This is a genomic window from Nostoc sp. (assembly GCF_036917815.1).
Lineage (GTDB): Bacteria > Cyanobacteriota > Cyanobacteriia > Cyanobacteriales > Nostocaceae > Nostoc.
In genome coordinates, this window is the sequence record NZ_JBALEK010000051.1 from 1 (window position 1) to 57,671 (window position 57,671).

A 57,671-nucleotide genomic window follows, 5' to 3' on the forward strand; every position below is an offset into this window, starting at 1 on the left:
GTTTTTGACCCAATTAGAGTGTTTAAAAACCTGATTTTTTTGACTGATACGCTTGTAAATTAAGGTCTTTTAGGGAATGAATCAGCCCTGCTTTTCAAGGGGGGTTCGGGGGTATCTATATATAGCAATCCTAAATGAGTTGTGAAAATCGAGAGACTAAGATCCCCGACTTCTTTTAGAAGTCGGGGATCTTATTGTTTACGAATGATTTAGGACTGCTATAGAAGTACTTAAAATCACAGCCAAACACTTTTCAAACAACCTCTAAGAGTATGTCTGAGAAGTATCAAATATTTGTTGATCCCCCCTAACCCACGCCAGTAGCTCATGGGGGAAACCCCCAGACGCTCACGGACTCGCTAACGCTGCGCTATCGCCCTTGGCGCTAGCTTCTCCCAAAGGGAGAGGCTAGCGCCAAGGGAGAAGACCGCGCTGGCTCCCCTTAAGAAGGGGGATTTCCAAGGGTTAGGCGTATACAAAAAACTTTTCAAACAATCTCTAACCAAACCGTATTGTTCCCACCCTTTGAAAGGATAGGATTCCCGCCGATTTTCGTTGATTTTGTTGGGTTTCCCTGTAATTAACCCTTGGATTATTAATAATTTAGAAAATTTAAACCTAAAAAAAGAGCCGCTACAGTACCTGCAACAGAAATTTCTCCCTGAATAATTTTATCTAAAACTAATTCTAGAGGAATAAATACAACTTCAATCTCTTCTGTAATATCTAGTTGTTGCTCTCCAACTTTACTCACATTTTCCGCTAAAAATAAGTGTATTTGATTGGTATCCTTACTCGGTTTATCGTATAGAGTTCCGATTTTTCTAAATTCTTGGGAAATATAACCAGTTTCTTCTGTAAATTCTCTAATTGCTGCTACTTCTGCACTCTCTTTTGTGGGATCGAAATTACCTGCTGGCAATTCCAAGAAAAATTCACCGATGGCGTGTCTATATTGCCGGACAAAAATAATTTCTTTATTACTAGTGATTGGTAAAACCATCGCAACTTCCGGCTTAATACTGACGAAATAATCATCTATAATTTTACCATTGGGCAATTCTATTTCATCTTGCCTTACCTTACACCAAGGATGATCTAAAACCATTTTTGATTTTAAAGTCTTCCATTTTTTTAAGTTGTTCATCAAAATAATCTCTAAAAACTTTAGTCATTAAGCAATGAATGTAAAAAAGTATAACAGATGCATCCGATCATCTAAACTTTGAACTTACAGCGATTTTCAGGTAAATGAACCACAAATAAACCTCTCTCCTACGTTCGCGTAGCGGCACGAAGTGCGGAGAGAGGCTTTGATTTTCTCCCCAACGCTAGTAGGGAAGGGGCTGGGGGTTAGGTCTTATAATTGTGGTCTAAATACATGAAAACTGCTGTACAGTGGCTTTTGCAATATCATAATATGTATAACAAGTATGCAAATAAATGTAAATCTATTCACAGTAAATAAGAGATTTCCCTTAACCATAAGTCGCGGTACAACAGCACAGACAACGAATGTCTGGGTAAGGATTTCAGCCGATGGCATCGAAGGCTGGGGGGAAGCATCACCATTTGGCGTGGGTAATCATCGGCAATCGACTGATGCAATCAAAGACGCTTTAGAGCAAGTTGTGCCACTGTTGCAAGCATTCAGCCCTTTAGAAAGACAGCAAATTGAGCAAGTTTTAATCCAAAACCAGGTTCCTTCTGCTGTTAGAGCCGCCCTGGATATGGCAATGCACGACTGGTTGGGTAAGCGCGTAGGATTACCCTTGTGGCAAATTTGGGGACTCGATCGCAATCAAATAGTCCCGACTTCTGTGACAATTGGGATTAATTCGCCTGAAGCTGCCAGGGCGAGAGCGCGAGACTGGTTAAAGTTTACTGATGTCCGCCTTTTCAAGGTGAAGCTAGGTAGTCCAGATGGCATAGATGCAGATAAAAAAATGCTACTAGCAGTGCGGGAAGAAGCACCGGAACCGGAATTTTTTGTTGATGCTAACGGGGGTTGGAGTTTAGAAGATGCGATCGCAATGTGCAATTGGCTGGCTGATTTAGGTATAAAGTATGTAGAACAGCCATTACCACGGGGACAAGAAAAAAGTTTAGCAAAACTCAAAGAAAACTCTCCCCTGCCCATCTTTGTCGATGAAAGTTGTTTTACAAGCGCCGATATTCCCCATTTGGCAAATTACGTGGATGGTATTAATATCAAACTCATGAAATCAGGGGGGCTAACGGAGGCAATGCGAATGGTACATACAGCGCGAGCATATCAGTTGCAAGTAATGTTCGGTTGCTATTCTGACAGTTCCCTAGCTAATACAGCAGCATTACAGCTAGCACCACTAGCTGATTATTTAGATTTAGACAGTCACCTTAACTTAATTGATGATCCCTTTACAGGTGCATTGCTAAAAGAAGGGAGAGTTTTGCCAAACGATTTACCAGGTTTGGGGGTACAACACAGTGCGTCTACCACTTAATCAACGAGTAGCTATCTTACTTCATGAAGGAATTACTGGGACTCAGGGCAAAACAGGGCTAGCAATTTTACGTTATAGTGAAGCCCCAATTGTAGCCGTAATCGATCGCGAGTCTGCTGGCAAATCCCTACCAGAATTAACAGGTATCAAGCGTGATGTACCAATTGTGGCATCGCTAGCCGCAGCCTTGGAATACAAGCCAGAAGTTTTGGTAATTGGCATTGCGCCCGGAGGTGGTGCTGTACCAGATGATTACTGGCTGGAAATCAAAAATGCTTTAGAAGCTGGAATGTCTCTGGTGAATGGTTTACATACACCAATGGCAAGTATCCCAGAATTAAATGCACTGCTCAAACCAGGACAATTAATTTGGGATGTGCGTAAAGAACCGTCTAATATTAGCGTTGCTAGTGGAATGGCACGCACCCTCCCGTGTCGGCGGGTATTGACAGTGGGAACCGACATGGCCATCGGTAAAATGTCAACTAGTCTAGAATTACATTGGGCATCGAAACTGCGGGGCTGGCGTTCTAAATTCCTCGCCACAGGGCAAACTGGGGTGATGTTAGAAGGGGACGGCGTGCCTTTAGATGCCGTGCGGGTAGATTTTGCCGCCGGTGCTGTGGAACAAATAGTCATGCGCTATGGCAAAAACTATGACATTTTGCACATTGAAGGACAAGGTTCACTACTACACCCTGGTTCAACGGCAACTTTACCCTTAATCCGTGGTTCGCAACCAACCCAACTAGTGTTAGTACATCGGGCGGGACAAGTTCATGTACGTAATCATCCCCATGTACTAATTCCGCCCTTACCAGAGGTGATTCGGCTTTATGAAACCGTTGCTAGCGCCGGAGGTGCCTTTGGAAGTGTTTCTGTAGTGGGTATAGCACTGAATACAGCCCATCTAGATGAGTCTGCGGCCCAGGAAAGCATCGCTCAAACAATAGCAGAAACGGGGCTACCTTGCACCGATGTAGTCCGTTTCGATGCCAACGTGCTTTTAGATGCGGTGATGAAGAATTAGGTGCTAGAGAATGGCTTAATCCTGACAAATTTCGGTGTTTGGTTTCCACAGCACAAGAAGAGAAGCAACGCTGCGATCGCTTGGCGGCAAAAGTGCGAGAATTAAATATATATAACTTCCACACTATCTTGCTTGTGCCTGTTGGACTGAATCCTATGGATCTTCAGGAAAAACCCATTTTGGCGGTTCCGTCATTTTTTTTCGCAGACGTTCTTGTGCCAACTCCAGCATTTTATCTAAGGGAGTCTCTTCAATAAATTTCGCGGCTGCCTCTCTAAACTCGATATTGGGGCATTTATCCCCTAAAACACACCCCTTAACACAAGCTTGGGCGCAGTTAATTTTTTGCTCCACAGTAAATTCCTCTCTAAAAATTATGAGTTATGATTTTCACACCTAACTCTTCACTATCAGGCATCACGCTCCAGATAAATTTTAACTTGTCAGTTGCAGATCACACCCGCTGCGATCGCCCAGCGTCTGTTAAAAAGTAAAAATCACCATTATAATGTTCGTAAGCAAAGCCATACCGTCAGACTTATTGCCTACCTATACTTGCAACTCAAATCCAGGTAATATATCTTCTCCAGAAATAATCGCTGGCATTTGAATAACTTCTACAGCTTTCAAAAGTCGGTAAATTTCCACTTGCTTATCTTGAGGATTAATTAGCCAACCCAAACGCAAACCATTTTCTATGTATTCCTGCATTTTCGCTTGGATAGGTGCAAGCCGGTCTGTCTCGGAACGCAGTTCAATTGCAAAATCGGGTACAAGTGGCGGAAATTTTTTTCGCTGTTCTAGTGTTAAAGCTTCCCACCGTTCTAACTTTACCCAAGCCGCATCAGGGGAACGTTTTGCACCATTTGGAAGTATAAAGATAGTTGAAGAACTAAAAACTTTCCCTAATTTAGCTTGACGATTCCAATTATTCAAGTCTGTAATTAGGTCTGCTTCTTGATTTCCGCTTTCTCCTCCGACTGGTGGCATAATTATTAATTCTCCGGCTGCATTCATTTCCAGGGTTAAATCGCTATTGGCAATACACAATTGATAAAATTGCTCATCGGTTAAATGAGCAATCGGTTCTAGATTAAGCACAACAGTATTCATTGAACCTTTCCTCGTGCCTTTGTTGCTAACATCAGTTACCTTTATTAAAAGTTTAGCAGGAGTAAATTAACGTGAGTTCTCATTGCCAACTTCGACCTAGGAGTATGCGCCCTTCTCCCTTGGCGCTAGCCTCTCCCAATGTGAGAAGGGGAGACGCTAACGCGAATGCGGTTCGTTCCTCATGTAGTTTGGCGCATCTTCATACAGAATTGGTATAACTCCTAACTCTCAAAAAGGGCGCTCATGTCGGAAATTTTTGCTACGACTGGAACTATAGCCGCGATCGCTACTGCTGTTGTTCCCCAACAGGGTAGTGTTGGTATTGTGCGGGTATCTGGTTCCCAAGCAATAGCAATCGCCCAAAGTCTCTTTCATGCACCAGGGCGACAAGTTTGGGAAAGTCACCGGATTCTCTACGGTTACATTCGCCATCCCCAGACGCAACAACTAGTGGATGAAGCCCTGTTGTTGATTATGAAAGCACCCCGTTCTTATACCCGTGAAGATGTCGTCGAATTCCATTGCCACGGGGGAATTATGGCAGTGCAGCAGGTATTGCAACTGTGTTTGGAAAATGGGGCTAGACTAGCGCAACCTGGAGAATTTACTCTCCGCGCCTTTTTAAATGGAAGATTGGATTTAACTCAAGCCGAAGGTATTGCTGATTTAGTGGGAGCTAAATCGCCCCAAGCTGCTCAAAGTGCCTTAGCTGGGTTACAAGGAAAATTAGCTCATCCAATTCGTCAGTTACGCGCTAACTGTTTGGATATTTTGGCAGAAATTGAAGCTCGGATTGATTTTGAGGAAGACCTACCGCCTTTGGATGATAAAGCAATTATATCAGAAATTGATAAAATTGCCGCAGAAATAACTAGATTATTGGAAACCAAAGACAAAGGTGAATTGCTACGCACTGGTTTAAAAGTGGCAATTGTTGGGCGTCCGAATGTGGGTAAGTCCAGCTTATTGAACGCTTGGAGCCGGAGCGATCGCGCCATTGTGACTGATTTACCCGGTACAACCCGCGATGTTGTCGAATCTCAATTAGTTGTCGGGGGAATTCCCGTACAAGTGCTAGATACTGCGGGGATTCGAGAAACAACAGACCAAGTGGAAAAAATTGGCGTGGAGCGATCGCATCGTGCCGCCAATGCAGCTGATTTAGTCTTGCTTACCATCGATGCTTCCGCAGGTTGGACTCAAGGCGATCAAGAAATTTACGAACAGATACAACACCGTCCGTTAATTATAGTGATTAACAAAATTGATTTATTAGAAGCAGAGGATAGGAAAAATATTCAATTGAAAATCCCAGTTGCGCTGAAAGCGCACCAAAGGTGCAACCCAAAATCCCAAATTGTCACAGCCGCAGCCCAGAATCAAGGTATTGATGTTTTAGAAACAGCAATTTTAGAGATAGTTCAATTAGGGAAAGTGCAAGCTGCTGATATGGATTTAGCCATTAACCAAAGACAGGCAGCAGCCTTAACTCAAGCTAAAATATCTTTAGAACAAGTACAAGCAACAATTGCCCAACAATTTCCTCTGGATTTTTGGACAATTGACTTACGGGGTGCGATTCAAGCTCTAGGAGAAATTACCGGAGAGGAAGTAACAGAATCAGTTTTAGATAGAATATTTAGTAAGTTTTGTATTGGAAAATAATCTAACTAGATTAAGCCACCTCACAGCCAATGTTTCAAGGCTTTATAACCAGATTTTTAGTAGTATTTGAGTAGAATCTAGAGGAAATACCGATGTTTTCATCCCCTTTGGTTTTGCAAATTCCCTCATCCATGCAAATGACAGACGAACAATTTTTTGAGTTCTGTCAGGTGAATCATGATTTACGCATTGAGCGAAATAAATTTGGAGAATTGGTAATTATGCCTCCGACTGGTTCAGAGACAGGAAATCGAGAAGGTAATATATTTGGACAGCTATGGGTTTGGTCAGAACAAGATGGTACAGGTATAACTTTTAGCTCTAGTACCGGATTTAAGTTATCAACAGGTGCAGAGCGATGTCTGACGACAAGCCACTCCGTGTCTACGCCAGATGCTTCCTGGATTAAACTAGAACGGTGGAATAGTCTCTCAGCAGAACAGCAGCGAAAGTTTGCTCCCATTTGTCCAGATTTTGTAGTTGAACTCAAATCTCCCAGCGACAACCTCCAGACTTTGAAGGAAAAAATGGAGGAATATATGAAGGAACCAGGAATACAGCTAGGCTGGTTGATTGACCGTAAGCACCGTCAAGTGTATATTTATCGTTCTGGATTGCCAGAGGAATGTTTAAATAATCCTGCTAGCGTTAGCGGCGAGTTAATATTGCCTGGGTTTATTCTGAATATGAGTAAAGTTTGGTAAACTGATATATTGGCTGTACTTTATCCATTTTTGGGCAACGCTCAAGCTGACCCTGAAAACTTTGTGCGACGGTAGTTTGACTTTTTCGATGTCACCGATAATCAGTCGGGAAGTGGTCTTTTCAAACAACCTCTTACACCAATTCCACAGAATTTAATTCTGAATTCTGACTACTAAATTCTGTTTTTTCAAGCTAAAAGCATCAATGATTTGCCACCATGAGTAAATGGTTTGAATCACCTGTATTACTGTTAATTAAGCTGTTAATTGTAGAAAGAAATTCATGCTCTAAATAAGGTTTGGTCAAGTAAGCCTTTGCACCCAATTCTTGAGCAAGCTGGCGATGTTTTTCAGCGCTGCGAGAAGTGAGAATTACTACAGGTATTTTTTCTAAATTGGGGTATTGACGGAAATTGCTCAACAACTCAAAACCATTCATTCGGGGCATCTCTAAATCGGAGACGACAACTTGAATTTCAGGATGTAGCTGTAACTTTTCTAGAGCTTCTACACCATTTTGGGCTTGTATTACTTGATAGCCAGATTTTTGCAGAGTGAGAGAGAGAGTTTGTCGGAGACTAATTGCATCATCTACGACTAAAACAACTTTTGGTGATTTATTATCTGGCTCTTGAGAATAACTGGGTTGGGTTTTTATAGTTGTTGTGGAAGTCGATGCAGTGAGTAATGGTGTAGATGGAAAAGTATGTCCTGATATCGGTAAGGCTTTTTTATTTGACGAAGAAGCTACTGGTAGTGCCCTGATATTAAGTGTTGTTTGTTGGATCTCGCTAGACTTGACCAGCAATGAAGCATCAATGACTAAGATGAGATTACCATTGGCTAAACTACTACAACCATAAATGTATTTTGGCGGTGCGATCGCATTTCCTAAAGGTCTAATTACCAGTTCTTGTTCACCAATTATTTGGTCAACTTCCAAAGCAAACGTTCCCTGATTTCGTCGTAGCAAAAGCACCGGATTTTTCGCCACGCTTGGGTCATGACTATTTGATGTGTTGTATGGAGTAGCACTATTAGTGAATGAACCATTATAATCAATCAACTTTGAAAATTGACGGAGGCTGACCATAGTCTCATCATTGTCTGTGTTCCAATGAAAGACTTTTTTACCTTCAATTTCTTTAATTTGTTGTTCAGAGGGAATCAATATTTTTTCGATATTGTCCAAAAGAAGCCCATAAACAACACCTTTGGCTTGAACCAGCATTAACTTTTCTGTAGTCATAGAAAAAGGAATTTTAAGGATGAATATTGTTCCTTGGTTGGGTAAGGATTGAACTGAAATTGAACCATTGAGTGCGTGCATCTGAGTACGCACAATATCTAATCCCATACCGCGCCCAGAAATTTCGCTGACTTTATTAGCAGTAGAAAATCCGGGCGAAAATATCAAATCTAAAAGTTCAGACTCGGCCAGATTAGAAGCATAGCTCCTAGTTTTTTCTTCAGTTTCTATGGGATAAAATTCAACAGCTTTTCTGCGAATTCTGTCTAAATTCAATCCCTGACCATCATCTCGAACTTCGATAACAGTTTGGCTACCCTGATGATAGGCGCAGATTTCGATTAAACCTTGTTCTGGTTTACCAAGCTCTCGGCGAACTTGCGGTGCTTCAATACCGTGGTCAAAAGCATTACGCACTAGGTGCAATAAGGGATCGTAGAGCTTTTCTGCGATCGCTTTATCTACTAGTACCTCAGTACCAGTAAGTTTCAATTCTACAAGTTTGTCATAAACATTCCCCAACTTACTTACCATGTGGGGGAAGCGATTCAGAATATTGCCTAAAGGTGACATTCGTGATTCTACTAAGCTATCTATAATATTAAGAGTTAAATTCTCTTGCTTGTCACTAATTTGAGCAGCTTGCGTCACGAGCAAGTCAAGAGACTCTGTGGTTTCTTGTAGTTGCAGTGTCTCTTCTATTGCTTCATGCAATGTCATGTGAAATTCTGTATATACATCCATTTCTAGAGAGTCAAAATTCGCTGCAAAATTTTGCGTTTGTTGTGAGGTAATATTTTGGATTTGTAATGGTAAATCACGTAATTCATTTAAAGTTGTTTGGTGTCTCGTGAGTTGCTGTACTAATTGCTCAATTATTTCTTTGATTTGTTCATCTTGCAAACTACGCCGTTTTTGGTAAATCAGCAATTCTCCAGCTATATAATTGAGGTGTTGCAGTCTCTCTGTATCTACTCGAATAAATGAAGGTTGGCGCAAATTTTTAGTTTGAACATCCTGTGATTTATATTCTATTTGGTTGTTGATTTGTGTAGCTACATCAGGTATGACTTCAATAGCTGTTTGAGAAACATCTATAACTACCTGCTCACTGACAGTTAATGAGTCAAGCTTTTCTGAAGAATCATCAGTCTGGATCGTCACTACTTCAGCTGCAATATTTTGGTTAGCTTCTTCTCCCCATATTGCTTCTAGTAAGTTATCAATTTCTTGAGGAGATACAGATATCTCTTTAATAACTAACAGTGTTTGTAACTTGGGACTATCAAGCCAATTTTTCTCTTCACCAGTTACAGGAGGATAATTTTTATATTCTTTTGCTAATTTATGAATTTGGTTCTGTAGGATTTTAATTATTGAGAGGTAGCTATCAGACGGGTTAAGAGAATATTGAAATTTTGCAACCGCAAATAGGATGATTAAGATGATACCGCGTCGATAAATACAAAGACTTTGACTATCTTCTTCACCTTGGACAAAATCAAGAAAACTTTTCAGCCAATTTCCGATATAATTAACTAGAGTTTTTGTTTCTAATGTGGGAACCAGTAAAGTCAAACTGAGTTCTGGCTCTGGTATTTCCATCTGGTGATTAAACCAGCCAAAAATGTAGCGAATTACTTTTAAATAAAACTTGGCAGTTGTTGGTTTGACAGATTCGTTTTTACTGCGATCAGATGTAGTGATAAACTGGTAAAATTGTTCTTCATTGATGATAAATGTGCCATGAGATGAATTATTTTGCAATTCTCCAGATAACTCATTATTTGCCACTGTTGTAAGTTTTCGCAAACCTGGAGAAGCCTCACCGCCAGATGTGCGATCGCCTGCTAATACTAATTTTTGTGCTTGTTGCAAATCTGCAAGGGCAATTTCTGCAATTTGCTGCACCTGGGTAGGATTTGCTTGCAGCGCTGATAGAATTGTTTGGGCAATTTCTCCCAATCCAGGTAAATTTAGAGATTCTGCCAAGCCGAAAAATACTTCAGCTTGAGAGTGTAAAAACTCGATAAATTCGTCACTATTTGGTGGATTCTTAACAGCGTCAGCAATACTATTTATACGTTGTTCTACTCCGACTTCAAAAACTGACTGCACAATATCAAATCCCAATTCTTGAGAAGTGGGAATATGAGACTCAGCACCAAAGGCATCACCCAGTTTTTCTTGCAGTTCTGCAAACACTGAAGTTGCTCGATGTAGCAGTTCTTCATCATTAACAGTACTGCCTATTAGCTCAGTATTTAATGCTATGCTAAGACAATCATAACCTTGTAACAAAAGTGTTTCTAATTCAGCATCCACTACTACTTTAGGATTATATAGAGCCTTAAAGACATCTTCTAAAAAATGGGCTATCATCTTAATTACTTCTAGCCCAACATTAGCGGCTCCACCTTTAAGTGTATGAGTAGCCCGCATTAAATTGTGAACTTTAGCAATGCTATAACCTTCCGACAAGCTAAATAGTTCTTGCTCGATAATTTGAACTAATTCTGGGGCTTCAGCCAGAAAGTAGATGTATCCTTGTTCGCGAATTTCTTTATCTGTAATCATATTTTAGATTTTAAATTTTGGATTTGTTGCGTAAAGTTTTAATTGATGCAACTGTCATTGCTAGAATTTCGGTATTTTCTGACATCAAATTGCTCACTTTTTCTAGTGGTAATAAACCAACCTCAACAATAAGTTCCATCCAATAAAGACTTTCATCGGCTTTTTACTCTCGCAAGCTGAATTTAGCAATGACATCGGCGGTTGACTTACCACGACAAGCTGACCGATAGTTAGCTCCCACAGATGTTGCTGAACGGATTAGTTGCTTGCCAATGACCTCTGCCGTTCGGCTCTGTGGACTGGCTTTCTACTAAGCGGATTACTCGCAGTGCTAGCTGCTTTGTTCTCCGCTTCAAATCCTCCTCATTCATACACAGGACTTACGCAAACAATAGCTGAAAAGAATGATTTTCTTCTTAGGGACAATTTATGAATTGCCCCTACAGCGTAAGTACTAATACATAATCAAAAATCCAGAATCTAAAATTTAGTTGACTTTAAACTTACCAGAAGTTGTTAATAAGTCTTTTGCCATCCCTGATAAATCTTGGAACACAGTAGCAATTTCTTTAGATTCAGCAAAAGTTTTATTAGCAATTCCTGCTACATCTTGCATTGATTTAGTTACTGTTACAGATTGCATCATTTGTTTTTGAGTCGCTGCGGTAATTCGCTCGATTAGCTGACTAATTTCGGCAGTTGCAGAAACGATCGCATTTAAGTTTTGGCGAGTGTCATTGACAAGATTTGTACCTTCTACCACCTGTTGAATGCCAGTTTCCATCGCTACTGCAACTTCTCCGGTTTCTGCTTGAATCTCTTGGACTAATTTTTCTATTTCGATGGTTGCTGCTGCTGACTGGCGAGATAAAGAACGGACTTCATCAGCTACAACTGCAAAGCCTTTGCCATATTCACCGGCACGGGTGGCTTCAATGGCTGCATTCAAAGCCAATACGTTTGTCTGTGTGGCAAAATTACCAATCAAATTCACCACTTTGGAGATTTTTTGCGAGGATTCACTCAGGCGTTTAATCTTTTTGCTAGTTTGAGCAACAGTTTCACGAATTCCTTGGATTGCTTTGACAGTCAGGTTCATCGCGGTATCGCCAGACTCTATAGTTTGATTGGCTTGTTGGACTGCTAGTTGCACTAACTCTGCATTTGCCACCACAGCTTGAGTAGAGTCCACCATCTGTTGAATTTCGCCTAAAGCTGCGGTAATTTCCTCAGATTGTTGTTGCGCCAGATTGGTCAGTCCCGTCAGTGAAGCGTCGCTATCGCTAGAAGTTTGGGCAACTTGTTGAGCAGCCCCCTGGACCTGAATAACGATTTGCCGCAGTGCTTGCAGGGTATTATTGTAAGCATCGGCGATCGTGCCTAGCTCGTCTTCTGTAATTGGTGCGCGTACCGTTAAGTCGCCATTAAGAGCGGGTCTAAGGGCTATTAGGAGTTGAATAGATCGTTGTTGTAGTAACTCCTTGGCTGCCTTTTCCCGTGTTGCTGCTTCTGCTAATTTTGCTGACTGCGCTTGTACTTGTTGCAAATATTCCGTCTGTTGTAATGTCAGTCCTAACTGACTGCCAATACGTGCTAACAAACTGACTTGCGATTCTTCCCAATCACGAGTTCCCGAATTTTGATAAGCTGCCAGCAAACCCCACAATTGTTCCCCAGCAAATACAGGAACAACTACATAAGCTTTGACTTCAAACTGTTCTAATATCTCAATATGGCAGGGTAAATGATCCATCTGATAGATGTCATTTACAACAAAGCTTTCACCTTGGGCATATCGACCTCCCTGAGTTTCTTGTAAGTGGGTATCTTCCCAGACAGTTTTGACATCGGAGCCTACCAGTCTTACCCAACCATGAGCTACTGACTCAGACACAAATTCGCCACTCCAGTCAGGATTGAAGCGATAGATAGCGACGCGATCGCATCGCAATAATTGTCGCACTTCTTGAGTGGTTATCTTGAAAATATCTTCTGCATTCAAAGATTGTCGGATGCGGTTGCTGATCTTTGTGACAGCTTTCTCTTGTTCCGCTAACTGAGCTAGTTTCTCAGATTTTACCCGAACTAATTCCAAATAGTCTATCTGTGATTTAGCTAGGCTAAATTGTAAGCTAGTCTGAAGCAAAAAGTTAAGTTCCCAGCTTTGCCATTCACGGATGCTGGAATTTTGATACGCTGCCAGTAAGCCCCACAATTTATCGCCGAAGAATATAGGAACAATTATGTAAGCTTTGGCTTCAAACTGCTCTAAAATCTCAATGTGGCAGGGAGCAAGCCCTGCTTTATAGATGTCATTAACGATAAAGCTTTCACCTTTGACATACCTACCTCCCTGAGTTTCTTGCAAATAGGTATCATCTAAAAAGGTTTTAAGATCAGGGCCTACCAGTTTTGTCCAACCATTACCCACAGACTCAGAGACAAATTCACCACCCCAGTCAGGGTTAAAGCGATAGACTGCGACGCGATCGCATCGGAGTGATTGACGCACTTCATGAGTGGTTGTTTTGAAGACGCTATCTACATCTACAGATTGGCGGATGCGGTTGACTATCTTAGTGAAAGCTTTCTCTTGATCCGCTAACTGAGCTAGTTGTACAGATCTAATTCGCACTTGTTCAAGATATTCTGCCTGTGATACAGCTACACCAAATTGAGAGCCAATTTGAATCAAAAAGCTGACTTCCCAAGGTTGCCAATCACGAGATACAAAGTTTTGATAAATTGCTAATAATCCCCACAATTTTTCCCCAGAAAATACAGGTACAATCACATAGGCTCTAATTTCCAACTGCTCTAACATGTTAACGTGGCAGGGAGAATGACCTACCTCATGGATATCATTAGCGATAAAGCTTTCACCTTGGATATATCGACCCCCTTTATTTTCTTGGATGTAGGTATCTGCCCAGACAGTTTTAATATCAGGTCCTACCAGTTTGATCGAATTACTAACTACTGACTCAGCGACAAATTCACCACTCCAGTCGGGATTGAAGCGAAAAACTACGACGCGATCGCATTTTAGTAATTGCCGTACTTCTTGAGTGGTTATTTTGAAGACGGTATCTACATCTAAGGTTTGTCGGATGCGATCGACTATTTTGGTTAAAGCTTTCTCTTGTTCAAGTATCTGAGCTAGTTGATCAGATTTCCTCTGCACTTCCTCGACATATTCTCTTTGTGATATTGCCACACCAAATTGCAAGCCAATCTGAGTTAAAAAGGTTTCTTCCCAAGATTGCCAATCACGCGGTCCAGAATTTTGATAAGCTGCCAGCAAGCCCCATAATTTCTCTCCACTGAATATAGGCGCAATGATGTAAGCTTTCATTTCATACTGTTCTAAAATATCAATGTGGCATTGAGCATGACCCATTTGATAAATGTCCTTAACCACAAAGCTTTCACCCTTGGCATAACGTCCTCCTTGAGTGTCTTGTAAGTGGCTATCTTCCCAAACCATATTAAAATCAGGACCGACCATTTTTATCCAACCATTACCCACTGTTTCCGCGATAAACTCGCCACTCCAGTCAGGTTTAAAGCGATAAACGGCTACGCGATCGCATTTTAGTAATTGACGTACTTCTTGAGTGGTTGTTTGGAAAATCTTATCGATATTTGATGCGTGGAGAATTTTATCAATGACTTTAGCTACTGATTTCTTTGCCTGTGCTTGATTTTGTTGTTCTTTCTTAAATTCAAAACTCTGTAATTTGTAGATTAGTTCTGTTGTAATTTGAGCTAGGAGACTAATTTCTACCTCTTGCCACTGCCGGGTTGATTGGCAATTATTTACTGACAGTAACCCCCATACTTTACCTTCCACTACAATTGGTAAACTCAAACTAGCTTTAATTTGAAATTTATCTAGCAGCTGCTTTTGATAAGGGGTAAGTTGAATCTGATTGATATCGTCAATAACTACAGGTTCTATATAGTCTTTATTGCTATATAACCCAAAAATAATTACTGGAATATTTTCGCCTAAAGTCGGTGTCCAACCTAGTGTTCTGGATTCTGCTAAAACATTACCTGATTCCAGAGAAGTAAACTGATAAATCAAGGCGCGATCGCAGCCAATCTTTTCTCTAATTTGCGCTACAGTGATTTTGAGTAGTGTATCAACGTCTGGTGCTTGGCGCATATAAGTTGCGATGTCTTGCAACTGTCGCCGCCAAGTTTTAAATTCCTGAGCGATCGCATTTAATAAAGATATTTCATTACTAGCAATATTCGCTATATTCGGGTCACCATTAATATTTTCTACTTCCGAGATTAGAACCTCATTTTCATGGCTATTGCTATACAAAAATGTCATGTGATTAACCTCAAAAATTGTGATGGGTAGTAATTTGATATGTGGCAGGCAAGAATGATCTGATCTTTGGTCATCAAGGATTAGTAATTATCAAAATACTATACCTAATTAACCATTACTAAAGGCTCAATTATGAATACACCATATCGGAGCTTGAATAATACTTGTAGCATCCAAATTAAAAATCATGTCCTCTGAATCATTAATAAAATATCCCTGTAAAAAAGGTGATATTTTAGGATAAAATAATTCAGCAGTTGCGGGTTTCATTTCCTTACTATCCAGCCATTCAATATCTATAAGCTGTCGTACCAAGAGTCCCAAATACTTACCCTTATTTTCCAGAACAATCGCCATCATTTTTGAAAGTAAATTTGGCCCTTGCGAAATTGGAGGATAACCTAACATTTCCTCTAAATCAACTAACCAGAGCATCTCACCGCGCCAGTTATAAATACCCAAGACGCTACTAGGCATCTGAGGAACACCACATATTTCTGGTAATGATACTTGCAAAACTTCTGTAATGTGTTGTAACGAAATTACGGCTGTATCGCTTACTCCCAAATTAAAACTTAAAAACTTTTCCTGGGTTTCCAAAGTTATTGATCCTTTGTCCTTGATTATTTATTTTCAGCCACTATTTGCAGTTTGTTTTATCTAGTAGAGGTTCTACCTGAAAGATAGTGACTTCTTTACTAATTAAGTAATCGCTTTAAAATTACCACTAGTTCCTCTCGATCAATCGGTTTTGATAGATAACCATCAGCGCCCAACATATTACCCCAAATTTTATCTACGTCACTATTTTTTGTAGAGCAAAAAACCACAGGTATTTTGCTAGTTTCAGGATTGTTTTTTAGCTCTCGACAAATTTCAAAGCCACTTTTACCCGGTAAAATTACGTCGAGAAATATTAGGTCTGGCTTATTTTTATCTATTTTATCTTGAGCCTCTTCACTGCTTGTGGCACTCATCACAGAATAACCTGCCTGTTGTAAGTAACGGCTGATTATTTCCATATCTGTTAAGCCATCTTCAACAACTAAAACAGTATTCATGGCAATTACTCGTTAACTTTTTCTCAAAATGGAAACACAATTAGACATACAAATCCTAAATGATTGCTTAATTAAAAAAGACATGGAAGGGACTAGAGACTAGCCCTAACCCCTTTGCCCTAACCAATATTTCACAAACCAAATAGGACTGCTATAAATACAAAATTTGTATTTGTCTAATTTTGATTCAATGTTTATGTATCAACCTCAGAAAAAGTACGTAATAAATATAACTTAATATTTTTTCTGTAAATAAAATAGTTCTATCACCTCAATAATTTAATTTTTACTGAGGTGAAAAAGTCTATAAATTTTGACGAAGAATTCCGAATTAAAAATTAATCCGCTTGGGTTAAGGATTTTTGGTACTGGTTTTTGACCTGTAGAGACGCAAAATTGTGCGTCTCTACCAAGAATTTTGGGCTTAACTGAACGGGATTGAATCAAAAATAGCTTCTAATTCTCTCTAATTACAAACCTCTAAATTAGATTTACTATTGTCAGTGGATACACTCGGTCTAGGTAAATACTTACGTACTATACTCATTACCTTGTCAGCCATTACAGGTTTAGTAAGAAAATCTGTAGAACCAACTACTTTGGCACGAACTCTATCTAAAAGACCATCATTGCCTGTTAATATAATTATTGGTGTGTTAGAAAAGGTAGATATTCGTCGTAACTGAGTGCAAATTTCGTAACCACTAGCAACTGGCATAATCAAATCTAAGAAAATCAGGTCTGGTTTATCCTGAATTAGGGTTGGTAAAGCTTGTACAGCATCTTGAATTTTGACAAATCTTAATCCATTGGAAGTGATAATATCCTCTAGCATTTTACATACCTGAGGGCTATCATCGACGCAAGCCACTAGTGGAGCAATTCGCTTGTTTGCTTGAGTGCTGGTAGAGTTCTTGTTGACTTCAGCAACTCCTAAGGGCAAGTCAGGTACTTCCACTAATTCAATAATTCCTTTAAGGATATAGGGAAGCAACGAACGGGTGAGTGGTAGTACACTCTGCTTCATTTTTATGGCTAAATCTCGCAGAGTCAATTTGCCGTTGATTAAATTCACAAAGTTTTTGTACACAGATGGACTTACCATCTGCTCAAGTTGCTCTGGTCGGCGCAGAACTGGGGCTAAGTCAGGAGAAAAATTTGCTAAACCAGCTTGTGACCAAATTTTCCACGAGTCTTGCATGTGCTTTAGAGACATTTCTGCACTCGTGAAGCTGATGGGGGTTTCTAAGATAACTTCTTGGCTGCGATTGCAAGTTATAGAAGCAAAGTTTCCTTGCAAGGCTAGGTCAAATAATAGTTCTGCTATCGTATTTTCTGCAATAGATTGAATCTGTTCTCTCTGGATTTTCTGTTTTTTATAAAAAATTTCTATCAGTTTATAGTCCCAGTAATCGGTTGATAGGTCTTGCAAACGTAACTGCAACTTATCAACATCAATTTGGGGACAATTTTGAGCTATATGTCTACGCCAGCGCCGGAAGGGATGAGTTCCTCCTGTTGCCCAAACTATCCGTCCTAGCCGATAATAAAAATTCCATTGACTGCCCTTTGAACTCTTAATATTTAATTTGCCATTGTATTGTAGCTGAGTACAAGTTTGAAATTCATTTACTAGGTTATTTGAAACTATCACTTCTGGGTGAGTCATACTTATTCCTTTCATTAAAAAGCTAGCCATTAAAAACCGATACTAAGCTATATAGTGATAAGTACAAATACGTTTGGTATATAGCGGACTAAATCAAGATTATTAAAAGTAAGGTAGATGAGAAGATAGCAAAACCATTGCTAGGAAATAATTTATCTAGCATAGAGTTTTTATTGGCAGATTTTATTTTTCTGCTAAGATTTATGACTCAAGTAGGTTGCCATCGTCCAGATCATAATGTATGAGTGTTGATATCTTATTTTAAGAATTTCCATACTGAATTATATCCGTATAAGTTCTGAATTTATCTTTAAAAAAGATTATCAGTCTCTAGAGAGTTCTGCTTTAGTTAATTGAGAGTGGTAATAAATGTTAAAAATATTTATTTAACTTTACTATTCTTAATTATGCTAATTAGCGCTCTTGGCAATATGACTCTGGAGAGAGAATCTTGCCCGCCCCACAAGATGGATAATTTATTTCTTGGAAATCCCTTAATGTCAATTTTTCTTCTTTAAAAAAAGGCATGCTACTTAAGACAAGTATAGGACTACTATTTGATTTTCAAAAAGATACGTAGGGTGTGTTAGCGACAGCGTAACGCACTAAATCCTTACGAATGATGCGTTACGGATTTCATCCTAACGCACCCTACAGTACCTAATTTTGTTCAAAAATCAAATAGGAATCCTATAGCAGCCATCTATAGAGCATGATTGTGGTTTTGATGGCTCACAACAGCTGCCCTGAGATTACTTTGGTGTTCTGAAAGAAGGCGATCGCCTTCGTCTTTTTCCAAGCCAGTCCAGTGCATCAATAGCGCTAGCTTCACCCATTTACCACTGCGTTCTAGTAAAAAACCAGCCGCTTCTCGACTTAAACCAGTGAGGTCTTGCAAAATTCGCAAGGCGCGATCGCGTAACTTTTGATTTGTTACCGCCACATCCACCATGCGATTGCCATAAACTTTGCCTAATTTGACCATCACGCCGGTAGAAAGGATATTTAAAGCTAACTTCGTGACTGTACCAGCTTTTAGGCGAGTTGAGCCGGCGATTATTTCTGGCCCTGTCAATAGGCGAATGTCAATATCGGCATCAAAGCTAACTTGTTCAGCCGGAACACAGGCGATAAAAATCGTAGCGGCTCCCCGTTGACGGGCAGCATGAAGGGCACCGTGGACATAAGGTGTTGTTCCACCGGCGGTAATGCCAACTACTACATCTAGTTGAGTAATGTGTCGCCCAGCGATCGCAGCCTCGCCATCTTCGATGCTATCTTCTAAATCTTCGGAACTGCGTACCAACGCACCCGCACCACCAGCAATAATCCCCTGTACCAACTCTGGGGGTGTACAAAAAGTAGGTGGACACTCAGCAGCGTCTAACACTCCTAACCTGCCACTTGTACCCGCACCGATATAAAATAAACGCCCTCCGTGGCGCAAACGCTCTGCGGTGCGATCAATTGCCTCTGCCAACTGAATTTTTGCCGCCGCAACTGCTGCGATTGCCTTTTGGTCTTCGTTATTAAACAGCTCTACCAATTCCAGAGAACTTAGCTGGTCTAAGTTTAGACTGTTAGGATTTACCATCTCGGTTAAAAGATGCCCGCGTTCCTGCAAATTTGTCATTTGTCCTCTGTCATTTGTCCTTTGTCCTACCCTACGGGCAGCCCCCCTTCGGGTGTCTACGTCCGTTGTCATTAGTCAGTTAGCAACCAATGGGCTAATGACCAATGACTAATGACTAATTACAACAATCCTTCCAATTTGCGACGAATCTTCTCTAGTTCAGAATCAGACAATTCTGGTTCTTTTACTGGCTGTTGATTAAGAGGGAAGGTGTCTTCAATAGTATCCTCCTTCTGGGCATCTGCTTGCCAGTCGGTTTCTTCTACATTCAGTTCTGGGGGAGTGACAACTAAATTGCTGTTTTCTGGGATGATTTCCCATTCATATCCAGCACTTTCGCAAAATTCCTTGATTTCCTCAGCATCCATCGGCTCTGGTGTAGGTGAGGGGAAATCCTGAGCTTCTAACATCAGGGCAAAGCGCGTGGCATCGTCTTCTGACTCGAACATCAGAATTTTATTGCGAGCGCCCTCCCGAATCGTGTGAATCCCCTCATTTTCCGTTCGAGCATTAAAAATTAACACAAAGACCCTTGGTGTAATCATTTGTCCTTTTTAAGGTTTATTCATCTTAAAGTTCGAGATTGTGCCTCAGGGAAAGTCACAGAGACAATTTTCACTCTATTCAGATTTTCCTGAAAACGCCAATATTATTAAGCATAAGTATTGAATGCTCCCAAATACCGTAACTTAACCTATGAGGTCTTGAGTTTAGTTGGCGTATCCTGGAAATGGCATACTGAATCAATGTGCCAGTTAATGCTTGTGTGTGCCAGCGATATCCGGCAATTAATGCAGTGAAAGCAAATGACTAAATCTCCCAATCCAGATCATCACTCCCCGTTCCCTAATCGCAAGCGTCTGTGGTTGCTGGTTTTGAGTCGGGGTAGCATTGCCTTGGGCGGACTTTTACTGTTAGGAACTATTGTCGGTATTTGGCGGTTGTGGACTTTTGTCCAAACAGAGTTAACACCCTTGGCACAACAAAGTCTCACGACTACACTCAACCGTCCGGTAAAATTGGGAAGAGTCACACAATTTTCGTTGACGGGAGTGCAGTTTGGGGCTTCAGCTATCCCAGCCACACCCACAGATCCAGATTGGGCTGCAATCGAATCTGTGGAGGTGGGTTTTGACCTGTTGCAACTAATCTTTAACCGCCACTTGAAGCTAGATGTCACCTTAGTCAACCCAGATATTTACATTGAACAGGATGACCAAGGGCGCTGGGTTTCCACTAAAATCGCGCCTTCACCTGACGGCGCCGCGATTAAAACCGATTTGGACAATTTGCGGTTTCGCAATGCCAAACTAGCGTTGATGCCGCAGAAGAGAGCGGGGGAGCAGGGGAGCAAGGGGGCAGGGGGAGCAAGATCCCCCTCATCCCCGGTAACGTTTTCTCAACTGAATGGATCTGCCCAACTTTTAGCGAACAATCAGTTGATCCAGTTTGAAGTCGGGGGTCAAGCAGACAGTGGTGGCAGTATTTCCATTCAGGGAGAGACGCGTTCTCGGATGCTAGCAGGGAACTTTCAGGTGCGATCGCAAGATTTGCTAGCTGCGGATATTACGCATCTGATTAAGTTACCAATTAACTTACAGGCGGGTCGAGCCAATGGCGACTTATTAGTTCGGTTGACGCCAGGACAGCAGACTTTATTGTTTGGCAGTGCTTCTGTGCAAGGGGTAACAGTTCAAATACCCAAAGTCCCGCAACTGTTGAGCAATAGCCAAGGAAATCTCCGCTTTCAGGGAACGGAATTGCAGTTGGATAATGTCACTACCAACTATGGCAAAATTCCCCTAGTGGCTACGGGAATTATCGACACTAAAGCAGGTTTTAAGTTGGCAGCGCGTGTCAATGCGGTGAGTTTGGCTAATGCTCAGGAGACTCTCAAGGTAAAACTACCTGTGCCGATCGCTGGACAAGTACAAGCTTCTTTGCAGATGACTGGATCAATAAAAGAGCCAATTATCTCCGGCTCAGTTGCCACGATCCAAACTGCCCGAATTGATCAAGTTGATTTTAATAGTATCAGTAGTAAGTTTCAGCTTGTTACTAGTTCTTCTTTAATTACCCTAAAAGATATTCAAGGTCAAGCCAAAGTTGGTGGTGAAATCACCGGCGCTGGCACAATTCAACTCGGTAAAAACCCTCAACTGGATTTAAATTTCGCCGCCAAGAATGTTTCAGGGGATGCGATCGCCAAAGTTTACGAAACAACACCCAATTTCCAAATTGGCAATGTCTCCGCTACAGCCCAACTAACTGGCGCTCCCACTAATGTCGAAACTGTGGTACAATATCAAGCTCCTAATGGAACTTACCCCGGAACTGGCGAAGTTGCGATTGCTAGCGATCGCACTGTCTCTTTCCGCAATGTGGCTCTGAATGTAGCTGGTGGTATAGTCCGGGCAACTGGTAGTTATGCCAATCAGCATTGGCAAACTGTGGCTGTTGCCTCTGGGGTAAAATTGGAACCCTTTGTAGACAAAAGTCAACTGCAAAATGTCTCTTTGGCGGATGCACTATTCAATGGTCGTCTCATTCTCTCAGGCAGCACAGCACCATTTAAAATTGCCACGATTCGCCCTGATGGTGCAGAAGTTCAAATTGGTGGCGGCACAGTTGCAGTTTCTAATATCCAACTGGAAGACCAAAGCTTCTCTGCTCAACTTGTCGCTAATGGTGTGCGGTTGGGACAAATATTGAAACAGTCTCCCCCAGCTTTAAAGAATCCATTGGCGGGTACGTTCCAAATCACAGGCAATAGAGAGAATTTCAGCCTGAAAACCCTCCGTGGCACTGGTGAAGGTAGTCTTGCTATTGGCGATGGTACGGTTACATCTAATATCCAACTGGCTAATGGTGTGTATCAGGCGCAAGTTCAGGCTAAGAATGTGCCTATGCAGCAGTTGGCAGCAGTCCCAAAGCAGTTTCACGGAGCCTTAACTGGTCAGTTCAACGTCGCGGGTTCTGTTGATTCTTTTAAACTGCAAACTATCCAAGCCAACGGTCAGGCGCGGGTAAATGTTGCAGGTGGAACCATTACAGCCTCTAATATCCAACTGGCTAATGGTGTATATCAAGCGCAAGTTCAAGCAAATAATGTCCCATTGCAGCAGTTGGTAGCAGTCCCAGCGCAGTTTCGGGGAGCCTTAACTGGTCAAGCAAACGTGGCGGGTTCTGTGGAGTCATTTCAACCGCAAACTATCCAAGCCAGTGGTCAGGGACGGTTAGATGTTGCAGGTGGAAGGATCGCAGCTTCTAATATTCAATTGTCCAATGGTCGCTATCAAGCCGTAGTTAATGCTGCCGGTGTGCAATTAAATCGCTTCAATCAGCAATTGCGTGGTCAATTTGGCGGTCAGTTGCAATTAGCTGGCACTGTGGGATCATCCAAATTAGCTGATGTGCGTGCTGCTGGACAGGTGCAATTATCCCAAGGTCTCCCCGGTCTTGAGCAACCCTTAACGGCTGCGATCGCGTGGAGTGGTGAAAGGCTTACCATTGAGCGAGCAACTGCTCCCGGTTTAAGTGTTACTGGTAACATATTAGCCAATGCCAAAACAACAGGTATACCGGAAATTACCGCCTTAAATCTCAACGTTCAGGCGCAGAATTACAACCTCAAACAGTTACCGTTCACTCTTCCTAATCAGGTTGCTGTGGCGGGGAAAGTAGATTTTAATGGGCAAATCACTGGTAAGCTGCCCTTACCAAATGTAGTCGGGCAAATCAACTTACGAGACTTGGTTGTTCAAAATATTGCTTTTGAGCCGTTGTTAACTGGAAACATCGATTCAGCACAGGGACGCGGTTTAAATTTGAATTTGGCGGGTAATAGCGATCGCCTCGACTTCAATTTAGATGCCAATAATCGCCCGAAATCCTTCTTAGTCAAATGGCAGCAAGCCTCAGCAACAGGTAATGTTCAAGGGAATGATTGGGCACTCAAAGTTGCAAATTTCCCCTTAAAAATATTGAATTTGACTCCGCCAGCAATTACTCGCCTGGGTACTGGTAAGGTAACTGGGTTGTTAACTGGGGATTTGCTATTTAATCAGCAGACATTGGCAGCAACGGGGAATTTAGCGATCGCCAGCCCAGAAATTGGCCGTCTTAAAGGCGATCGTTTAGCTGCTCAATTCCATTACGATAATGGTAAAGCCACAGTTGCAAGTAGCGAATTTCTCAAAGGCAACAGCCGCTACGCCCTTGTCGGTACTTTGGCTCAAACCCCTAAAGGACCTCAACTACAAGGTAAACTGAACATCAATCAGGGTGAGATCCAAGATGTTCTAGCTGTGGCACAGATATTTGATTTACAAAATTTGCCAGGTGGTTCAGCAGAAATCTACGGCACAGCATCGGATCTGACCACCACACCCCAAGGAGCGCTAAATCAGCCCTTATTAAACCAAATCCAACGGTTTTCTGAAATTGAAACTTTGGTAGCAGAACAGGAACAACAGCGACTTGATTCCACTCCCATACCCGATTTGGCAGACTTAAAGGGGACTTTCAACGGGGAAGTGGCTGTAAATACAGCTACAGCCAATGGATTATCAGTGGATTTTAATTTGAATGGACAAAATTTTGCTTGGGGCAAAAAGGAAGAACGAAATCGTTTTTATACTGCCGACAAAGTAATTGCCGAAGGCAACTTTGAAAACGGTGTTTTGAGTTTACGACCTTTACGGCTCGAATCTGAAAACAGGCTGATTGCCTTCACAGGTAGCGTTGGTGGCGATCAACAATCTGGTCAGCTGCGGGTGAATAATTTTCCGGTACAACTAGTGAATAATGTCGTCAAACTGCCAGTTGGAATCACAGGTAATCTTAACGCTACAGCAGCTTTAGCAGGCAGCATTGCCAATCCCCAAACTAGAGGAGAATTGCAAATCACAGAAGGAATGCTAAATCAGAACAAGATAGAATCAGCAAAAGCAAGTTTCAGCTATGCCAACGGACGCTTAAACTTTGGTAGTACTGTAGCAGTTGCTGGGCCAAAACCTGTTGATATTACTGGCAGCATACCTTATAAACTGCCTTTTGCAACCGTTGCACCAGACAGTCAGCAAATTACTCTGGATATGAAGTTAGAAAACGAGGGATTGGCACTGTTAAACGCATTTACTAATCAAGTGGTATTTGAGAAAGGTGAAGGAGAAGTAGACCTAAAGGTACGCGGGACACTGCAAAAACCCGAAGTAGAAGGAATTGCTACTGTCAATAATGCTACTTTTTCAGCCCAGGCTTTGCCAGGTAAGCTCAGACATGTTAGAGGTAAAGTGCTGTTTAATTTTGACAGCATCTTAGTACAAAATCTTCAGGGTAGATTTAGTCATGGTCAGGTAGAAGCTGCTGGGGAAATTCCCATTTTCAACAATGACAACGTGACCATCAACAATCCCCTAACTGTTAACCTCGAACAGCTAGCGTTGAATCTCAAGGGACTTTACCAGGGAGGCGCTAGCGGCAATTTGCAGATTACTGGTTCTGCCCTGAATCCCATAATTGGCGGTAAAGTAAATTTATTTGATGGTCAGGTATTGCTGGCAGAATCTACCGATGCCACTTCCTCTGCAAATAATAGTAATCTTGGCGTATCACCGACAAAAGCCGATAAAGAGAGCAAAGCTGAAATTGGGAGCGGGACTGGAAATGCGATCGCCAGATTTAATAATCTAGATTTGGAACTAGGCAAAAACGTCCAAATAACCCGTCCCCCGATTCTCAGCTTCCGCGCCACTGGTAATCTCATGGTTAACGGACCAATCAATCAGCCAATACCCGATGGCACTATCCGCTTAGAGAAAGGTGGCGTGAATTTATTTACTACCCAATTTAACCTTGCTCCCGGCTATACACAGACCGCAACTTTTAGTCCCTCTCAACCCCGCGATCCCGACTTAGATATTCGGCTATTTGCTAAAGTACTGGACGTAACTCAAAGTAATGACTTCGGCCGGGTAAATAGCACAGGTTTATCAGCCTTAGAGAGTGTTCGAGTCGAAGCCACTATCAACGGACTTGCCAGCAAACTAAATGAAAATCTAGAACTAACAAGTAGCCCATCACGTAGTCAAACCGAAATTGTTGCTCTTTTAGGAGGTGGGTTTGTAGACACCCAAGGACGTGGTGACAGTACTTTGGGTCTAATTAACATCGCAGGTTCGGCTGTGTTAAACAATTTTCAGTCAGCTTTTAGCCAGATTGGCAGTACCTTTGGCTTAAGTGAACTGCGGATATTTCCTACCGTTCTCTCTGAGAATCCCGAAGCGGGAAGAAGCAATTCAACTTTGGAATTAGCAGCCGAGGCTGGGGTTGATATTTCTTCCAAAATATCCGTTTCCAGTATCAAAATTTTGACAACAAATGACCCCTTCCAATGGGGTGTTAATTACCGGATCAACGATCAGTTTCGTGTGCGTGCTTCCACTAATTTAAGCGATGATAGTCAGGCTGTAGTAGAGTATCAAAGGCGGTTTTAAATAACAAATAATCATCGATGATTTTACAAAAAATTATTAATTCTATTATTAAAATAATTTCTTGCCCAGTCCCCAGTACAACCAGTTTAATGCGATCGCTTTATCGGTAAACAAAAAGCGTTCCCCAATTGGGAACGCTCTTTTTTGATAAATTCTGTTAAGATAATATGAATTTAAATGGAAAACTGCTATAGGACTACTATTTGATTTTTGAACAGATACGTAGGGTGCGTTAGCGACAGCGTAACGCACCATTCTTAAGGATTTGGTGCGTTAGCGTTTCGCGTAACGCACCCTACAAATACTTAATTTTGTTCAAAAATCAAACCGGATTCCTATAGTTGCTAAAATCAGGCATGGAGATTTGCTTGTTCCTGCAACCAAGGATCTACAGGTTGCCCATCTTTGCGACGTAACTCAATTTCCACTACCATCACTTCTTTGGAACCAGGAGGAGCAGGTTTTTTATGGAAAATAATGTCATAATCTTCTGGATTGTGTTTGCGTTCTTTCAACCATTCCTGTACCTTGGTTGTGGCAAAAAATGATTGCCCTTGCTCGAACATTCGAGTAATCTGCAATTGCAGTGTATAAGGATTTATGCGACTCATTTTCTACTGCCTTTGTTAAGTTAGTTTGAGAACAAGCAATCTGCTTATCCTAGATAATCTAATGTTAGTGCGGTAGATCAACACCTAACAAAAAATGTCAAAAAGTTGACTATGCTCTACCACTAAAGTTGTACGTATACTCAGGGACGAGGGAAGGGATTAGTTAAGGATTGTTCAGCATTTCCTACTGCCTCCACAACATTTAACCACTCAATTCTGCTATAGATTGGAGAGAGGCACGCCGCTTCAAAAACTGACCAACAGACTGGGATGGTTGTTATGAAGAGCAAAAATCAAACTGTTTTCGCTTTAATTATAAAATACACTATTGTATTTTTACCCTTACTTCTATCCTCTGGAATTGCCAGTGGACAATCTGCACCATTAGCTTCCCCCGCACTAACTGCTACTCCGGTGTTATCTAATCAGGAACGGGAAGAATTAGCCCGACTTAGAACGGAAAAGCAAATTCAACAGCAAGTCCAATCTGATTTTAAGGGTGCTTTTAGCCGTACAACTATCTTACTTGATGTTTGGTTAGTTATATTAAGTCTATTTCCAATCGCAGTCATTGCTTTATTATGGCTTCTGCGACGGGTGATAATTCGTGAAATTGCTGATAAAGCGATGCAACAACTAGAGGGAATGGAAAAATTGCAAAATCAGCTAATCTCTGTTAAACAAGAGGCTGAAAATGTTATTCAAGAAGCTAAAAAAACTAATTATGAATTAGCACAGGAAACAACTGCTCTACAACAAAAAATTAAGCATGAACAAGAGAATGTATCTATCTTTAAATCTGAGTTAGATTTAGCTAAAGCACAGGTATTAAGTAGATTAGAAACTGAACTCAAAAAATCTCAAGAGAATATAGAAAATTTAGAGTCGAAATTTGCCTCTGGGCTATCTAAGTTAGAGTTGGATGCTCAACAACAAAGAGATATAGCACTGGAGAATCTAGGAAAATTAGTATCTGTCATCACAGAGGAACTTTCTAATTTAAAGTTAGGTGTGCAACAACAGCAAGAAATAGCTGTTGCTGATTTAGAAGTATCAAAGTCTGAGTTCACATCTCAACTTTCTGGATGGCAATCTGATGCTCAAAAACAAAAGGATATAACTTTTGAAATTTTAACAAAATTGCAGTCAGAGTTCGCTGATAAATTATCAGAATTACACGTTGATGCTCAAAAACAAAAAGATATCATATTTGAAAATTTAGGAATATTAGATAAAGACTTGAAATTTCAATTATCTGAATTACAGATAGATGCTCAGGAGCAAAAAAATAAAATTGTTGAAAGTTTAGGAGCATTGCAGTCAGAGTTTAGCGATCAACTATCTGAATTACAAGTAGATGCTCAGAAGTGCAAAGACTTAATCATTAAAAATTTAGAAAAATCTGGTTCTGAGTTTACTTCGCAATTCTCAGAGTTACAATGGAATGCTCAACAACAAAAGATGATCGTTTTGGAGAAATTAGAAAGATTAGAAACTGAGTTTGTCTCTCAACTTTCTGAGTTACAATTGGATGCTCAAGAAAGAAAGAATCTCATCCTTCAAGAACTAACTGAAATTACACCTGAATCTATCCCAGATGTGGTGAAATCTGAAGTTGAAGAAGAAATCCCAGAACAGCCACAACAACCGAAATTCACTGCTGATGAGTATGTAAAACAGGGAGATGGGCTGTTTTCGCAAAGGCGTTATGAAGATGCGATCGCAGCTTACAATCAAGCGGTTAAAATCCAACCTGATGAGGCTGTGGCTTGGTTAAAACGAGGTTTAACCCTCGGAAGGTTAAAACGCTACAAAGATGCCATCGCATCTTATGATAGAGCTATTCAGATTCAGTCAGATTATTATCAAGCTTGGTGCGATCGCGGCGTTGCTTTTGGTAACTTACAACAACATCAGCAAGCCTTTGCCTCCTTTGAAAAAGCTACACAAATCAAACCTGATGATGCAGTTGCTTGGTTAAATTGTGGTCTTTCCTTAGTAGCATTAGAACAATATGAAGAAGCAATGGTGTCTTTAGATAGAGCTTTAGAATTTCAACCCAATTCGCCCAAAATCTGGGATAAACGCGGTTATACTTTGGTAAGATTGGGACGCGATGATGAAGCGATCGCTAGTTTTGACAAAGCTTTAGAAATTAAGTCAGATTATGCCAGTGCCCATTACAACAAAGCAGCCTGTTACGCACTGCAAAGACAAGTTGAACGATCTCTGCTAACTCTACAACAAGCGATTGAACTTAATCCCAGGTATAAAGAAGACGCAGCAAGTGACCTAGATTTTGATGATATTGCCGATGATGAGCGTTTTAAGCAATTAGTCGCAGCCTAAAAACCTAAAAATATTAATTACTCTCCCCTACTCCCCACTCCCCCCACTTTGATTCTGTTCCCCAGACATCGCTTTGAGTTTAGATGTAAAAGAGTCAGAGCGATCGCTTTTTTCGGGAGTGAATTGCCCGATTGGGGCATGAATAGTCGCAGGTGGAAGCAGTTTTGCCTGTCGCCCCTCGCGCCTTGGTGGTGGGAAAGGCAGTGGACTTCCTTGGGAAGTTTGCCTTTGGCTGACAGCAGAAGATAGCTGAAAGGTTGCTGAAGAGGCAAATTTCCCAGAAAGGGGAGACTTGAGGACAGTTTTATTGTCTCTATCTTCTTGCTTCCCCTCTTCTTCAGCTAAAGATGCCTTTAGTTCGGAACTTTTCAGTTGTAGAGTTGCAGTATTGCTGTGTTGATAGCCGTTGCGAATCTTCGCTGGTGGTAATTGAGGACTCATCACTTTCTCGACAATGGGGTTTTTCTTGGCTGGCGGTAGGGATGGTGCAGCCAATGAGGTTAAGCTTTGGGGAAATTTGCTACAAACCATCCGTTCAAATTCCATGTTGAAATGATATGTAGTCTGATCCCGACGCTGCCAAAATACTAAGATTTGTTGCACGGAAACCGCTTTATAACGACCTTGATATAATGCCTCAATCACTGCCAGGTGTAGCCAATTAAGTGGGTATTGCGTTTGCCAACGCTCAACTAGCTCATTGGCACTATACCCATTGAGATCGAAACTATAGTTAATTAATAAGGCGATGGCCAAGTTGGCAGAAGTATCTGGAAGTGTTGTTAACATGGGGCTATTAGCTTGAGGCAATAGGTCTAAGATTTGTCACCCACCGCATATTAGCCTAACGTGCTTTTAACTACATAGTTTTTTTTCCACGAGTTACTAAGCCGATAGGCAGTGTTCCCTATTTTACTTGTCAAGTTCTGGAATGCAACCCTACATAGACTGATTTAATCGCAGATGTTCGCCCAATGGCAACTAATGCCTGATAAAACATTGCTGCAACTTCGGCACGTGTTGCCAGACGTAAAGGTGCAAGTAGTTTGGGATCTGGATAGTTGACAACTATACCTCTTTGTGTAGCAGTAGCAACTGCTTTTCGGGCATAGTTGGGAATAGTCTGACGATCGCTATATACTTCTAAAACATCGCTATCAACAGCTGATAGTCCCAGTCCGTTAACTAGGGAGACAATCACCTGTAGCCGTTGCACATTTTGATCGGGGCGGAAAGTGCGATCGCTAAATCCGCCAACAAAGCCACCGCTAGCCGCGATTTGGATAGCGCTATCAGCCCAAAAATCCTTGGGTACGTCGGTAAAATTAGGTGCTGGGACTTTGGCTAATGGGTTAAAGGCGATCGCTACCATATCTGCATACTGGGCGCGAGTTATGGGTTTATCTGGCTGGTAGCTACCATCGGCAAAAGCATGAGTTAAATCCATGCTCACTAATGCCTGAATAAATGGTTTTGCCCAATGTCCATCTAGTTCGGGAGACGCGGAGAGTTTTTGAGATGGGGATTCTGTCGGAGTCTCCGAGGAACTAGTGCTAACTGCGACTTGATTGGCTGGGATCAATTCAACTAAGCCCTTCACTAGAGCCGGATTTAATTCATTACCTACGGAAACTAGCTTTTGGGTAGTGGCATTATATAAATCAAATTCATTATTATCACGAAAAATATTCGCGGCGGGATCTTGGGTATTACCTAAATCGGGGACTGCATTACCATTGACGAATAAGCCACCTTGGGTATTTTTAGCAATAAGATTTTGACGTATTACAGGTTGGGCGTTGCGAGAAAGTGCGATCGCCGCGCGATTTTCTGATAATTTATTATTGGCGATCGCCGGAGCCGCAAAATCACTAATTGCTATCCCTAAAGGGTTTCTTTGAAATACATTCCGCAGTACTTCTCCTTGGCTATAACCTGCCATCACTAACCCGCTAGCAGCATTTTGCACAAAGATGTTATCTACAATTGTGGGTTTGGCAGTGCCAGTGGTAAATATACCTTCTCGCCCACAGTCCCTGAAAGTATTGTTAGCTAAAGTAGGTGTAGCCGATTCAATCCAGATACCAGTACCTTTGGCTGAAGGATTGGTGACAGTTACACCTAAAAGACTGGCATGATCTCGTAAAAGCAGCGTGATATTTTGCATCCCAAAACTGGGACTTTGATACTCACCACTCCCAGAAATTACAATCCCTGCACCTTTATTAGCTTCGTTACCCACCACTGTCAGCCCTCCAGGGATGAACAGTGGGAACACCTCACCACTAGCGGCGCTGTAAATCCCCGATTCCAGATGAATTATCGTCGGGATTTGGGTTAATTTTAAGGCATGGGTGAGACTTTTAAACGGACTCAACCGTGAACCAGTATTAGTATCATTCCCTGTCATAGGGTTGACATAGATTGTGACAACGAGGCTAGAGTTCACCATTGATATAGGACTAATATTTGATTTTGGAAATGCACCTAGGGTAGCCAGTGCGTTGCGGAGGTTCCCTCCGTTGTAGCAACTTGCGTTGTGTTAGCGATAGCGTAACGCACCACAAGCTTGAAATGGTGTGTTACGCTCTGCTAACACACCCTACAAGACTACTGAGATTTTTTCACAAATCAAATATGATTCCTATAGTTGAGAGTCAATTGTGTTCAAAAATGTATTACACATTATCATCCAGGATTGTTCCTTGCATATTGGCTCCATCTAAATTTGCTCCGTTCAAATTTGTCTGGTTCAAATCTGCTTGAGTGAGATTTGCCTGGGATAAGTCAGCTACGGTTAAATCTGCACCACTTAAATCGGCTCCATCTAGATTCGCCGCTATCAAGCTTGCTTCGTGCAAATCCGCGTCACTCAAATTAGTGTCAATCAGTTTCGCAACTGTCAAATTAGCATGATTCAAATTAGCTCCTTCCATTGCGGCTCCATCCAAAATCGCTCCATCCAAAATCGCGCCGCTTAAGTTGCTACCACTGAGGTTAGCATTGCTCAAATCCGCTCCATTTAAGTCCGTGTCAATCAAACTGGCGTGGGCTAGATTAGCGTGACTTAGATTAGCTCCATCTAAAATTGCTCTATCTAAAATTACGCCACTGAGATTGGCTTCTCTTAAGTTCGCCTCACTCAAGTTCACACCAGTAAAGTCTCTGACACCTGCGGCATAGTTTTTTAGGAGTTGATCTGCTTTCATATCTGTCTCTGTGCTAAGGAACGTTTAATTGATTACCCAGACAGGCAGTAAATTCCCAGCACGCGCCACTGAGAATTGGTGCGGTAAATTAGACTAGAGTGAATATTGAATCAACTTTATCTACATTAGCCATCCTTAACTACTGGCGCTACTACCTAGAGTTGTGAGTTAGTTTCATACTTGGGAGAGATGTTGCTCGCCTGAAAAATTTCAGCATTAGTGCAAAGCGATCGCTATACTCAATTGTGGTGTTCGTCTGGCAGAGGTTATGGCAAAACCAATTAGTATTCTTTTGCAGACTACGATTTCTACGACTGAAAATGACTGGAGTATTTTTCGTTTCTCGATGTTACAAGATTACTTAGCATCGATTAAAGACGAAACAGGAAACTCCTTATTTGAAGTTACGGGACGCGATTATCAATCAGATGGAGTAGCTGGTGACTCAGTTTTAAGTAATCTCGACAAATCAGATTTTGATGAACTTTGGCTATTTGGCTTAGAGGTAGATAAGGGTTTAAGCGAAAAAGATATTGCCGGAATTAATGCTTTTCGACAACGCGGTGGCGGGATTTTGACAACACGCGATCATCAAGATATGGGCTGTTCCATGTGTGGTTTAGTTGACATTGGTGATGTCAACTATTTCAATACCAGAAATCCCGATCCCGACGAATCTCGCTGTTGCCGAGATGACTCATACACAACTGATATATCCTGGCCCAACTATCATTCTGGAGCTAACGGCGATTATCAAAAAATTACCATTGTTGAACCCATTCACGAACTTTTAAAAAATCCTCATTCCCCTTCGGGAAGTATCGAATTTTTCCCATCACATCCCCACGAAGGCGGTATTGGCGCACCTGCGGGCAATGCAAACGCGCGGGTAATTGCTCTGGGTAAAAGTTTAGTTACAAATCGTAACTTCAATCTGGTTGTAGCGATCGAGCATCATCAAGATGAACATGGGAATATACTAGGACGAGGAGTAGCTAACTCTAGCTTCCATCATTTAGTAGATTACAACTGGGATATTAATAAAGGCTGTCCCACTTTTGTAGAGGAACCACCGGGAGATGGTATTAAAAAGGAGCCACGCGCCTTAGAAGATATCAAAATCTATGTGCGTAACGTCGCTTTTTGGCTAGCAAATTGATTTGAATTTAAGTATTCCCCCGTAATACTATAGGACTCATATAGGATTCCTATTTGATTTTTGAACAAAATTAGGTCCTGTAGGGTGCGTTAGGATGAAATCCGTAACGCACCATTCGTAAGGATTTAGTGCGTTACGCTGTCGCTAACACACCCTACGTATCTTTTTGAAAATCAAATAGTAGTCCTATATTGATTTTTGAACAAAACTCAGTACACCTTTATCGTAAATTAAAGGGTTTAAGAACCTGCAATCTATATGTAGCACCCATTTCAGTCGGGGTTTAAATCCCCAACTGAGGTAAAACCTCCTGCCTCCTGCCTCCTTCAAGTTTCCCCACCAACCACTACATCTCGAATTCGCAGACTAGGACCACCACAACCCACTGACAAACCGTTTTGCCCTCCCTTACCACAACCGCCGGATTCATCCCAGTAGAAATCATCACCCAGTGCCTCAATATCCGCTAATGTTTGGAATACATTTCCCGAAAGCGTTACATCCCTCACAGGTTCAGCAATTTTGCCGTTCCTAATCATCCACGCTTCCCCAGCACTAAAGGTGAACATTTCCCCATTCGTCATCCCACCCAACCAATTACGGGCATAAACTCCTTCTTTGATATCGGTAAATAAATCTTCAACTGGTGTTTTACCCCGTTCAATCCAAGTATTAGTCATCCGCACAATGGGACTAAAGTGATAGTTGAGACATCGGGCGTTACCCGTAGGTGCTTCTTCCAATTTGCCGGCAGTTTCACGAGAATGTAAACGTCCAACTAAAACTCCATCTTTAATTAATTGAGTAGTAGTAGCGGGTGTGCCTTCATCGTCGTAAAAATAGCTACCGCGATGTCCCTCTGGGGAGGCACCATCAAAAATTTGGAGTTCTTCTGGGCCAAACCGCCGTCCAATGGTCATAACTTCTAGCAGATCGGGGTTTTCATAAGCCATATCAGCCTCAGAAAGATGTCCGAAGGCTTCGTGGACAAATAAACCCGTGAGAATTGGATCAATGACTACGGTGTAAGTATTGCCTTTGACTGAAGGCAGAGATAAAGCGGCGATCGCTCTTTGAGCTGCACCTTTTACCTGTTCATCCAAATCAGTTAAATCTTCGTAACCTTTGCGAGAGCCAGTAGTTTCCCGTCCAGTTTGGACGGTTTCGCCATTTCTGGCGGTGGCGGCAAAGCGCATTTCCATATCCACCCAAGATTGCTCGATCAAGGTACCTTCTGAGGTAGCGATGATCACTTTTTGAGCGCTGTCACCGTAACGTACCGAAGTAGTGGTAATGCGAGGATCAACGCTTTTGAGCAATTGGGCATAGCGATCGCACAATTGTTTTTTCTTCGAGAGGGGGATTTGTCGAGGATCGGTGCCTTTTAAGGGGAGAATGCATATAGCTTGCACCGGGTCAATGGGTGCAAGTAAAGTTTCTTCATCACCAACCATTCGCGCCGCCGCGATCGCTTCTTCAATCCGATCTTTGATTGTCGCCAGCTGGTTAAAGGAACTCAACCCCCATCCGCCTTTATAACAAGCGCGAATATGTCCACCAATGGAGATGCCAACGCTTAGAGTTTCTACCTTGTCGCCACGCAACAAGATATCAGTCCCTTCTGCTTCTTCAAGGCGAATCATCAGATAATCTACACGCTCCGAGTAGCGGGCGATGAGGTCAGAAAGTAAATTTTGGGCATCAGCAAGTGCAGTCGGCATTTCCAGGTAGTAACCAATGACGAACTGCATTTATTTTGCAATTATTTGGGCAATTTCTGCTAATCAATATCTGAATTCCCCGATCAGGGAAGTGAGGAATGAGGACTGGGACTGGGAATTAGATTTTTCCCCATGCCCAATACCTGACTTTTCACGGGATCTGGAAAACCTCACTTCTATTTCTCTCTTCCTTTAAGGAGAGAGACTTTGAATTCTCCCCCAACGCTAGTAGGGAAGGGGGCTGGGGGGTTGGGTTTCGCGTTAGCTTTTCCAGATAACGTGAAAAGTCAAGCCCAATACTTCTCTTCTTAGGCTGCGCCAACGACAACGCTGGGTACAAGTGCCCCATGCCCACTTGCCCTGAGCGGAGCCGCTACGCGTAGCGTCTCGTAGAGAAGGGATGCCCAATCTTTATGTACTTCTAAGTTACGGTGGGTAAGAACTGAATGATGTGCTAAGGTAATCAAGTGAGAATAAAATTCGGTTACAGTGTTTGTTTTTAGTATTGACAGGCTTTTCCCTTTTGGTCTTAACAAGCTTGTCTCCGAAATCTAAATCTCTACACACCTATGATTTTGGAGATAATGCATGTCAATTTATGTAGGTAATCTATCCTACGAGGTCACACAAGAAGACCTCAATTCTGTTTTTGCCGAACACGGTACTGTAAAGCGAGTTCAGTTGCCTACTGACCGTGAAACAGGACGTCCACGCGGCTTTGCTTTTGTAGAGATGGGTACAGAAGCCGAAGAAACAGCTGCCATTGATGCTCTCGATGGTGCTGAGTGGATGGGACGTGACTTGAAAGTAAATAAGGCTAAACCGAAGGAAGATAGAGGCGGTTCCTTTGGTGGTGGGAACCGAGGCAACAGTGGTGGTGGCGGTGGATACAATAGAAATCGCTACTAAACTTTAAGATCCAAAATTAAGTTTTAACGTCTTAAGGGCAGAATCATTATCTGCCCTTTTTGCGCTCCGGTCTACTGGATGGCTTAAAATTGCCCAGTACCAATTAAGTAGGAGATGAAAATGACCCAAGTATTTGTGGGCGAAAATGAAGGAATTGAGTCAGCCTTACGTCGATTTAAGAGAGAAGTTTCCAAAGCAGGTATTTTTCCAGACATGAGAAAGCATCGTCACTTTGAAACGCCTTTGGAAAAACACAAGCGCAAAGAAGTGGCAAGGCACAAACAACGTAAGAGAAATTTTCGTCGTGATTGACAATTAGCGATACCTACGGTAGCTACCCTAACGCACTTTCTCATTAGATTCTTAGCTGTCGAATAGGCGATCGCTGTACTCCAAAAGAGAATCTAAAGAGTAGGTTCTAAGCTTCGGAAATCTTTCCTGCTGTAAGATATCTATCAAAATCATTCTGAATTTGTTTTAGGGACTTCCAAGAAATAAATTATCCAAATAAACGAACCACAGAGACACAGAGAACACACAGAGGGGAGAAATAGAGAGAGTTTTTGCGTCAGTTTTGGAACATTTTTTTATTTGGAAATCCCTTAGTTCCTGCTGTTCTGCATCGGTGAGAGGTTCCAGGGATAAGTAGTTAGAAAATGAGTCCCGTTACTTCTCTACGAGACGCTATGCGTAGCTTGCTTATCCAAAGTGATACGCTCAAAATTCAAACTTAATAATCCCCATAAATAAATTTAGTTGCTCTGTATCCTTTCGTTTTTCAGTCAAAACAGGGGTTCTTAAAATTTGATAAGTAATCAAACGAACATAATATACGACTAATATTTGATTTCTGAAAAAGCTCAGTACATACAACTCGGAAAGCCTAATTCCCTATTCCCTACTCCCTACTCCCCACTCCCCACTCCCTATTCCCTATTCCCTATTCCCTATTCCCTATTCCCTATTCCCTATTCCCTATGAATTAGTAATTATTTGCTGAACATCGGCAGAGTAATAATAAACTTTGTCCCATCACCAGGCATTGACAAGCAGTTGACTTGTCCATTGTGTTTATCAACAATAATTTGGTAGCTGATTGCTAATCCTAGCCCCGTTCCCTTACCCACGGACTTGGTTGTGAAAGATTGCTCAAAAATCCGAGCCTGCACCTCAGTAGGCATACCAGGGCCATTATCCTGGATGCAAATTGTGACGGTTTGTTGCTGAAGATCAACCGATGTAGTAATGGTGATGATGTTTGGGCAAGCAGCAATCTCTTGATCGGAGTGGTTTTGATGGAGTTCATCAAATGCATCAATGGCATTGGCGATGATATTCATGAACACCTGGTTGAGTTGTCCAGGATAGCAGATGATTGGAGGTAAATCATCGTATTGTGTTACAATCTGGATTTTAGGGCGATCGCCCTTACCTTGGAGTCGATGTTTCAATAGCATTAAGGTGCTATTGATTCCTTCATGAATCTGAAATTCCACCGGAGATGAAATATCTGCGCGAGCAAAAGTTCTCAGAGAGAGGCTGATATCTTTAAGACGGGTAATTCCCTGGTGCATTGATGCCAGCAGTTTCGGCAGATCCTCTGTCAGATATTCCAAGTCGATTTCTTCAACAAGCTCTTGAATTTCCGGATCTGGCTGCGGTAGCTTCTGCTGTTGTAAGCTCACCAAGCGAAGCAGATTATTTACATGCTCTTCAATATAGGATAAATTTCCGCTAACAAAACCAACTGGATTATTAATCTCATGACCAATACCCGCAACCAGCTGTCCAAGAGTGGACATTTTCTCACTCTGGATCATTTGTAGTTGGGTTTGTTGTAACTGGTGTAGAGATTGAGTTAATTCTGCGGTGCGCTCTTGGACACGTTCTTCTAATGTGCGGGTGAGATGGGAGATTTTGAGGTGTAATTTTAAACGGGCAATGACTTCTTCCTGCTGGAAGGGTTTGGTAATGTAGTCAACTGCACCTATTTCCAATCCCACCACCTTGTCTGTAGAATCGGAGAGGGCAGTCATGAAAATCACCGGAATATTCTGAGTGATGGGGTCGGTTTTCAGCCTGCGACAAGTTTCAAATCCATCAATACCTGCCATCATCACATCCAAGAGAATGAGATCGGGATGAGCATAAGCTGTTTGTTCGATCGCTGACTCTCCATCTGTTGCCATGAGAGCTTTCCAGCCACACCTCTGAATGGCTTCAGATAGCAACTTGAGATTGTTTGGATTGTCATCCACCAACAAAATACGTATGGGTTTCGAGAGGGGAACAGCGATCATGGATGTAACTCCGTTGTGACAAATGATTTGAGGAACTTACGGATTTTTCCGGTTTGGAAATTAGCAGTGAGTTTGGTTAACTCTGCCGCGAAGGGAGCTAGCTGACTGTTTTGCTCAATTAGCTCTCCTAATATTCCCTCGATCGCGGAAATATCCCCCATCATTGCCAGATGATAGAGTTGTTGCAAAACATCCTGGGATGGTAAAACCCATTCACTATCAGTTACCTGCTCACCTTTGGGAGGTGAAGATTGAGCATATATCCACTCTACTTTCAACAGCGATCGCAGTCTATTGATTAGTTCATCGATTTGGAGGGGTTTGGATAGGAATGCTGTTGCCCCTGCCTCTAAACTACGCTGGCGATTTTCCTCAAAGACGCTGGCACTAGAGACGATAATGGGAATAGAGCTGGTTTGCGGATTCTCTTGCAGATGAAACATTAGTTCAAAACCATCCATGTTGGGCATAGCTAAATCGAGCAGAATCACATCTGGATTGTGTTCAGTTGCCACCTGTAGCCCATGTTTGCCATCGTTAGCTTCCAGGGTTCGACAGCCAATTTGTTGCAACATACTGGTCAACATAGAACAGTGGTGGTGATCGTCATCGACAATGAGAATCTGAGGCGCATTACCCCGAATTCCGATAATTTTCTGGGGAGTTGGGGCAGTCGTTCTTACTTGCCAGTCATGATCCAGTGATACTGGTACTGTCAAATCCAGCCAAAACATACTTCCTTCCCCTGGTTGACTCTGCACCTGAATTTGACTGCCCATCAATGCGGCAATTCTTTGGCTAATGGCCAATCCCAAGCCAGTACCTTCAGATCGCTGCCCTGCTTCACCCACTTGCTCAAAGGGCAAAAAGATTTTCTTGAGTTGGTTTGGTAACATCCCAATACCCGTATCTTCAATTTGAAAACGAATCTTGGTCATTGGGGATTGGGGATTGGGGACCCCTTTGGGGATAAGGGGTAATGGGGATTGGGTATTCTCTTTGTCCCCCTTGTCCCTAGTCTCCAGTCCCCAGTCCCCAGCCCCCAGTACTTCTACCTTGAACGTTACACCACCACTATCTGTAAATTTGATGGCGTTGCCAAGCAAGTTAATCAACACTTGCCGTAGCCGTTTTTCATCGACTTCAATGGCAAGTGGTAGGCGATCGCTAATTAAGATATTAAATCCAATCCCTTTCTCTTGGGCCCGGATACCACAAATCTCAGTCACACCATGTAAGAAATTGGGCAGATGCACACTGGTTACAACCAAATCCAATTTCCTCGCTTCTATCTTCGAGAGATCGAGAATGTCATTGATCAGCATCAAAAGGTGCGATCCGCATTGGTAGATAATGCTGACTCCTTCTAGGTTTTTAGCTGTCATATTTGGCGATGCTTCTAGTACCTGGGCAAAACCAAGGATGCCATTGAGAGGTGTACGTAGTTCGTGGCTCATATTGGCGAGAAACTCGCTCTTGGCCTGATTGGCAGCATCGGCAGCTTGCTTTGCCTCAACCAATTCATGAGTTCGTTCTTCGACTTTTGTCTCCAGGGTTTTAGAATAATCTAATAGTTGACTGTTGGCAATTTCTAGTTGACGATTTGTTTCTTCTAACTTCTGCTGTTTATAGGCATTGGTTGTGGCAATCACACTACCGATAAATGCGGCTAAGTCCGGTGTTATCGGAATTAAAACACCATACAAAAACATCCCATAGCCACCCGCTATGATGGCTCCAGTGATGCCTACAGTTGCCCAAAGAATTTTGCCACCGGGAATCTGTCGTCTGGTACGCGCACTAGCTAACCACCAACTGCCCGTAGAACCGATGAGAGACCAAAAAACAATCCAGAGTGATAGAAAAGTTCCAGAAACGCCTTTTAATCCGGCTTTTCCCGTTTTTGCGCCTTGTACTAGTTGGTGAGCAATATTGGCATGAATAAGCACACCTGGAGTCGGTTTTTGAGCCGATATCCAGGAAGAGAAAGGTGTGCTGAAGAAATCATTGGTACTGGAGGCGACTGAGCCAATAAATACCATGCGATCGCGCATCAAATCTGCCGGAATTTTCCCTGCTAAGACATCGCGCATGGCAACTGTCCGAAATGCTGCTTCTGTTCCATACCAGTTGAGCAGAATTTGATAACCTCCTAAATCAGCATCGGTATAACCTGCTTCTTGATTTTGCAGTGGTAGGTAAATTTCTTTGCCCAAGCGGAACTTTTGCTGCTTGGGGTCGATGGTTTCTAAGCTAATTTTTTCAGCTTCGAGGTACTTCAGGGCTACAAGGGTTGCAAGTCCGGGTTTAAGGATGTTTTTCTCTTTGGCATCTTCAGCTGTCAGAAGCGCCCGACGCACAAAGCGATCGCCATCCAATACCAAATCAGCTAATCCTACCTGATCCTTTTTTTTCAATTCCGGTGGGGGATTGACGCGTTCACCGGTAATTTTCTCGACTCCGATCAAATTGGGAGTGTTGCGAAAGACTTGCACAAGTTGCTCATGTCCGCTTCCTTCGGGTAAATCTCGATAGAGATCCAATCCAATGGCGCGGGGCTGCTGCGATCGGATTTTTTCTAGTAATCGTGCCAGCGCCCAGTCTGGAATTGGCCATTTCTGCACCGATTGGATATCGCGCTCATCAATTGTCACAATCACAATCTGATCGGCGATCGCCTGTGAGGATCGCTGACGAACCCATTCGTCACGAATTTTCCATTCCGGTAAATTGAAAAGTCCCAACGATTGCCCAACCATAACCGTCAAGGCAACGCTGGGAGTAATCACTAAAACGCTGCGAGTGCGTTGGATAAAAGCCTGCAATCTGCGCCACATATTTGTGCTATACGGTTATCTCGGTCAACCTTGATGGAGCAACGCCCCACCAAAACCTGTTTAGGATTGACCTGACATTAACATTAGTTAATCGATGCTGTGATAATCTCCTTCAAACTCACTGAAGATAGAAGTTCTTCCCATTGTTGGCGGAGGGTTGCATTGTTAGGTTGGGCGGTGTATGTCGCTGCCAGTGTTGCCACACAGTCATACCAAACACCGTATTTACCCAAAGCAGTAGCCCGCTTCAGAGCATCTTGCTGCTGCATTGCTGTTGCCAACTCAGCACTGGGCTGGATACGCTGAACCCAACCATCGACGTAAGGCGTACTTGGGCTGAGTTGTCCATCTACTTTGACTGCTAGGAACCATTGATAGTTTTTGCCAATGGCTAAAGCGGGTGCATTGGCTGGTAATTTGATCGCGATTACCCCAGTTTTTCCCGCAACTGGAATAGTCATTTGATGTTGCATATTGCCAACTTCATCCTTGAGGCTGAACACGGCTTCTTGGGCATTGGAAGCCGGGAGATACACCAGAATTGTGGGACGTTCAGACACTGTTGTGCCATAGAAGTTTTGGGGCAAGAGGGCGATTAGCGCTGCTGGTTGTGTTGCACTTACAATCGATGGATTCAAATAGTAAGTACCTACGCGAGAAGCTCCTCCAGTTGCTTGTTGAGGTGTACCTTTGTCGGTGGCAGGTGTAAAGAGGTTGCCCCGTGAAGCTCCTCCAGTTGCTTGTTTGGGCGCACCTTTCCCGGCGGCAGGTGTAAAGAGGTTGCCCCGTGAAGCTCCTCCAGTTGCTTGTTTGGGCGCACCTTTCCCGGCGGCAGGTGTAAAGAGGTTGCCCCGTGAAGCTCCTCCCGTTGCTTGTCTGGGCGCACCTTTCCCGGCGGCAGGTGTAAACATACTACCTCGTGAAGCCCCTCCCGTTGCTTGACTAGGAGAGCCATTGTTAGGGGGCGGGGTAAATGTAACAGCATGGGCACTAGTCCATGCACTGCTAGCGCTCAGAGTGATGACGCTCAATATATTAGCTAAATATCGACGTTTCATGATGTTCTACCTCATCTAATTGAAATGTGATAAAAAATACCTTCCATTCGACTATGGACAAAAGCTCAGAGAATAAGTCCAAGCAACTGTCAACAGATTTTAAATTTTCGATTGGTGTTACCCACAAGGGGGTTACATACCGGAATATTAGTCCGGCATGAACGAAATCTAAAATTGGCATAGTCAAATTAGGGAACTTCTAGTATAGGGGAAATCTGGTGAAAATGCTGTAAAAATTACATGACACATTTATGCGAAAATACGTGTGATTACTGATTTAAATCCAGTTGCCAATCAAAACAAAGCCAGACCAAAAGAATGGATCGTGGAAATCAGTTTGGCGAATGAGGTTAATTTGTGCTTGTCTGAGTGCTTCGGCTTTAGTGATTTTGGGCTGTCGCAGTTGGTCATAGAAGCGAGTCATGAGCATCGCGGCTGCCTGATCTTTGACAGGCCAGAGGGTAGCAATAGTTGAGCGAGCGCCGGATTTTACAGCCAAGCCCGCCAGTCCCAAGACGGCGCGATCGTCTCCTGCGGCTGTATCGCACGCACTTAGTACTAACAACTCGATCGCTTTCGATGGATCGTTACCCCGATTTTTCAGGAGTTCAGATAACTCCTTAACGTTGACTTGTCCATCCCAAGTGAGTAAGAAGGTATCTTCGAGGCGAGAACTAAATTGTCCGTGGGTTGCTAGGTGGACAATACCTGCGCTACTAGATTTCACCCGTTCAGCCAGGGCTTGACTAGTAAATTCCTGGTTCAGCAACATCGAGGAGGATATGGTTTTGGAGATTTGTTTCACTTCTGATTCCACGGCGGGCAAAGCAGCAAAGCCAGCACGAGCTTTGCTAATGCCACCGACGATCGCACTGAGATGATTTTGATGATGCGATCGCGTCGCCATCAGTTGCAATCCTGGTGAGAGCGCCACTGCATACTTCTCAATCAGATATTGCTTACCGTCAAAAAGAGCTGCTATGGGAATGTTCCGCAATCGACCATCCAAAACAAACACCAATGTCTTAGTATCAATGAATGCTTGCTCTGTTTCGGCTGGACGAATCAACCAATCATAAATCTGTTGGGAAAATCGATCCCGATCTTTGGAATCCGAGACAGGATTGAGAGCAACCAAAAAGTTGTCTAAGGTCTGTTCAATTTCAGCTTGAGATTTGTGAGTGACATAGGAACGCAGTGGTTGCCCTGCTTTGGAGACGATGACTGTAAAACGATCTGGTAGGATGATGGGATAAAGGATGGTTGCAGTGGGATCAACTTGATCAATTTGTTGAGTTCTATCTAAACAGGCTTCCCGAAAAAAGTTATCGAGTTCGGCAATTTGCAGTGCCTCAATCAATTCACGAGCTTGCATTAATGCGGCTTGACTCGGTTGATTATCTAGAAGTAAACCAACCAGTTCGCGGTAAACAGGCTCAACACTGCTGCGAAAAGAGAATTGGACATCAGGGTTGATGGCCACCAAATCCCCCCGCAGTGCTTTTAAGGCATTGACGGCTTCTGTATAGGCAGTAATTGCTTTTAAGCGATCGCCTTGTTGCTTATACAACTGTCCCATCTCCCAGGCAGATTGAGCAATGATATCGTTAGCTTGGAGTTGACGGGCAATGTCAAGGGATTTCTGAGTTAACTCCTGTGCTTCAGATAACTGCTTTGTACGACGATAGAGTTTTCCCCACTCATGCAGTGCATGAGCTTGAGCTTGAGTATCTTGGATTTGCTGTGCAGATTCGACTGTGGCTGCCATCAGTTGCGCCAAATCTTTGAGCGGTAGAATTTGGTTAGAATTTGACTGGTGATTGAGGGTGGCAACAAAATTGATCGCTGCGAAGAGGGAGGTGTGACTGGGGGGCATTTCCCTAAGTTGTTGGAGTAGTTGCGGTGCAAGTGGGGTAGCCAACTCAGCTTTGTCGTAATGGAGAAAAAGTTTGAACTGAGCTAAACGCGCTTGCAACTCATCGCTTGGGTTGCTGGCTACGAGTTGAGCTTGTTCAAAGTAATTCAATCCTGCTTCAGGATCTTGCAAGTCAACGGCAGTTTGTCCCAGACTAATCAGGATAGAACTTAATTGGGGTTTGGCTCCAATTTTCTGAGCGATCGCTAAACTTTGTTCTAAAATCTGTTGACTTTTGCCAGAGTCACCAATTATTTGCAAGGCTAAACCAAGCGATCGCAATCCACTAACTTTGATTTCATTATCCGCCATCCCTTGAAGTTTTTGAGTCAGCGCTTCCAACTGTTGTTTAGAACGGCGGTAAAATCCTAAACTTTGTAAAGCTTGTGCTTGGTTGATCTGACTACCCAAGCTGCCCATTTTATCACCTGCTTGTTCATAAAACTTTTGGGCTTGTTGCCAACTTTCCAGAGCGGTTTCAGCTTTGCCAGTGTGCAATTGCAAATTTGCCTGGGTATTGAGTACCTGTGCCCAAATAATTGCATCAGCAGAGGGCTTAACTATTTGCAATAGTTTCAGACTTTGCTCAATAGACTGTTGGGCTACTTGCCATTGGTTAAGTTCCTGTTGTGCTAGTGAAAGGTAACTTAAACTCAAGGCTTCGTTCAGGCGATCGCCTTGGGTATGATACTGTTGTGTTGCGGTTTGCCAAACCGTCACTGCTTCGGTAAAACGCCCCAATTGGTAGAGGTTTCGTCCTTGTTCTAGCCAATTGGTGGATTGGGAAGAAGAGAAAGCTGGGGTTGTTACTGGTGGAGATGCTTTTACAGGTGTAATGAGAAATGCTAAACATAAAGTGAAAATACTGAGGCTGACATATAGCCAATGAGTTTGTTTAATTCCGAAAAACATAAATAATTACTTATTATTGAGCAGTTTATTTCAAGATTAGTCACGGCAAAAGTGTTTAGGAAATGACTATATATATGTATAATGCCCAACTTATAATGGCAGCTATCAGTTGATGAGCGATCGCATAGAATTAAAATACTGTGTCATTCCGGGTTAACCTATGACCACCTTCAATCGCCGCGATGCAGATTTATATTTTCCCGACAGCGACGGCAAGCCAATGGCAGACAATACCGAACAGTTTCGTTGGATTGTTCTAATTAAGGAGAATCTGGAAATTCTGTTTGCTGATGAACCGAATGTGTTTGTGGCGGGAGATTTGCTCTGGTTCCCGGTGAAATCGCGCTTAATCTCACCAGTTGCACCAGATACAATGGTGGTGTTTGGTAGACCAAAGGGACGGCGGGGATCTTATAAACAGTGGCAGGAAGACAATATTGCCCCACAAGTGGTATACGAAATTCTCTCACCTAGCAACAATGCAGAGGAGATGGAACGCAAGCTAGAGTTTTACCAAACATACAGGGTGGAAGAATACTATCAGTATGACCCAGACCGCTACGAACTCAAAGGTTGGTGCCGGGAAGGTGAACAATTGCTACCAATTGCTCAGATGGATGGGTGGACGAGTCCTCGGTTGGGGATTCGATTCGCAGTGGGCAACCATGAACTAGTGATTTACCGTCCAGATGGGCGGAAATTTTTGAGTCCGGTGGAGTTGGAGCAACGGGCAGAACAGGAACATCAACGGGCAGAACAGGCAGAGCAACAATTGCAAGATATGCAAGCGCTGCTTCAGCAGTATCGCGATCGCTTTGGGGAATTAGACCATCAACTCTAGAAAAATTAACTTTTGGTCACAGCCGCACAGGTTAATGGTTGCTGCACCTGAGCGGAAGATTTATCTGCAACTAACTCGATTTTGCCTTGGGCGTTGCGATGCCAAGATGTAGCTTGAATAAGAGTTTCTGAGGAGGTCGGTATTTGGGCAGTTACTTCGCCAGTTTTGCGGTATGCTGAGAGATCGCGGGTATCTGACCAAGTGCGTAGGCGTAGCCCGTCGTAGACATCGCTGCCAATTTGCTGCGTGGGATTTTGCGGTATTCCACCCCGACCCGTTGCTACAAAGCGGCTGCCTTCACTGTTGGCGCAACCTGTAGCTATTTGCTGCGATGGATCGGTGACATTCTCTGGTAATTCTACTAAACCGGAATTTGGATCGATACCAATGTTATTAATATCAACTGTACCGTTAACGCCAAATTGCGAACTGGCAGTGATGTCACTCTCAGGTGTGAGGTGAGCGCGGTACTTCAGCCCAAATAAGCCTTGGGTGGTGATGTTAATGTTACCGCCCTGACCTTGGACTGCATTGGCAATAATGTCACTGTTTTCTAAACCCAGAATAATAGGTGAATTGATCACAATGTTGCCACCGTCACCCGTCCCCCCTGCGGTTGCAGTAATGTTGCTACCATGACGCATAACTAAAGTATTAGCATTCAGATCAATATTGCCCCCCTGACCAGATTTAGTCGCTGCTGTGATGCTACCAGCATTATCGAGGAAAATTGCATCCGCCCTGATGTGAAGGTTTCCAGCATTGCCAATCCCTTGATGTTCAACTCCAATGCTTCCTTGATTTGTGACTGTCAGATGTGAGGTGTTAATTAGTAGTTCACCCGTTGATCCTGTGGGAAAAGGCGGTAAGCCAATGAGCTTCCGCAAGGTTGTTGGGAATATTTGTGCATTAGCAACAATCCGACTGGGAAGAAGAGATGTAGCACCGACACCACTCACTTCAATTGAGTCAGAAACATTGACCACTAAATTGCCTGCATTGCCACTTGCACCAGTGGATATATTCACTGCTGCACCATCCAGCACACTCAAGTTAGGGGTAGTGACAGTCAATTGACCCCCATTTCCTTGGTTAAAAACCTGCACCCCTATCTTACTGGTAGTGAGATTAACAGGGTTTTCTCCGATCAATTCAATGGAGTCAGAGGCGTTAACAGTGCTATTGCCAGTCCCTCCTGTGCTACGGCTGGTATTCATTATCCCAGCGCCGTTTTGAATTATCAATTTCCCCGTTGAAACTTGAATATTACCTCCGGGTCCAGAACCAAAATTGGTTGTAGTTATCGCACTCGTAGCAGTAGGATTATTCGGCGCAACACCATTCATTTCTATCGAATTCACTGCATTTACAGATATATTTCCCCCACTACCTGCACCAAAGTTACGCGCCAGAAATCCCCCATCCAATAGCATTATTTGTGGCGCAGATACTACGATATTACCTCCTATAGCAGTATTGATATTTTCGGTACGTAAATAGTTCTGGGAGGTACCCATGCTAGTCTCTCCCTGCATCTCCAACAATCTACTGGCATCAACAACAATATTGCCGCTCTGTTGATTTCCCTGATTTACCAATAAAACACCAGAACTCCCTGTAATGTTAATATCTCGACCCTGTAAGTGGATGGAACCAGCAGGAGTACCACTGATATTGGCAAGGGATTTGTGAGAAAACAGTATATCCCTAAATTGCTGGATATTGGCATAGTCAAACTTCCAGGTAGCGGTATTGAGATTGACTATTCCGGCGCTAGCACTGCCTAGTTCCATGTGTCCAGAGGCAGCATTCAATACACCACCGTCTAAGGTAATGGTTCCTCCCAGCAATGCTAGGTTATTGCCAGAGGTAACTCTTAATCCAGTGGGAGTATTCTTCAATCCTGCACTCCCATTTGCATTGTTAATCAAAGTAGCTCCGGTGTTTTGCACGGTAATTGAACCTGGATTTTGGCCCATCTGTAAGCCAATTGGCACACTTATGGTCAATAACGGTATAGCACCGGGATTAGTCGCACTAAATTCCGTCCCATCGGCAAACTTAATACTATTTGCTGTCGTTGCCAAAAATGACCCGCCAATATTCAGACTGGCATTGGGACCAAATACAATTCCGCTGGGATTGAGCAGAAATAAACTAACGGGGTTGTTGTTGCTACTATTAAGAGTTTGAATCAAGCCATTAATATTGGAAATACTACCTCCGGTGACTCGACTGAAAATCGTGGAGATGTTCGGGGTGTTAATTAAATTGAAGGTGGCTGAACCACCTGTAGGGACAGAGAAATTAGTGAAGCTGTGAAATAAATTATTACCTTTATTAACTCCGTTAAGAATTGTGAAATTATTACCACTTTGGTTGACAGTGGTGTTGCTAGTGCCATCGGATGTCACCTGAGCGATCGCCCTTAGCATCATTCCTGGAGTTAATAACCCACTTATTAATATAAAGAGTACGACTCTCATCACTAAAAACTTCCTTACCCGGATTTAAAGTTAGAGTTCCCATTCAGGGCATGATTAATAACATCATTAACTTTTGGTCACAGCAGCACAGGTTAATGGTTGCTGCACCTGAGTAGGAGATTTATCTGCAACTAACTCGATTTTGCCTTGGGCGTTGCGATGCCAAGATGTAGCTTGAATCAGAGTTTCTGGAGCGGTGGGTATTTGTGCTTGTAAAGCTTGTGTTTTGCGGTATGCTGAGAGATCGCGGATATCTGACCAAGTGCGTAGGCGTAGCCCGTCGTAGACATCGCTCCCAATTTGCTGTGTGGGATTTTGCGGTATCCCACCCCGTCCCGTTGCTACAAAGCGGCTGCCTTCACTGTTGGCGCAACCTGTAGCTATTTGCTGCGATGGATCGGTGACATTCTCTGGTAATTCTACTAAACCGGAATTTGGATCGATACCAATGTTATTAATATCAACTGTACCGTTAACGCCAAATTGGGAACTGGCGGTGATGTCACTATCAGGTGTGAGTTGAGCGCGGTATTTGAGTCCGAATAAGCCTTGGGTGGTGATGTTGATGTTACCGCCATTGCCATTAAAAGCATTGGCAATAATGTCACTGTTTTCTAAGCCGACGATGATCGGTGCATTTATGTTTATATTACCTCCATTACCATTACCGCCTGCTGTTGCTGCGATCGTGCTATTGTCACGCAGCAGCAACAACTTCCCAACTTGTAAGTTAATATTACCTCCATTACCTGATTCTGTTTGTGCCTGGATACTTCCTTGACCTTCTAATCGGATGGTATTGGCTGTGATCTTGAGACTGCCACCATTGCCGCTACCTTGACTCGTGACACTGACTGTCCCGCCATCTCTCAACGTTAGGTTCGGCGTTGTGATGCTGATCGTACCGGCATCGGCTGTCAGTATATTAGGCAAACTAAGTAGCTTCTGGAATGTTGGGTTTATGTGCATGGTAGACGAGTCGATGGCGCTATTTCTTAACTGAGTGCCACCACTAATTTGGATGGATTCTGTAGCATTTACACTAATATCTCCTCCATGACCGACAAAAAACGAGCCTGTGGTAATTGTTCCCCCATCTAGCAGTTGTAACCTGGCAGTATCTAGTGTTATGGTTTTGGCATTTCCTCTACTGAAGGCATTTGAGCTAATTACAGTGGGGCTAGGTCGGGAGCTACTTCCCCTGATGATGGTATCAATGTTGTGAATGATAACTTCACCACTGTCACCAACACCCAGCGACGCTGAAAACAATGCTCCACTATTAGATATTAGTAAACTATCGCCATTGACGAAGATATTACCTGCGCTCCCGGAACCGAATGTACCAGTGTTAATAACGCTGGCATTTAAAGTGGTCAGCGAGAAGCCAGATATCTCTAGCGCTGAGGCATCGATCTGAATATTGCCACTGGCAGATACTCCATAGGTTATGCTACTTAATGCCGCTCCCTGCTGGAGGCTGAATCGGGGAGTAATGACGCTGATGTTACCACCAGTTCCAATCCCCAAGGTTTCACTCCGAACTCCGCTGGTTGTACCAGTCAGATCGATTCCTGCCGATGCCTGAAGATGCAGGTTGCCACCAGGGAGATTACCGAAATTTTGTGCCAGCACCAGCGAGCTATCGGTAAATTGGATCTCTTTACCCTGAATTTCAACTGAACCTGCATTCATCCCACTCACATCCAGCAGCGATCGCCCAGTGAGTTGAACGTCACTAAAGCTTTGCCCATTAGCATACCCAAGCGTATAACCCTGAGCATCTGGTATCAAGTTAACTAGCCCTATGCCACTCACACTGCCCAATTCAATTTGCCCTTGTTCGGCAGTCAGGGTTGCCCCATTCAGATTTAGATTACCACCCACCAACGCCAGAGTTTTTCCAGGCTGTACTCGCAGTTCTGTCGGACTAGGAGTGCGAGTGATGGAAGCTAGATTATTGGTTAAGCCTAAGGTTAAGGCATGTCCTGTGCCTTGAACGTTGATCGGTGCGGGATTGCTACCCATTTGCAAACCAATGGGAACATTGATGCTCAACAGTGGGGTAGTTTGGGAATTAATTGCGCTAAACTCAATCCCATCGGCAAATTTAATACTGTTGGCAGTTGTACCAATAAACGAACCCCCGATGTTTAGTTGGGCATTGGCTCCAAAAATTATCCCACTAGGGTTGATCAAAAATAGACTAACGGGGTTGTTGCTGTTAATCGTTTGAATTAAGCCATCAATATTGGAAACACTGCCCCCTGTAACTCGACTGAAAATTGTGGAGATGTTCGGGGTGTTAATTAAATCGAATCTAGCTGAACCACCCGTAGGTACAGAAAAATTACTGAAGCTGTGAAATAAATTATTACCTTTATTTATACCGTTAAGAATTGTGAAATTATTAGCATTTTGGTTGACAATAGTGTTGGTAGTACCATCGGATGTCACCTGTGCGTTGGCGGAGCCACTCCAAAGGAGTATCGCCATTAGCATCATCCCTGGAGTTAATAACCCACTTATTAATATAAATAGAAAGGGTACGACTCTCATCACTAAAAACTTCCTTACCCGGATTTAAAGTTAGAATTCCCATTCAGGGCATGATTAATAACATCATTAACTTTTGGTCACAGCAGCACAAGTTAATCGTTGCTGCACCTGAGCGGAAGATTTATCTGCAACTAACTCGATTTTTCCTTGGGCGTTGCGATGCCAAGATGTAGCTTGAATCAGAGTTTCTGGGGCGGTGGGTATTTGTGCTTGTAAAGCTTGTGTTTTGCGGTATGCTGAGATATCGCGGATATCTGACCAAGTGCGTAGGCGTAGCCCGTCGTAGACATCGCTCCCAATTTGCTGTGTGGGATTTTGCGGTATTCCACCCCGTCCCGTTGCGACAAAGCGGCTGCCTTCACTGTTGGCGCAACCTGTAGCTATTTGCTGCGATGGGTCGGTGACATTCTCTGGTAATTCTACTAAACCGGAATTTGGATCGATACCAATGTTATTAATATCAACTGTACCGTTAATGCCAAATTGGGAACTGGCGGTGATGTCACTCTCAGGTGTGAGTTGAGCGCGGTACTTCAGCCCAAATAAACCTTGAGTGCTAATGTTAATGTTACCGCCCTGACCTTGGACTGCATTGGCAATGATGTCGCTGTTTTCTAATCCAACAATCACCGGTGCGTTAATTGACAAATTACCACCATTACCGGTGCCCGCAGCAGTGGCGGAAATCAGGCTATTGTGACGCATCAGCAGATCCTCTTGTAAGTTTAATCTGACATTACCTCCGTTTCCAGAGGCGGTTGATGCGGTGATAGCGCCTTGGTTGTCAAGGAAAATAGAGTTGGCGTTAAGGAGCAAATCTCCGGCGTTGCCTGGACCATCATTTTTGACGCTGATATATGCCCCATCTGTGATGCGTAATGACGGTGTGTTAATGGTTAGGGAACCAGCGTTCCCGCTGGGAATGGCAGGCAGTCCAAAGGCAGCTTGAGTGACTGGATCGAGAATTTCGGCGGTTGAAGTGATGCTGCTAGGGATGATCGAAGCGGCACTTCTACCCTCGATATCTACGGACTTTGAAGCATTAATAGTCACGCTACCGGCTGAACCCGTGGCAAGGGTGCTAGACCCTAGCAATCCACCATCTCGAATCACTAATCTGGACGTATTGACAAACAGGTTATTGGCATTTCCAGAGCTGACACTCGTTGAAGTCAAGTTACTCGGTGACAATGTAATGGAGTTGTTGCCAGCGATTTCGATTAAGTCTTCTGCATTAATTCGTAAGGTTCCAGCCTGTCCAGAGCCTATGGTTACAGAGTAAAAACCACCACTATCATCAAGCATCAGGTTATCGGTTGAGACCGTAAGGTTGCCTGCGTCGCCGGAGTTAAATGTGAGTGTTGCAATCGAGGACTCACTGGTTGGGTTGGCGGGGGCAAAGCCATCGACATCGATTAACCCTGCGACATTGACTGTTATATTGCCACCAGGTGCTTGAGTAAACGTCCGATTACTGATTTCTCCACCATTTTGGAGGGATAGCTGCGCGGCGGAGATGGTAATATCGCCCGTCTGACCCATTCCTAAGTTCTCGATTTCGATCAGGCTCCCCAGTTTTCCATCGGGTGTATTCCCCGTGAGGTTAAGGGACTGGGTGGCATTGACTGTAATCCCCCCGGACGGTTGTGTACCAAGATTTTGGAGCAAGGCAACGGAACCCTCGGTGAAGCTGATATTCCGTCCTTGTAATTGAATCGAGCCGTTGCTGCCGGAAGCATCTAGCAGCGATTGCTGGGCGAGATGGATATCGTTGAATTGCTGCACCCCTGAGTAATCCCCGACCCAGCCCTGCTCTGTGGGATTGAGTCTGACTTGCCCATTGCTGACACTGCCTATTTCCAGATGCCCGCCACCAGCAACGGCTGCAATGCCACCGATGAAGTTAACCTCACCACCGATTAGTGCTAGTGTATTACCTGCCCCAACTTGTAAACCGATGGGATTATTGCTGCGATCTGTGGGGGTAAAAATTCCGCCGATCAGTTGATGTCCGCTCCCTTGCACGGTAATCCCCCCTGGATTTTGCCCCAACTGTAAGCCAATGGGGACACTGATTGTCAACAACGGTGTCGCAGTCGGATTCACTGCACTAAATTCCGTCCCATCACTAAACTTAATACTATTCGCCGTTGTCCCTACAAAGGAGCCGCCAATATTCAAGCGGGCATTTGCCCCAAACACAATCCCCGCAGGATTCATTAAAAACAAACTTACCGGGTTACTACTATTAAGCGTGCTAATTAACCCATCAATATTAGAAGCATTTCCACCTGTAACCCGGCTAAATATGGTTGTAATATTTGGTGTGTTCATTAAATTGAAGGTGGCTGAACCACCTGTAGGCACAGAGAAATTACTGAAGCTGTGAAATAAATTATTACCTTTATTTATACCGTTAAGAATATTAAAATTATTCCCACTTTGGTTGACAATGGTGTTGGTAGTACCATCAGATGTCACCTGAGCGTTGGCGGAGCCACTCCAAGGGAGTATCGCCGATCGCATCATTCCTGGATTTAATAACCCACTTATTAATATAAATATCAAAGCGTCAAGCCGGAAGCTTATCCCTTTGCACATCGTTCTCATACCAGAAATCCCATTAAATTCTGGTATTAGCATTCCCGAAATCGTCGTCTAGCTAACACCCATTTCCTGGAATCAAAACAATTAGCAATTATCAGCATATTATCGGGATTTCCTTGGAATGGAGATCAAAAAATGCTCTATAAAGCACCATTAAAAATCTGATTTGCAGTCAGTTTCAACTCAGGAAAAGTGGGCGATATGATACGTTCTGAATTCCTAAATTGGGCAACTTGATATTCTTCATCAACTAGATGATAGATAGAAATAGTTGATTGTTTAGGATTACCAATAAATTTTCTTGCCCCCAACGCTGCATAATCAACGATCCAATATTCGGGAATTTTCATCACTTCGTAATTTCCTAATTTGGTGTAATAATCATCTTCCCAATTTGTGCTTACAACCTCAATAACTAAAGGAATGGATTCACTTTGAGTCACGGTAGATTCTTTCTCCCAAAATTCCTCGTTTTGGAGATTATCATCGTTGATTAGAACCACATCTGGCGAGTAACCCGAAGATTTTTTCGGTGGTTTTACTAATGCAGTTTTGGGGATAAAATATGGCAATTTTAATCGCTTGTATTCAACGGGAATTTCCCCTGCTAAAAATCCCGTAACTTTTTCATGTTTTCCATTCGGCTGAGACATTTCCACAATTATCCCATCGTGTAATTCATACCGTTTTCCGGTGTTTTCCGGCAGCCATTCAATAAATTCTTCAAAAGTAAATAGTTTGGGTAAAGCTTGAGCCATATCAAAACCTCCGCTTATTTTGACTTTACCATTTCCCTGACTTTTCACGTTATGTGGAAAAGCTAACGATTGACCTAACCCCCTAACCCCCTTCCCTACGTTCGCGTAGCGGCACGAAGTGCGGGAAGGAGGAAAATTTAAAGTCTCTCTCCTTAAAGGAAGAGAGAAATAGAAGTGAGGTTTTCCAGATACCGTGAAAAGTCAGTACCATTTCCAGCGTCGGGACTGATTAGTTTGGCGCCACTGCACAGGTTAATGGTTGCTGCACCTGAGCGGAAGATTTATCTGCAACTAACTCGATTTTTCCTTGGGCGTTGCGATGCCAAGATGTAGCTTGAATCAGAGTTTCTGGAGCGCTGGGTATTTGTGCTTGTAAAGCTTGTGTTTTGAGGTATGCAGAGAGATCGCGGATATCAGACCAAGTGCGTAGGCGTAGCCCGTCGTAGACATCGCTCCCAATTTGCTGCGTTGGATTTTGCGGTATCCCACCCCGTCCCGTTGCCACAAAGCGACTGCCTTGATTACTCGCGCAACCTGTAGCTATTTTCTGCGATGGATCGGTGACATTCTCTGGTAATTCTACTAAACCGGAATTTGGATCGATACCAATGTTATTAATATCAACTGTACCGTTAATGCCAAATTGGGAACTGGCGGTGATGTCACTCTCAGGTGTGAGGCGATCGCGGTACTTCAGCCCAAATAAACCTTGAGTGCTAATGTTAATGTTACCGCCCTGACCTTGGAAAGCATTGGCAATAATGTCACTGTTTTCTAAACCCAGAATAATAGGTGAATTGATCACAATGTTGCCACCGTCACCCGTCCCCCCTGCGGTTGCAGTAATGTTGCTACCATGACGCATAACTAAAGTATTAGTATTCAGATCAATATTGCCCCCCTGACCAGATTTAGTCGCTGCTGTGATGCTACCAGCATTATCAAGGAAAATTGTATCCGCCCTGATGTAGAGGGTTCCGGCATTACCAAAACCTTGGTTATTGACCCGCACCAGCCCTCCATCCGTAATCTGCAAGCGTGGGGTATTAATGATCAGATCACCTGAATTGCCCGTGGACAGACCCGATAGCCCGAATGCTTGCTTAAAGGCGAGAGGTTGCAACGGCGCACTGGCACTAATCTGGCTCGACTTACCCGATGCGGCACTCATGCCATTCACGCTAATTTGGTCTGAAACATTCACCTGCACGTTACCAGCATTGCCCAAGCCATAGGTAGATGATCCGGCGGAGGCGGCATTCTCTACGCTCAGTCTGGGCGTATTGATGGTAACTTGCCCCCCATCTCCCCGGTTGAAGCTGACTGCTCCGAGAAAGCTTGAACTGAAACTGACGGGATTTTCTCCAGTCATTTCGATAAACTCAGAGGCATTGACCATCACATTTCCCGTTGCTCCAGCGCCCATACTGACACTCACGATCGAACCGCCAGCTTGCATTTTCAATTGCCGCGTCGCGATCTGAATATCACCTGCCCGTCCAACCCCCATAGTTTCTGAAATAATCTGGCTGCGAGTCGTCGCTGGACTCAAAGATGAAAACCCAACGATCTGAATCGAATTCGCCGCGACTGAGATATTTCCTGCCATTCCAGCCCCAAAAGTATCGGTATTAATTTGTGCCCCATCTTGGAGCAGTAATTGTGGTGTATTAATCACCAGGTTGCCACCAGCACCGGCGATCGCATTCGTCACCAACAGGCTTTGGGTAAATCCATAAGTACCAACGCCTCGCATTTCTAAGGACTCGCTGGCATTGACTGCAATATCCCCAGAACCTTGATTTCCCTGGTTGGTTAACAACGCCACAGAACCATCATTCACGCTAATATTTCTGCCTTGGAGGTGAATCGAACCCGCAGTAGCACCACTAGCGTCGGCAAGGGCTTGACGCGAAAACCGAATATCGCCGTACTGTTGGAGAGTGCCGTAGTCAAAATTCCAGTCAGGGGATGACGTGCTGAGATTAACGGTTCCGGCTCTGGCGCTACCGAGTTCTAGATGACCCGATGGGGCGGTTAGAATGCCACCATCTAAAACAATATCTCCCCCCATGAGTGCTAGGTTTTTGCCAGGAGCAACGCCCAAGCCTTTAGGAGTTGTTCCCATCTGAAGCGGGGCATTCCCCCCAATTAAGCGGTGTCCGGTATTTTGGACAGTAATCATTCCAGGCGTTTGTCCCATTTGCAGTCCCATCGGCATACTTATCGTCAATAAGGGTGTCGTAGTCGGATTGACGGCACTAAATTCGACTCCATCGGCAAACTTAATACTATTCGCCGTCGTCCCCAGAAACGAGCCGCCAATATTCAAACTGGCATTTTGCCCAAACATAATCCCGTTGGGATTCATCAAAAACAAACTCACTGGGTTACTACTATTGAGCGTGCGAATTAACCCATCAATATTAGAAATATTCCCACCAGTAACCCGACTAAATATAGTTGTAATATTTGGTGTGTTAATTAAATCGAATCTTGCTGAACCACCCGTAGGCACAGAGAAATTACTGAAACTATGAAATAAATTATTCCCTTTTTCAATCCCGTTAAGAATATTAAAATTATTACCACTTTGGTTGACAATGGTGTTAGTTGTGCCATCAGATGTCACTTGAGCGTTGGCGGAGCCACTCCAAGGGAGTATCGCTCTTAACATCATCCCTGGAGTGAATAACCCACTTATTAATATAAATAGAAAGGGTACGACTCTCATCACTAAAAACTTCCCTACCCGGATTTAAAGTTAGAATTCCCATTCATGATAATATTGCTATCCAAAAGCATTATTCATCTCGAAGAGGAAGTTGCCGATCTTGTCGTACTTCTCTTTGCCAAACAACTGGATCGATTCCTGCAAAAGCTTGTGCTTGTGATAGCTTCTCTAATGCAGCAGCCATCCGTTGCCCACGTCCATTAGTTTCAGCAATTGGCTGTTCTTCCAAAATTGTCACTAAAACTTGAACTGGGCGATCGCCTCTCAAATTTTGCCCTGCGTCGTCTTCCCATTTCAAGGAGTCACCTCTTAAGGTTGCTTTAAAGGTGCGTAGCATAACTTTACCGTAATTTTGCTTCCTCCAATTTTCATTATAGAGTTTAGGAAACGCCATATATCATCCTTAAATATTAAGTAATAATACGTATCTATTGCTTTGCTAATTGAATATTACTTACATTATGTTTATAATTATTGCCTTAAAACTAGCTAAACTTTATACTCCAGAATACAGTTAACTTCTTCGCTATTGCTTAGAAAAACATCCTATCCAACTTCATGATTAATTTAATTAAATGTCATTAGTTATACCATTGTAGTAGCAGCTTACATGATTGATATTAGAGAAGTAGTTTAAAAACATCGCTTGTCTAATAAATGAATAAGAAATGGGCTGC

36 protein-coding genes and 1 pseudogene (1 of these 37 running past the window's edge) are annotated in these 57,671 nt (G+C 43.1%); 11 read left to right on the forward strand and 26 right to left on the reverse strand.

Annotation, left to right across the window (positions count from 1 at the left end):
• Positions 1-595 precede the first annotated feature (595 nt).
• Positions 596-1,147 carry an NUDIX hydrolase gene (locus V7K97_RS14895; RefSeq protein ID WP_334801811.1) on the reverse strand — a complete coding sequence of 184 codons (552 nt, stop codon included), beginning with the start codon at positions 1,145-1,147 and terminating at the stop codon, positions 596-598.
• A gap of 286 nt (positions 1,148-1,433) precedes the next feature.
• On the opposite strand from V7K97_RS14895, the gene V7K97_RS14900 reads away from it, so the two are divergent.
• Positions 1,434-2,486, forward strand: coding sequence for a dipeptide epimerase (locus V7K97_RS14900; protein ID WP_334801812.1), 1,053 nt, complete (start codon positions 1,434-1,436; stop codon positions 2,484-2,486).
• Positions 2,470-3,516 carry a DUF1611 domain-containing protein gene (locus V7K97_RS14905; protein WP_334801813.1) on the forward strand — a complete coding sequence of 349 codons (1,047 nt, stop codon included), beginning with the start codon at positions 2,470-2,472 and terminating at the stop codon, positions 3,514-3,516. Before V7K97_RS14900 ends, V7K97_RS14905 begins: the two co-directional genes overlap by 17 nt.
• 153 nt (positions 3,517-3,669) lie before the next feature.
• Here the strand turns inward: V7K97_RS14905 and V7K97_RS14910 are convergent, their stop codons facing one another.
• Positions 3,670-3,870 carry a hypothetical protein gene (locus V7K97_RS14910; RefSeq protein ID WP_334801814.1) on the reverse strand — a complete coding sequence of 67 codons (201 nt, stop codon included), beginning with the start codon at positions 3,868-3,870 and terminating at the stop codon, positions 3,670-3,672.
• A gap of 195 nt (positions 3,871-4,065) precedes the next feature.
• Positions 4,066-4,629 (reverse strand): Uma2 family endonuclease, encoded by a 564-nt coding sequence (locus V7K97_RS14915; protein ID WP_334801815.1) that lies wholly within the window; start codon positions 4,627-4,629, stop codon positions 4,066-4,068.
• A 243-nt stretch (positions 4,630-4,872) separates the two neighbouring features.
• On the opposite strand from V7K97_RS14915, the gene mnmE reads away from it, so the two are divergent.
• Together mnmE and V7K97_RS14925 are read left to right on the forward strand one after the other, a co-directional pair.
• Positions 4,873-6,294 (forward strand): tRNA uridine-5-carboxymethylaminomethyl(34) synthesis GTPase MnmE, encoded by a 1,422-nt coding sequence (gene mnmE / locus V7K97_RS14920; RefSeq protein ID WP_334801816.1) that lies wholly within the window; start codon positions 4,873-4,875, stop codon positions 6,292-6,294.
• A gap of 92 nt (positions 6,295-6,386) precedes the next feature.
• Positions 6,387-6,998 (forward strand): Uma2 family endonuclease, encoded by a 612-nt coding sequence (locus V7K97_RS14925; RefSeq protein WP_334801817.1) that lies wholly within the window; start codon positions 6,387-6,389, stop codon positions 6,996-6,998.
• A gap of 202 nt (positions 6,999-7,200) precedes the next feature.
• On the opposite strand, the gene V7K97_RS14930 is transcribed toward V7K97_RS14925, so the two are convergent.
• From V7K97_RS14930 to V7K97_RS14965, 8 genes and pseudogenes are all read right to left on the reverse strand, one after another.
• A complete protein-coding gene (locus V7K97_RS14930) occupies positions 7,201-10,824 on the reverse strand; it encodes a hybrid sensor histidine kinase/response regulator (RefSeq protein WP_334801818.1) in 3,624 nt (1,207 codons plus the stop codon).
• Between the two features lie 10 nt (positions 10,825-10,834).
• Positions 10,835-11,065 (reverse strand): annotated as a pseudogene (locus V7K97_RS14935) (four helix bundle protein).
• Between the two features lie 246 nt (positions 11,066-11,311).
• On the reverse strand, positions 11,312-15,169 hold the full coding sequence (locus V7K97_RS14940; RefSeq protein WP_334801819.1) for a GAF domain-containing protein: 3,858 nt from the start codon (positions 15,167-15,169) through the stop codon (positions 11,312-11,314).
• Positions 15,170-15,295: 126 nt separating this feature from the next.
• Positions 15,296-15,769, reverse strand: a complete 474-nt coding sequence (locus tag V7K97_RS14945; RefSeq protein WP_334801820.1) for a chemotaxis protein CheW — start codon at positions 15,767-15,769, stop codon at positions 15,296-15,298.
• A gap of 98 nt (positions 15,770-15,867) precedes the next feature.
• Positions 15,868-16,230: a response regulator transcription factor gene (locus V7K97_RS14950; RefSeq protein WP_334801821.1), complete on the reverse strand. Its 363-nt coding sequence runs from the start codon at positions 16,228-16,230 to the stop codon at positions 15,868-15,870.
• Between the two features lie 466 nt (positions 16,231-16,696).
• Positions 16,697-17,899, reverse strand: coding sequence for a response regulator (locus V7K97_RS14955; RefSeq protein WP_334801822.1), 1,203 nt, complete (start codon positions 17,897-17,899; stop codon positions 16,697-16,699).
• Between the two features lie 703 nt (positions 17,900-18,602).
• On the reverse strand, positions 18,603-19,532 hold the full coding sequence (murQ, locus tag V7K97_RS14960) for an N-acetylmuramic acid 6-phosphate etherase (protein WP_334801823.1): 930 nt from the start codon (positions 19,530-19,532) through the stop codon (positions 18,603-18,605).
• 119 nt (positions 19,533-19,651) lie between these two features.
• Positions 19,652-20,077: a DUF3110 domain-containing protein gene (locus V7K97_RS14965; RefSeq protein WP_334801824.1), complete on the reverse strand. Its 426-nt coding sequence runs from the start codon at positions 20,075-20,077 to the stop codon at positions 19,652-19,654.
• A gap of 261 nt (positions 20,078-20,338) precedes the next feature.
• Between V7K97_RS14965 and V7K97_RS14970 the strand changes: the two genes are divergently transcribed.
• Positions 20,339-26,029, forward strand: a complete 5,691-nt coding sequence (locus tag V7K97_RS14970; RefSeq protein WP_334801825.1) for a translocation/assembly module TamB domain-containing protein — start codon at positions 20,339-20,341, stop codon at positions 26,027-26,029.
• A 350-nt stretch (positions 26,030-26,379) separates the two neighbouring features.
• On the opposite strand, the gene V7K97_RS14975 is transcribed toward V7K97_RS14970, so the two are convergent.
• Positions 26,380-26,640, reverse strand: coding sequence for a hypothetical protein (locus V7K97_RS14975; RefSeq protein WP_273764067.1), 261 nt, complete (start codon positions 26,638-26,640; stop codon positions 26,380-26,382).
• A gap of 279 nt (positions 26,641-26,919) precedes the next feature.
• On the opposite strand from V7K97_RS14975, the gene V7K97_RS14980 reads away from it, so the two are divergent.
• Positions 26,920-28,989 carry a tetratricopeptide repeat protein gene (locus V7K97_RS14980; protein WP_334801826.1) on the forward strand — a complete coding sequence of 690 codons (2,070 nt, stop codon included), beginning with the start codon at positions 26,920-26,922 and terminating at the stop codon, positions 28,987-28,989.
• Positions 28,990-29,016: 27 nt separating this feature from the next.
• On the opposite strand, the gene V7K97_RS14985 is transcribed toward V7K97_RS14980, so the two are convergent.
• From V7K97_RS14985 to V7K97_RS14995, 3 genes are all read right to left on the reverse strand, one after another.
• Positions 29,017-29,778, reverse strand: a complete 762-nt coding sequence (locus V7K97_RS14985) for a hypothetical protein (protein WP_334801827.1) — start codon at positions 29,776-29,778, stop codon at positions 29,017-29,019.
• A gap of 130 nt (positions 29,779-29,908) precedes the next feature.
• The gene (locus tag V7K97_RS14990; protein WP_334801828.1) at positions 29,909-31,441 is read right to left on the reverse strand and encodes a DUF1565 domain-containing protein; all 1,533 of its coding nucleotides are present in this window, start codon (positions 31,439-31,441) and stop codon (positions 29,909-29,911) included.
• 226 nt (positions 31,442-31,667) lie between these two features.
• Positions 31,668-32,198: a pentapeptide repeat-containing protein gene (locus V7K97_RS14995; RefSeq protein WP_334801829.1), complete on the reverse strand. Its 531-nt coding sequence runs from the start codon at positions 32,196-32,198 to the stop codon at positions 31,668-31,670.
• Between the two features lie 268 nt (positions 32,199-32,466).
• Between V7K97_RS14995 and V7K97_RS15000 the strand changes: the two genes are divergently transcribed.
• Positions 32,467-33,357, forward strand: coding sequence for a hypothetical protein (locus V7K97_RS15000; RefSeq protein WP_334801830.1), 891 nt, complete (start codon positions 32,467-32,469; stop codon positions 33,355-33,357).
• A 326-nt stretch (positions 33,358-33,683) separates the two neighbouring features.
• Here V7K97_RS15000 and V7K97_RS15005 read toward each other — a convergent pair whose 3' ends face one another.
• Complete coding sequence (locus tag V7K97_RS15005) at positions 33,684-35,078, reverse strand: TldD/PmbA family protein (RefSeq protein WP_334801863.1); 1,395 nt, start codon at positions 35,076-35,078, stop codon at positions 33,684-33,686.
• Positions 35,079-35,666: 588 nt separating this feature from the next.
• Here V7K97_RS15005 and V7K97_RS15010 point away from each other — a divergent pair.
• Positions 35,667-35,987 (forward strand): RNA recognition motif domain-containing protein, encoded by a 321-nt coding sequence (locus V7K97_RS15010; protein WP_069073773.1) that lies wholly within the window; start codon positions 35,667-35,669, stop codon positions 35,985-35,987.
• Between the two features lie 120 nt (positions 35,988-36,107).
• Complete coding sequence (gene rpsU, locus V7K97_RS15015; RefSeq protein WP_190730471.1) at positions 36,108-36,299, forward strand: 30S ribosomal protein S21; 192 nt, start codon at positions 36,108-36,110, stop codon at positions 36,297-36,299.
• Between the two features lie 677 nt (positions 36,300-36,976).
• Here the strand turns inward: rpsU and V7K97_RS15020 are convergent.
• From V7K97_RS15020 to V7K97_RS15035, 4 genes are all read right to left on the reverse strand, one after another.
• Positions 36,977-38,287 carry a hybrid sensor histidine kinase/response regulator gene (locus V7K97_RS15020; protein WP_334801831.1) on the reverse strand — a complete coding sequence of 437 codons (1,311 nt, stop codon included), beginning with the start codon at positions 38,285-38,287 and terminating at the stop codon, positions 36,977-36,979.
• Positions 38,284-41,124: a CHASE2 domain-containing protein gene (locus tag V7K97_RS15025; RefSeq protein ID WP_334801832.1), complete on the reverse strand. Its 2,841-nt coding sequence runs from the start codon at positions 41,122-41,124 to the stop codon at positions 38,284-38,286. Before V7K97_RS15025 ends, V7K97_RS15020 begins: the two co-directional genes overlap by 4 nt.
• An 83-nt stretch (positions 41,125-41,207) precedes the next feature.
• On the reverse strand, positions 41,208-42,182 hold the full coding sequence (locus V7K97_RS15030; protein WP_334801833.1) for a DUF928 domain-containing protein: 975 nt from the start codon (positions 42,180-42,182) through the stop codon (positions 41,208-41,210).
• A 277-nt stretch (positions 42,183-42,459) separates the two neighbouring features.
• Entirely contained in the window at positions 42,460-45,009 is a 2,550-nt protein-coding gene (locus V7K97_RS15035) for a CHAT domain-containing protein (protein ID WP_334801834.1), read from the reverse strand.
• A gap of 160 nt (positions 45,010-45,169) precedes the next feature.
• On the opposite strand from V7K97_RS15035, the gene V7K97_RS15040 reads away from it, so the two are divergent.
• A complete protein-coding gene (locus tag V7K97_RS15040; protein ID WP_334801835.1) occupies positions 45,170-45,850 on the forward strand; it encodes a Uma2 family endonuclease in 681 nt (226 codons plus the stop codon).
• Positions 45,851-45,855: 5 nt separating this feature from the next.
• Here the strand turns inward: V7K97_RS15040 and V7K97_RS15045 are convergent, their stop codons facing one another.
• The 6 genes from V7K97_RS15045 to V7K97_RS15070 form a co-directional block, all read right to left on the reverse strand.
• Positions 45,856-48,336, reverse strand: a complete 2,481-nt coding sequence (locus V7K97_RS15045; protein ID WP_334801836.1) for an S-layer family protein — start codon at positions 48,334-48,336, stop codon at positions 45,856-45,858.
• Positions 48,337-48,402: 66 nt separating this feature from the next.
• Positions 48,403-50,895 (reverse strand): two-partner secretion domain-containing protein, encoded by a 2,493-nt coding sequence (locus V7K97_RS15050; RefSeq protein ID WP_442936868.1) that lies wholly within the window; start codon positions 50,893-50,895, stop codon positions 48,403-48,405.
• Between the two features lie 66 nt (positions 50,896-50,961).
• Positions 50,962-53,538, reverse strand: a complete 2,577-nt coding sequence (locus tag V7K97_RS15055) for an S-layer family protein (RefSeq protein WP_334801837.1) — start codon at positions 53,536-53,538, stop codon at positions 50,962-50,964.
• 104 nt (positions 53,539-53,642) lie between these two features.
• On the reverse strand, positions 53,643-54,260 hold the full coding sequence (locus V7K97_RS15060) for a Uma2 family endonuclease (protein ID WP_334801838.1): 618 nt from the start codon (positions 54,258-54,260) through the stop codon (positions 53,643-53,645).
• 229 nt (positions 54,261-54,489) lie between these two features.
• A complete protein-coding gene (locus V7K97_RS15065) occupies positions 54,490-56,994 on the reverse strand; it encodes an S-layer family protein (RefSeq protein ID WP_334801839.1) in 2,505 nt (834 codons plus the stop codon).
• A 70-nt stretch (positions 56,995-57,064) separates the two neighbouring features.
• The gene (locus tag V7K97_RS15070; RefSeq protein ID WP_334801840.1) at positions 57,065-57,388 is read right to left on the reverse strand and encodes a hypothetical protein; all 324 of its coding nucleotides are present in this window, start codon (positions 57,386-57,388) and stop codon (positions 57,065-57,067) included.
• Between the two features lie 263 nt (positions 57,389-57,651).
• Here V7K97_RS15070 and V7K97_RS15075 point away from each other — a divergent pair, with 263 nt between their 5' ends.
• A protein-coding gene (locus tag V7K97_RS15075; RefSeq protein ID WP_334801841.1) for a CopG family transcriptional regulator crosses the window boundary here: on the forward strand, positions 57,652-57,671 show its beginning. Its footprint extends 145 nt past the window's final position; the window shows 20 of its 165 coding nt (coding positions 1-20); the start codon lies at positions 57,652-57,654; the stop codon falls past the right edge of the window.

Excerpts from the sequence above, each read along its gene's own strand:
- V7K97_RS14895 (WP_334801811.1), bottom strand. The coding sequence starts at position 1,147 with ATGAACAACTTAAAAAAATGGAAGACTTTAAAATCAAAAATGGTTTTA.
- V7K97_RS14900 (WP_334801812.1), top strand. The coding sequence starts at position 1,434 with ATGCAAATAAATGTAAATCTATTCACAGTAAATAAGAGATTTCCCTTA.
- V7K97_RS14915 (WP_334801815.1), bottom strand. The coding sequence starts at position 4,629 with ATGAATACTGTTGTGCTTAATCTAGAACCGATTGCTCATTTAACCGAT.
- mnmE (WP_334801816.1), top strand. The coding sequence starts at position 4,873 with ATGTCGGAAATTTTTGCTACGACTGGAACTATAGCCGCGATCGCTACT.
- V7K97_RS14925 (WP_334801817.1), top strand. The coding sequence starts at position 6,387 with ATGTTTTCATCCCCTTTGGTTTTGCAAATTCCCTCATCCATGCAAATG.
- V7K97_RS14930 (WP_334801818.1), bottom strand. The coding sequence starts at position 10,824 with ATGATTACAGATAAAGAAATTCGCGAACAAGGATACATCTACTTTCTG.
- V7K97_RS14940 (WP_334801819.1), bottom strand. The coding sequence starts at position 15,169 with ATGACATTTTTGTATAGCAATAGCCATGAAAATGAGGTTCTAATCTCG.
- V7K97_RS14950 (WP_334801821.1), bottom strand. The coding sequence starts at position 16,230 with ATGAATACTGTTTTAGTTGTTGAAGATGGCTTAACAGATATGGAAATA.
- V7K97_RS14955 (WP_334801822.1), bottom strand. The coding sequence starts at position 17,899 with ATGACTCACCCAGAAGTGATAGTTTCAAATAACCTAGTAAATGAATTT.
- murQ (WP_334801823.1), bottom strand. The coding sequence starts at position 19,532 with ATGACAAATTTGCAGGAACGCGGGCATCTTTTAACCGAGATGGTAAAT.
- V7K97_RS14965 (WP_334801824.1), bottom strand. The coding sequence starts at position 20,077 with ATGATTACACCAAGGGTCTTTGTGTTAATTTTTAATGCTCGAACGGAA.
- V7K97_RS14970 (WP_334801825.1), top strand. The coding sequence starts at position 20,339 with ATGACTAAATCTCCCAATCCAGATCATCACTCCCCGTTCCCTAATCGC.
- V7K97_RS14975 (WP_273764067.1), bottom strand. The coding sequence starts at position 26,640 with ATGAGTCGCATAAATCCTTATACACTGCAATTGCAGATTACTCGAATG.
- V7K97_RS14980 (WP_334801826.1), top strand. The coding sequence starts at position 26,920 with ATGAAGAGCAAAAATCAAACTGTTTTCGCTTTAATTATAAAATACACT.
- V7K97_RS14985 (WP_334801827.1), bottom strand. The coding sequence starts at position 29,778 with ATGTTAACAACACTTCCAGATACTTCTGCCAACTTGGCCATCGCCTTA.
- V7K97_RS14990 (WP_334801828.1), bottom strand. The coding sequence starts at position 31,441 with ATGGTGAACTCTAGCCTCGTTGTCACAATCTATGTCAACCCTATGACA.
- V7K97_RS14995 (WP_334801829.1), bottom strand. The coding sequence starts at position 32,198 with ATGAAAGCAGATCAACTCCTAAAAAACTATGCCGCAGGTGTCAGAGAC.
- V7K97_RS15000 (WP_334801830.1), top strand. The coding sequence starts at position 32,467 with ATGGCAAAACCAATTAGTATTCTTTTGCAGACTACGATTTCTACGACT.
- V7K97_RS15005 (WP_334801863.1), bottom strand. The coding sequence starts at position 35,078 with ATGCCGACTGCACTTGCTGATGCCCAAAATTTACTTTCTGACCTCATC.
- V7K97_RS15010 (WP_069073773.1), top strand. The coding sequence starts at position 35,667 with ATGTCAATTTATGTAGGTAATCTATCCTACGAGGTCACACAAGAAGAC.
- rpsU (WP_190730471.1), top strand. The coding sequence starts at position 36,108 with ATGACCCAAGTATTTGTGGGCGAAAATGAAGGAATTGAGTCAGCCTTA.
- V7K97_RS15020 (WP_334801831.1), bottom strand. The coding sequence starts at position 38,287 with ATGATCGCTGTTCCCCTCTCGAAACCCATACGTATTTTGTTGGTGGAT.
- V7K97_RS15025 (WP_334801832.1), bottom strand. The coding sequence starts at position 41,124 with ATGTGGCGCAGATTGCAGGCTTTTATCCAACGCACTCGCAGCGTTTTA.
- V7K97_RS15030 (WP_334801833.1), bottom strand. The coding sequence starts at position 42,182 with ATGAAACGTCGATATTTAGCTAATATATTGAGCGTCATCACTCTGAGC.
- V7K97_RS15035 (WP_334801834.1), bottom strand. The coding sequence starts at position 45,009 with ATGTTTTTCGGAATTAAACAAACTCATTGGCTATATGTCAGCCTCAGT.
- V7K97_RS15040 (WP_334801835.1), top strand. The coding sequence starts at position 45,170 with ATGACCACCTTCAATCGCCGCGATGCAGATTTATATTTTCCCGACAGC.
- V7K97_RS15045 (WP_334801836.1), bottom strand. The coding sequence starts at position 48,336 with ATGAGAGTCGTACTCTTTATATTAATAAGTGGGTTATTAACTCCAGGA.
- V7K97_RS15050 (WP_442936868.1), bottom strand. The coding sequence starts at position 50,895 with ATGAGAGTCGTACCCTTTCTATTTATATTAATAAGTGGGTTATTAACT.
- V7K97_RS15055 (WP_334801837.1), bottom strand. The coding sequence starts at position 53,538 with ATGCTAATACCAGAATTTAATGGGATTTCTGGTATGAGAACGATGTGC.
- V7K97_RS15060 (WP_334801838.1), bottom strand. The coding sequence starts at position 54,260 with ATGGCTCAAGCTTTACCCAAACTATTTACTTTTGAAGAATTTATTGAA.
- V7K97_RS15065 (WP_334801839.1), bottom strand. The coding sequence starts at position 56,994 with ATGAGAGTCGTACCCTTTCTATTTATATTAATAAGTGGGTTATTCACT.
- V7K97_RS15070 (WP_334801840.1), bottom strand. The coding sequence starts at position 57,388 with ATGGCGTTTCCTAAACTCTATAATGAAAATTGGAGGAAGCAAAATTAC.